General features: G+C 35.1%; 44 protein-coding genes and 3 tRNA genes (2 of these 47 cut by a window edge). 24 read left to right on the forward strand and 23 right to left on the reverse strand.

Translation table 11 applies throughout. The features are described from left to right. Positions 1-748, forward strand: the 3' portion of a protein-coding gene (locus ACEN92_RS07410) for an FAD-dependent oxidoreductase (protein WP_495641736.1). The gene continues 707 nt to the left of window position 1, outside the view; 748 of the gene's 1,455 nt are visible here — the last part of the coding sequence; its start codon lies off the left edge, out of view; it ends in the stop codon at positions 746-748. Positions 749-1,190: 442 nt separating this feature from the next. Here ACEN92_RS07410 and ACEN92_RS07415 read toward each other — a convergent pair whose 3' ends face one another. From ACEN92_RS07415 to ACEN92_RS07460, 10 genes are all read right to left on the reverse strand, one after another. Continuing rightward, positions 1,191-3,263, reverse strand: coding sequence for a protein-disulfide reductase DsbD family protein (locus ACEN92_RS07415; protein WP_495641737.1), 2,073 nt, complete (start codon positions 3,261-3,263; stop codon positions 1,191-1,193). A 103-nt stretch (positions 3,264-3,366) separates the two neighbouring features. Then, positions 3,367-4,782 (reverse strand): alpha/beta hydrolase family protein, encoded by a 1,416-nt coding sequence (locus ACEN92_RS07420; RefSeq protein ID WP_495641738.1) that lies wholly within the window; start codon positions 4,780-4,782, stop codon positions 3,367-3,369. Then, positions 4,782-6,788: a redoxin domain-containing protein gene (locus ACEN92_RS07425; protein ID WP_495641739.1), complete on the reverse strand. Its 2,007-nt coding sequence runs from the start codon at positions 6,786-6,788 to the stop codon at positions 4,782-4,784. Before ACEN92_RS07425 ends, ACEN92_RS07420 begins: the two co-directional genes overlap by 1 nt. A 61-nt stretch (positions 6,789-6,849) precedes the next feature. Continuing rightward, positions 6,850-8,247 (reverse strand): RagB/SusD family nutrient uptake outer membrane protein, encoded by a 1,398-nt coding sequence (locus ACEN92_RS07430; RefSeq protein ID WP_495641740.1) that lies wholly within the window; start codon positions 8,245-8,247, stop codon positions 6,850-6,852. 10 nt (positions 8,248-8,257) lie between these two features. Continuing rightward, the gene (locus tag ACEN92_RS07435) at positions 8,258-11,845 is read right to left on the reverse strand and encodes a SusC/RagA family TonB-linked outer membrane protein (protein WP_495641741.1); all 3,588 of its coding nucleotides are present in this window, start codon (positions 11,843-11,845) and stop codon (positions 8,258-8,260) included. 102 nt (positions 11,846-11,947) lie between these two features. Then, positions 11,948-13,147, reverse strand: coding sequence for a FecR family protein (locus ACEN92_RS07440; RefSeq protein WP_495641742.1), 1,200 nt, complete (start codon positions 13,145-13,147; stop codon positions 11,948-11,950). 93 nt (positions 13,148-13,240) lie between these two features. Then, entirely contained in the window at positions 13,241-13,789 is a 549-nt protein-coding gene (locus ACEN92_RS07445) for an RNA polymerase sigma factor (RefSeq protein ID WP_495642330.1), read from the reverse strand. A 715-nt stretch (positions 13,790-14,504) separates the two neighbouring features. After that, a tRNA-Arg gene (locus tag ACEN92_RS07450) sits at positions 14,505-14,578 on the reverse strand. A 29-nt stretch (positions 14,579-14,607) separates the two neighbouring features. Beyond that, a tRNA-Pro gene (locus ACEN92_RS07455) sits at positions 14,608-14,685 on the reverse strand. A gap of 15 nt (positions 14,686-14,700) precedes the next feature. Next, positions 14,701-14,787, reverse strand: a tRNA-Ser gene (locus ACEN92_RS07460). Between the two features lie 239 nt (positions 14,788-15,026). Between ACEN92_RS07460 and ACEN92_RS07465 the strand changes: the two genes are divergently transcribed. Then, positions 15,027-16,205 carry an acetyl-CoA C-acyltransferase gene (locus ACEN92_RS07465; RefSeq protein WP_495641743.1) on the forward strand — a complete coding sequence of 393 codons (1,179 nt, stop codon included), beginning with the start codon at positions 15,027-15,029 and terminating at the stop codon, positions 16,203-16,205. A gap of 70 nt (positions 16,206-16,275) precedes the next feature. Then, positions 16,276-17,037, forward strand: a complete 762-nt coding sequence (locus tag ACEN92_RS07470) for a C40 family peptidase (RefSeq protein ID WP_495641744.1) — start codon at positions 16,276-16,278, stop codon at positions 17,035-17,037. A gap of 105 nt (positions 17,038-17,142) precedes the next feature. Here the strand turns inward: ACEN92_RS07470 and ACEN92_RS07475 are convergent, their stop codons facing one another. Continuing rightward, positions 17,143-17,850: a class I SAM-dependent methyltransferase gene (locus ACEN92_RS07475; protein WP_495641745.1), complete on the reverse strand. Its 708-nt coding sequence runs from the start codon at positions 17,848-17,850 to the stop codon at positions 17,143-17,145. A 175-nt stretch (positions 17,851-18,025) separates the two neighbouring features. Here ACEN92_RS07475 and ACEN92_RS07480 point away from each other — a divergent pair, with 175 nt between their 5' ends. The 3 genes from ACEN92_RS07480 (at position 18,026) to ACEN92_RS07490 (ending at position 21,344) form a co-directional block, all read left to right on the forward strand. Beyond that, positions 18,026-18,910, forward strand: coding sequence for a LysR family transcriptional regulator (locus ACEN92_RS07480; RefSeq protein WP_495641746.1), 885 nt, complete (start codon positions 18,026-18,028; stop codon positions 18,908-18,910). Positions 18,911-19,119: 209 nt separating this feature from the next. Beyond that, on the forward strand, positions 19,120-20,397 hold the full coding sequence (locus ACEN92_RS07485; RefSeq protein WP_495641747.1) for a DUF2130 domain-containing protein: 1,278 nt from the start codon (positions 19,120-19,122) through the stop codon (positions 20,395-20,397). Positions 20,398-20,765: 368 nt separating this feature from the next. Beyond that, positions 20,766-21,344, forward strand: coding sequence for a hypothetical protein (locus ACEN92_RS07490; RefSeq protein WP_495641748.1), 579 nt, complete (start codon positions 20,766-20,768; stop codon positions 21,342-21,344). 202 nt (positions 21,345-21,546) lie between these two features. On the opposite strand, the gene moaA is transcribed toward ACEN92_RS07490, so the two are convergent. From moaA to ACEN92_RS07535, 9 genes are all read right to left on the reverse strand, one after another. Continuing rightward, entirely contained in the window at positions 21,547-22,554 is a 1,008-nt protein-coding gene (moaA, locus tag ACEN92_RS07495; protein ID WP_495641749.1) for a GTP 3',8-cyclase MoaA, read from the reverse strand. After that, positions 22,541-23,455 carry a bifunctional molybdenum cofactor biosynthesis protein MoaC/MoaB gene (gene moaCB / locus ACEN92_RS07500; RefSeq protein ID WP_495641750.1) on the reverse strand — a complete coding sequence of 305 codons (915 nt, stop codon included), beginning with the start codon at positions 23,453-23,455 and terminating at the stop codon, positions 22,541-22,543. Before moaCB ends, moaA begins: the two co-directional genes overlap by 14 nt. Position 23,456: 1 nt before the next feature. Continuing rightward, positions 23,457-23,888: a molybdenum cofactor biosynthesis protein MoaE gene (locus ACEN92_RS07505; protein ID WP_495641751.1), complete on the reverse strand. Its 432-nt coding sequence runs from the start codon at positions 23,886-23,888 to the stop codon at positions 23,457-23,459. A gap of 236 nt (positions 23,889-24,124) precedes the next feature. After that, complete coding sequence (gene moeB / locus ACEN92_RS07510) at positions 24,125-25,198, reverse strand: molybdopterin-synthase adenylyltransferase MoeB (protein ID WP_495641752.1); 1,074 nt, start codon at positions 25,196-25,198, stop codon at positions 24,125-24,127. Positions 25,199-25,208: 10 nt separating this feature from the next. After that, positions 25,209-25,445 (reverse strand): MoaD/ThiS family protein, encoded by a 237-nt coding sequence (locus ACEN92_RS07515; protein ID WP_495641753.1) that lies wholly within the window; start codon positions 25,443-25,445, stop codon positions 25,209-25,211. A gap of 270 nt (positions 25,446-25,715) precedes the next feature. Continuing rightward, positions 25,716-26,504 (reverse strand): uroporphyrinogen-III C-methyltransferase, encoded by a 789-nt coding sequence (gene cobA, locus ACEN92_RS07520; protein WP_495641754.1) that lies wholly within the window; start codon positions 26,502-26,504, stop codon positions 25,716-25,718. Between the two features lie 6 nt (positions 26,505-26,510). Further along, positions 26,511-27,083 carry a molybdenum cofactor guanylyltransferase gene (locus ACEN92_RS07525; RefSeq protein ID WP_495641755.1) on the reverse strand — a complete coding sequence of 191 codons (573 nt, stop codon included), beginning with the start codon at positions 27,081-27,083 and terminating at the stop codon, positions 26,511-26,513. A 31-nt stretch (positions 27,084-27,114) separates the two neighbouring features. Then, on the reverse strand, positions 27,115-27,861 hold the full coding sequence (locus tag ACEN92_RS07530) for a sulfite exporter TauE/SafE family protein (protein ID WP_495641756.1): 747 nt from the start codon (positions 27,859-27,861) through the stop codon (positions 27,115-27,117). 156 nt (positions 27,862-28,017) lie between these two features. Further along, complete coding sequence (locus tag ACEN92_RS07535) at positions 28,018-29,190, reverse strand: molybdopterin molybdotransferase MoeA (RefSeq protein WP_495641757.1); 1,173 nt, start codon at positions 29,188-29,190, stop codon at positions 28,018-28,020. A gap of 931 nt (positions 29,191-30,121) precedes the next feature. Here ACEN92_RS07535 and ACEN92_RS07540 point away from each other — a divergent pair. The 12 genes from ACEN92_RS07540 to ACEN92_RS07595 all read left to right on the forward strand — a co-directional run bounded on the left by ACEN92_RS07540 (position 30,122) and on the right by ACEN92_RS07595 (position 49,037). Next, on the forward strand, positions 30,122-33,247 hold the full coding sequence (locus tag ACEN92_RS07540) for a SusC/RagA family TonB-linked outer membrane protein (protein WP_495641758.1): 3,126 nt from the start codon (positions 30,122-30,124) through the stop codon (positions 33,245-33,247). Positions 33,248-33,266: 19 nt separating this feature from the next. Continuing rightward, a complete protein-coding gene (locus tag ACEN92_RS07545) occupies positions 33,267-34,745 on the forward strand; it encodes a RagB/SusD family nutrient uptake outer membrane protein (RefSeq protein WP_495641759.1) in 1,479 nt (492 codons plus the stop codon). A 19-nt stretch (positions 34,746-34,764) separates the two neighbouring features. Next, the gene (locus ACEN92_RS07550) at positions 34,765-36,339 is read left to right on the forward strand and encodes an arylsulfatase (protein ID WP_495641760.1); all 1,575 of its coding nucleotides are present in this window, start codon (positions 34,765-34,767) and stop codon (positions 36,337-36,339) included. Between the two features lie 124 nt (positions 36,340-36,463). Beyond that, positions 36,464-38,380 carry an arylsulfatase gene (locus ACEN92_RS07555; RefSeq protein WP_495641761.1) on the forward strand — a complete coding sequence of 639 codons (1,917 nt, stop codon included), beginning with the start codon at positions 36,464-36,466 and terminating at the stop codon, positions 38,378-38,380. A 190-nt stretch (positions 38,381-38,570) separates the two neighbouring features. After that, on the forward strand, positions 38,571-39,644 hold the full coding sequence (locus tag ACEN92_RS07560) for a sterol desaturase family protein (protein ID WP_495641762.1): 1,074 nt from the start codon (positions 38,571-38,573) through the stop codon (positions 39,642-39,644). 5 nt (positions 39,645-39,649) lie between these two features. After that, positions 39,650-40,369 carry a thioredoxin domain-containing protein gene (locus tag ACEN92_RS07565; protein WP_495641763.1) on the forward strand — a complete coding sequence of 240 codons (720 nt, stop codon included), beginning with the start codon at positions 39,650-39,652 and terminating at the stop codon, positions 40,367-40,369. 409 nt (positions 40,370-40,778) lie between these two features. After that, on the forward strand, positions 40,779-42,041 hold the full coding sequence (locus ACEN92_RS07570) for a YeiH family protein (RefSeq protein ID WP_495641764.1): 1,263 nt from the start codon (positions 40,779-40,781) through the stop codon (positions 42,039-42,041). Between the two features lie 558 nt (positions 42,042-42,599). Next, on the forward strand, positions 42,600-44,240 hold the full coding sequence (locus tag ACEN92_RS07575) for an arylsulfatase (RefSeq protein ID WP_495641765.1): 1,641 nt from the start codon (positions 42,600-42,602) through the stop codon (positions 44,238-44,240). Between the two features lie 28 nt (positions 44,241-44,268). Further along, positions 44,269-45,093: a serine O-acetyltransferase EpsC gene (gene epsC, locus ACEN92_RS07580; protein WP_495641766.1), complete on the forward strand. Its 825-nt coding sequence runs from the start codon at positions 44,269-44,271 to the stop codon at positions 45,091-45,093. Between the two features lie 81 nt (positions 45,094-45,174). Further along, entirely contained in the window at positions 45,175-46,083 is a 909-nt protein-coding gene (gene cysK, locus ACEN92_RS07585) for a cysteine synthase A (RefSeq protein WP_495641767.1), read from the forward strand. A 178-nt stretch (positions 46,084-46,261) separates the two neighbouring features. Beyond that, positions 46,262-47,182 (forward strand): family 2A encapsulin nanocompartment shell protein, encoded by a 921-nt coding sequence (locus ACEN92_RS07590; protein ID WP_495641768.1) that lies wholly within the window; start codon positions 46,262-46,264, stop codon positions 47,180-47,182. Beyond that, positions 47,166-49,037, forward strand: coding sequence for a family 2A encapsulin nanocompartment cargo protein cysteine desulfurase (locus ACEN92_RS07595; RefSeq protein ID WP_495641769.1), 1,872 nt, complete (start codon positions 47,166-47,168; stop codon positions 49,035-49,037). The genes ACEN92_RS07590 and ACEN92_RS07595 overlap by 17 nt, the downstream gene beginning before the upstream one ends. 380 nt (positions 49,038-49,417) lie before the next feature. Here ACEN92_RS07595 and ACEN92_RS07600 read toward each other — a convergent pair whose 3' ends face one another. Together ACEN92_RS07600 and rocD are read right to left on the reverse strand one after the other, a co-directional pair. Next, positions 49,418-49,870: a DUF1810 domain-containing protein gene (locus tag ACEN92_RS07600; RefSeq protein WP_495641770.1), complete on the reverse strand. Its 453-nt coding sequence runs from the start codon at positions 49,868-49,870 to the stop codon at positions 49,418-49,420. Positions 49,871-50,062: 192 nt separating this feature from the next. Continuing rightward, positions 50,063-51,316 (reverse strand): ornithine--oxo-acid transaminase, encoded by a 1,254-nt coding sequence (gene rocD / locus ACEN92_RS07605; RefSeq protein ID WP_495641771.1) that lies wholly within the window; start codon positions 51,314-51,316, stop codon positions 50,063-50,065. A gap of 151 nt (positions 51,317-51,467) precedes the next feature. On the opposite strand from rocD, the gene ACEN92_RS07610 reads away from it, so the two are divergent. The 3 genes from ACEN92_RS07610 to ACEN92_RS07620 all read left to right on the forward strand — a co-directional run bounded on the left by ACEN92_RS07610 (position 51,468) and on the right by ACEN92_RS07620 (position 53,862). Beyond that, complete coding sequence (locus ACEN92_RS07610; protein ID WP_495641772.1) at positions 51,468-51,920, forward strand: Lrp/AsnC family transcriptional regulator; 453 nt, start codon at positions 51,468-51,470, stop codon at positions 51,918-51,920. Positions 51,921-52,048: 128 nt separating this feature from the next. Beyond that, positions 52,049-52,822: a dienelactone hydrolase family protein gene (locus tag ACEN92_RS07615; protein WP_495641773.1), complete on the forward strand. Its 774-nt coding sequence runs from the start codon at positions 52,049-52,051 to the stop codon at positions 52,820-52,822. Positions 52,823-52,845: 23 nt separating this feature from the next. Next, entirely contained in the window at positions 52,846-53,862 is a 1,017-nt protein-coding gene (locus tag ACEN92_RS07620; protein WP_495641774.1) for a M28 family peptidase, read from the forward strand. Positions 53,863-54,020: 158 nt separating this feature from the next. On the opposite strand, the gene rho is transcribed toward ACEN92_RS07620, so the two are convergent. Continuing rightward, complete coding sequence (gene rho / locus ACEN92_RS07625) at positions 54,021-55,802, reverse strand: transcription termination factor Rho (protein WP_495641775.1); 1,782 nt, start codon at positions 55,800-55,802, stop codon at positions 54,021-54,023. Positions 55,803-55,986: 184 nt separating this feature from the next. Between rho and ACEN92_RS07630 the strand changes: the two genes are divergently transcribed. From ACEN92_RS07630 to ACEN92_RS07640, 3 genes are all read left to right on the forward strand, one after another. After that, positions 55,987-56,400 (forward strand): DUF4293 domain-containing protein, encoded by a 414-nt coding sequence (locus ACEN92_RS07630; RefSeq protein ID WP_495641776.1) that lies wholly within the window; start codon positions 55,987-55,989, stop codon positions 56,398-56,400. A 153-nt stretch (positions 56,401-56,553) separates the two neighbouring features. Continuing rightward, complete coding sequence (locus tag ACEN92_RS07635) at positions 56,554-57,216, forward strand: response regulator (RefSeq protein ID WP_495641777.1); 663 nt, start codon at positions 56,554-56,556, stop codon at positions 57,214-57,216. Between the two features lie 331 nt (positions 57,217-57,547). After that, positions 57,548-57,671: the start of a tetratricopeptide repeat-containing sensor histidine kinase gene (locus ACEN92_RS07640; protein ID WP_495641778.1), read on the forward strand. 1,508 nt of this gene lie beyond the right edge of the window; the window shows 124 of its 1,632 coding nt (coding positions 1-124); its start codon is at positions 57,548-57,550; the stop codon falls past the right edge of the window.

Raw genomic sequence — 57,671 nt, forward strand, 5'->3', positions numbered from 1 at the left:
CACCAAGGCAGATCTTTTGGTTGGAGCCGATGGTATTCGTAGTTCTGTACGAAGACTGCTGTTTGGTGAAGACAGTACCCCTTTACGTTATCTGGGCTGTATTGTGATATTGGGTATTTGCCCTTTGAATATGCTCCAAAATCTTAATAGTTCTTTACTGGACTCGGCCACAGTATTTCAAACCGCCAATGGCAACGAACGAATCTATATTATGCCTTATGCATCAGATTCCGTGATGTGGCAACTTAGCTTCCCAATGTCTGAAAAAGAAGCTAAGGAATTAAGTGCTAAAGGGCCTCAGGCACTCAGGGAAGAAGCATGTAGCAGAATCCAGTGGCACGACCCTATTCCTCAGATTTTATTGGCAACCCGGGAAGCTCAGATTTCCGGCTATCCTGTATATGACCGCGAATTGCTCAAGCCGGAATTGTTGGAAAAGTCAGGACAAGTGACCCTGATCGGAGATGCTGCACACCCAATGAGTCCATTTAAGGGACAAGGTGCAAATCAGGCGTTGCTGGATGCCCTTACACTTGCACGGGGCATTTTTAAAGGATGTAAACCTTTATCTAACTGGAGACAAGCAGGAATAAGAAAAAATGTACTAACCGAATTTGAATCAGAAATGTTAGAGCGTAGTGCTTCTAAAGTACAAGATTCAGCAGAAGCCGCACAATTTTTACATTCCGAAATTGTGCTTCATGAAAGTGATGCGCCGAGAAGATGGTTTAAGAAAAAAGATGCTTAATAATGTTGGTAAGGCACAAACAAAAAATATCTTTAAAACAGATTAAAATAGAAAACTAAATCCTTATTGAATTTAGACGAAAGACCAACTTCAAATTTTTTTAATACAAATTAAAAAGAGCTGCCGGTAAAAACAGCTCTTTCAGGTTTTTCAAATAGTGTACAAGCTTACTAATTCAAATACTTCTAAAATGATAATGAATGAAAAACCAATAAGTATAATATGACCGCTAAACGGTTTAAGATTTCGATTTCATAACCACTTCTACAGTTTTATGCTGTGCAAAAAACTGTTCTGCAAAAGCCTTTATATCTGATACGGTTATTTTGTTTAATGTTTTCAGAATGGCTCCAACATTTTGGGCAAAATAAAAACTGGCACGGTCTTTTGGAAAAGCATTATGGAGTACATGATATTTGATATTTTTTCTTTTGCGATCAGATTATTTTTTGAAATTCCTAATCCCTTCCTGCAGCCACTGATAATAGCTATTGATATCCGGATTATAAGCAGAAGGTTTATTTAGATCATTTTCTTTATGATCCATTAAAACATAATAAGGCTGCGCATTTGTTTTATATTTTAAAATCTGCAGTTCACTCCATTTCTGTCCTGTGTATTTCAAGACTTTACCGGTAATTTTGGAAACAACCTGTTCTTCAGTTGCAAGTGGTCTTTTGTCGTCTACATATAAGGAAATCATAACCACATCATTATTTAAAACATTCAAAACCTTAGGATCCGGCCATACGCGTTCTTCCATTTTACGGCAGTTTACACAGGCATATCCTGTAAAGTCAATCATTACGGGTTTGTTTACTTTTTTGGCGTAAGCTAAACCCTGCTCATAATCGTGAAAAGTTTGAATTCCGTTTGGACCACTTTCCGCACCTTCCGGTAATGCTTGTTTTTCTGTGCTCTGCACAACTGTATTTCCAAAACCATTTGGTGATTCGCTGTATTGTTTTGCCGGCGGAAAACCGCTGATGTATTGTAAAGGCGCTCCCCAGAGTCCAGGAACCATATACACCACAAATGACAAGACGATAATTCCTAAACTTAATCTCCCAACAGAAATATGTGTTACGGGCGTATCGTGCGATAATTGGATCTTCCCAAATAAATAAAGAGCCAGTACAGAAAAAATGGCAATCCATATCGCAAGAAATACTTCTCTTTCTAATAAATGCAGTTGTAAAACTAAATCGGCATTGCTTAAAAATTTAAAGGCTAAAGCTAATTCTAAAAAGCCTAAAACTACTTTTACCGAGTTCAGCCAGCCTCCCGATTTAGGAAGTGAGTTCATCCAGCCTGGAAATGCTGCAAATAAGGCAAATGGCAATGCAATTGCTAATGAAAACCCAAGCATTCCAACAATTGGCGCAATTCCCGCCTGACTTGCTGCCTGAACGAGTAAGGTTCCTACAATAGGTCCCGTACATGAAAATGAAACTACAGCTAAGGCTAATGCCATAAAGAAGATGCCAAGAGCGCCGCCAATTTCTGATTTCTGGTCGATTTTGGTCAGCCATGAACTTGGCAGTACAATTTCGAAAGCTCCTAAAAATGATAATGCAAAAACCAATAACAGCAGGAAGAAAATTATATTAAAAACGACATTTGTAGCTAAAGCATTCAGTGCATCTGCACCAAAAATGGCTGTAACCAGACTTCCTAAAATCACGTAAATCACGATAATAAAAATACCATACATCACTGCATTTTTAATTCCTGCAGCTTTGTTTTTACTTTGTTTGGTAAAGAAACTTACTGTCATTGGAATCATTGGAAATACGCAGGGCGTAAACAAAGCCGCAAGACCTCCTAAAAAGCTCAAGAAAAATAATGTCCATAAACTTTCTTCAGGTGCTGTTTTTCCTTTTGAAGCTTTTTCAGCCACACTATTTACATTTTTAGGAATCTCTGTGCTGGTAGTAGAAACAGAATCTGTTGTGTTGTTTGTGGTATCCTGTTTAACTGTAGATTCGTCTTTTACAGGTGAATCGGTATTTTTTTGAGTGGTGCTTACATCCTGATTTTCCTCTTTTTGAACCGGCAGATCTGATTTTTTGAATGTAAATTTTACTTCTTTATCTGTTGGAGGCAGACAGCTGTTATCATTGCAGACCATAAAAAATATGCTGGCATTAATGGTAAAAGCATCTGCTGATTTTCGTTCTATATTTTGTGTGAAAACTGCTTTGTCTGCAAAGTATTTAATCCTCATCTGAAAAACCGGATCATCTACTTCATGTCCCTCTGGTTCTGCAACAGCCCCTAGAGTTCTAAAATTTTTCGATTTAGGAAAAGTAAAACTCGTTGGTGCCGGTCCTCCTTTTGGTACATTCTGAGAGTAAATATGCCAGCCTTTATCGATCCTGGCCGTTATGATCAGGGTATATTTGTTCTCTCCTATTTCTTTTACGGAAGAAGTAAACGAAACTGGATCGTAAATTTGGGCAGTAAGGTTACTTACCGCAAAGAAAATTGCGATAAAAAGAAATATTTTTTTCATGTTATTGGAATGTTTAAAATTGCCTTGTGCAGCTTTCAATCCGCCGTATCCATTGTCAAATTTCAAACCCTGACAATGGATGTGGGATAGGTTTTTCAGATCATTATTTTTTATACCTCGACAGAATCCACTTAGAGATATCTTGCAAAACTTCGGGGGCAAAAACCTCATCGATTTCTTTACTTTCACTCTGCTTGCAGGTTATGCAATGCTGATACATATGATTGAGATCCGGATAGATTTTGGTTGTGACATCGGTGCTTTTGAGGTATTTTTTAAAACTTTCCAGATTTTCCTGTGCCGGAACCTGAATATCTTTGTCTCCATTTACAGCCAAAACCGGAATTTCAATTTTTGGCAGATAATCCTTTGGATTGTAATGAATCGTGTAACGGTACCATCTTCGTTCTGCATCTTTACCGTAACGGTATATAAAATCTTTCTCGCGTCCGCCCCACATATGAATCTCTTTCAGAGTAGTCGAATCCTGTGTTTTGATCCATTGATCCAGTTTTAATTGCAGTACCGGTGTTACAGAATCTGTTGGTTTTGTATCGTAAACGGCTTTAAACATGATGTTATACATTTCCATTTGTTTATTCACCACTTTGTCCGAAAAACCAAAATTCTTGAGAATAGACTTGTTTTGCAGGTTTAGCATTTCGAGCCCGCTTACTGCAACACCTGATAAACTTACCATAAATTTTACATTTTTATTTCTTGCACTCACAATTGAAGCGATCATCCCGCCTTCGCTGTGGCCGATTAATCCAATATGAGAAGCATCAATATTTTTATCACTTTTTAAGTATGCAATCTGCGCATCAACATCATCTGCAAAATCTCCTGTTGTTGCATTTTTAAAATCGCCCGACGTCTTACCTGTTCCTCTGTCATCAACACGCAGAGAAGCAATTCCTTTTCGAGCAAGTTCATCAGCCAGGACTGTAAAAAATTCCCTGCCCATATAGGTGTAGTTGCGGTCATGCTGTCCAGTTCCGGAAATTAAAATCGCCAGAGGATACTTCTTTTTATCCTGTGGAATTGTTAAGGTTGCTCCATAGGTTAGTTTGGTGCTTTTTCCCAGAAAAGTCATATCAATAACCTGATACGGATATGGCTTTTTAGGATGCTGAGCAAAAAACAAAGGCTGTATTTCTTTTTCCTTCTTTAAAACAACTGCTGTATTTGGAATGGAGTAATAATTAAAAATTCCTGAAATAGCCGTTTTCTCCGGGTTATATTTCCCTTTAAAAGAAAAGCCATACATCTCATTTTTAAAAGACAGGCTGTCTCCTTTTACTTCAGTAACTACTTTTTTATTGATTTCTAATTCGGGCATACTGACACTCAGCGAATCTGTCTGGCAGCTGTCCATATTTCCCGATAAAATAATACGGTACGAATGATGCTGGCCCTGCCAGATAGTTTGTGCAAAACTATACTGGCTGGTCATCATCAAGAAAATTAACGATCTTAAAAGAAGATTTGTTTTCTTTAAATTAAATAATCTTTTCATTATTTTTTTTCTGACTTTAAGTACTCAACAATAATTGAAATTTCATCTACCAATTCGCTTGGACTTCCAAAATAACCGTTTGACATCCAGCGTAATTTTCCATCAGCATCAATAATCATTTTCTCTGGAATCCCAGAAAATTTAAATGCTTTCGAATACTGCTCATATACTAGATCTAATTTCCCTGTTTTGGGATTTTTCCCATCATACAGTACATTAAAATCAAATCCTTTTTCTTTGACAAATGCCTGAGTCTGTTCTTTATAATCCTTGATGTATTCCTGAGTATCTACAAAATAGAATTTTACATTCGCATTTTTTTTGTATTTTTCAACTGCCATCTGCATTCCCGGCATGGCATTTTTACATGGTCCGCACCACATTGCCCAGAAATCAAGAACTACAATTTTTCCTTTTTGATCAGCCAGTTTTACTCTGCCGCCTTTGCTGCTTTCTAAATCAAAACCTGCAATTGGAAGGTTTATCAATTCTGAAATTACTTTCTTCTTATGTTCTTCAATATTGCTTAAAGATTTTAAAGATTCTAAGTAAGCCTCAAATCCTGCAGCCGCACCGCCTTCTTTTATGTAAATTTCTTTTAAAGAAGCCAACATCTGTGGTGTTACCTGATTTTGTTTTACCGCAAGTGCCATATAATTTTTAGCATCGGCTGTTTGTCCTTTTCGTAACAGCATTCTGGTATATACCTCATTATATACAGCATCATTATAGCCATATAAAGGTTTAATTTTTGCCAGATATTTTTCTTCTGTATCGTAGTTTTTTGTACTTTCAGCTAATTTAGCATAAGTAAAATATTCTCTGGCCATCATTTGTAAAGCCTGCTCCTGCCATTCTTTTAGTGATAATTTTCCAGCAAACATTTTTGGAACATAGCTTAGTCTGTTTTCCATTTCTCCCATAAAAATATCTGCGTGCTTTTTTAAAGTTTCTATAGAAGCTTTTTCGGTTCCTTCATGATCTCTGTCAAAAGGAATAGATACTAAATGCCAGTGGTAGTCCAATAAGTTTGTAAAAGAAACTGATTTTACACTGTTAAGAGCATAATTGTAATCTTTATAATTTACGATATAGCCATAAACGATTGATTTAATCATTTTATCATAATACAAACTTTCTACATCAGTGTAAACATCTTCAAATTTGCTTTGCGGAAAGTTCTTGCTGAATTCAGCATATAATTTTACTTTTTTAGAAAAATCAGGTTCCTTAAATATTTCCTGAATTTCTTTGTCTCTGGCTAAAACCCCAAAAGGATATTTCGTTTCCAAAACATTTTGAACAGAATCTGTAAATACTTTATTTGTTGAATTATCTAATAAATACAATGTTTTTTGAATATCATATTGTGCTGTATTATCCAGATTCTTTTCGGCTAATAAGCCATGTAATTCTTTCCTGATGGCGACAGACTGATCGCTTGCAGTTGAAAGCTGTTTTAACTTTAATCCGTAATAAAAAACTTTTTTGCGACTTTCGGGATGGTATTGCAATTCATAGTTGATCCACATCAATCCAACCTGATCTGCAATGTATGCACTGTCGTGTACTACATTTGGAACTTCATTTTGAAACGCTTTGCTTCTCAAAATTCCCCAGCCTGTATAGGCTCCGGGAACTTGTGCAAACATGTAAGCGTGAGGCATCCTTTCCCCTCTGTCAACTATTGTATCAGATTTGAAAACACAATTAATAAACGAAGCATGATCTGAAAGTTTCATTTTGGCTTCCCATTTTTTATCTCCTGCGGCTTTTAAAGTAATATCGTTTGTAATCCATTTAAAATTATCATAAGTATATACAACCCCATTTACATACATGGCATTTGCTAATGGGCCGTTGGCGGCATTATAGGTTATGGTAATCTCATCTCCCGGATTTGGATGTTCAGGAGACAGAACAATTTTCAGCATCGGTGCTGCATCCTGAGCTAATAAACATGTTGTGATACTTAGAAAAAATAGTACCAATTTTAATTTTTTCATTTTCTTTTTTTTGAATTTAGTGCACTCAAAAAAATTGAGTGCACATTCTTAATTAACTTAATTATGGATTCTGTTGTAAGTTTGGTGCATATTCAAAATAAATTGGGGCAAAAGGCATTTGATAACGATCACTATTTGGGGCAAGTGTAAAGGTCTGTCCGGCAAAATCATGAGTAATGGTTTTGGCAAATTCGGGTTCTTTGTTTAAACGTTTCAAATCAAACCATCTAAAACCTCCGGTTCCCATTAACTCTCTTCTTCTTTCTGCCAATACTTTGATTAAAGCATCTTTATTATCTGTTGCAGTCATGGCAACATATTGTGCAGCTCTGAATCTTTTTTGTCTTAATTTATTTATTTCAGCCATTGCTAAATCGCCAGAACCTGCTCTCGCCAGACATTCTGCTTTTATCAGCATCATTTCAGGTACAGTCGGCCCTGCATTTCTGCTTTCTCCCGTTAAGCCTTCTTTAGAATACGTTCTTCCTAAAGTATATTCCGAATTAAAACTGCTTGATGGCTGTGTAAACAATACGTAGCGTAAATCATTGGTATCAAATGAATTGATCAATTCATTACTTAACGATAATATTTGCGGTGCATAAGAGTAAGTACCATATCCATTCCATTTTGATAACATCAATTCTTTATCTAATTTTCTTGTTGGATAAGCAGCGAATTCATAATCTTCCAGATTTATAAGTGTACTTTGAATAGCTAATGCTTTTTCTGCATTTTCTAAAGCCAGAGGATAATTACGCATATACAAATATGTTCTCGCCAAAAGTGCATATGCCGATGCTCTGGATGGAAATGCCACATTGTTACCAGAATTTACAGGCTTTAATCCTGAATTTACTGCATCATTAAGATCGCTAAGAATTACATTATAAGCATCCTGTACAGAACTTCTTTTGATATCATCTGAAACGGTTGGTGTTGTAAAAAGAACAATTCCAAGATCTGTAGCCGAAGTATTGGTATCATATGCTTTTCCAAAAGTATTCACCAGAGTAAGAAAAATAAAGGCACGATGTACTTCTGCTTCACCTTTTATGGCTGCTTTCTCGGCTTCCGTTCCATTTGTACTTTTCATTACTTCATTGATCACTATATTAACATTGTATAATGCATTATACAGATTACTCATATCATAATCCGTCTCACCGTCAAAATAGACAACATCAGACCATTTATACAAATTAGTAAAAGGACGAAGGTAATCTGCAGCCCCTAATGCAGTGGTCTGTGCCTCATTCTGAAAACTGATATCATCTGATGGTATATCTACATTACCATAAGTTTTGTCTAATACAGACGTATTGTTTAGAAGATATCGGTAGTTTGATGTTTCCTCAGGTATTAGTTTCCCTTCTGTTTTGATATCCACATAATTATCACAACTTAAAACAAGGGCTCCTACCGCAGCAATTGCAATATATTTTAAATATTTTTTCATCTTTAAAAAATTAAAAATTAACATTAAAACCAATTGAATAGATTGCCATTGCAGGCAGTTTCATATTAGTTCCTGTATAAGGTAAAAAGTCAGGATCTAAGCCATCTTTATTTTTTCTCCAGAAGAAACCAAGATTTCTGGCAGTAAAAGTTACAGAAGCTCCTCTTACTATTCCTCTGTTAATAAGGCTTGTCATATCATATTTTAACGAAAGTTCTCTGAAACGAATATGATCTCCATCTATAATCTGATCTTCCCCATAAATATATCTTACATAACTTAATCCTGTTGAACCCTGAATTCCTGGTACAGAAGTTGTGGCTTCATCGCCTGTTTTTCTCCATCTTTGGTCAATATCAGTATTTAAATCGTATTGGTTAAATCTTCCTTGTCTGTTAACGTAACCTCCGTAAGTTGGTTTAAACAATACGTAATCAAATTTGTAAGTAGCCAGGATATACAATGACAATTTTTTGTAATTGAAGGTGTGGCTGAAACTTCCGTAATATGAAGGGATATTGGTTCCCATGTATTTCATATCGGCAATATCTTTTAGAGAAGTAAAAGAATTTACAATTTTGCCTGATTTGTCATACACCTGAGTTCTTCCCGTCGCGTCTAATCCTGCTGATCTAAAAGCAAAAATACTGTTCAGTGGGTAGCCTTCAACAGGCGGAGTTGTTCCAGAGCCATTTAAATACTGGCTGTAATTTTGGAAACGAGAATCCGTAACTTCTGTCTTATTGAATGAAACTACAAGAGCCGAATTCCATGAAAAATCTTTTGCTTTAAGGATGGTTCCGTTTAAACTTAAATCGATTCCATGTCCTGCTAAAGTTGCTGCATTTTGTACCAACATATTATTTGATGTACCATAAAAGGGTGATACAGGGAATTCTACAATTAAATCTTTGCTGTCTTTTTTATAATATTCAACTGTACCGTTTAATCTGCTGTTTAAGAGCGAGAAATCTACTCCAAAGTTTAAAATCCCTGTTTTCTCCCAACGTAAATTTGGATTTGCAGGCTGCGAGATAAAAGCATAAGGCTGCTGCGAAAAATTATCTAAATCACTTATACTAATATTTGTAAAAGGAAAAACCTCTAAGTTGATATTTCCGTTAAATCCGTAACTCGCTCTTAAAGCTAAATCATTAACTAAATTTACATCTTTAAGAAAAGATTCTTCTTTAATATTCCACTTTGCACCTGTAGACCATAATGGCGTTCTTCTTAATTTTTTATCTACCCCAAAATTGTTATAATCGTCTAATCTTGCACTTCCTGTAAGCGTATATTTATTTTTGAAAGTATAACCTGCATTAACATAATAAGATAAAAATCTTCTGTGGAAATCTTTATGCACATTACCATTACTTATAGTATAATTATATCCGTTAACATCTACATAATTTTTTGACGGGATATCTACAGAAGTCTGAGTTTTTGAATTGTAGCCATAAAGTGTTCTCGAATCCTGGGTTTCTCCAGTCTCTCTTGCTTCAATACCTCCCATAGCATTAATCAAATGATCCTGACCAATTATGCCATCATAATTTAATTGTCCTCGCATCGTAGAACTAGTTTTTCCAAATTTATTACTTTGAAAAATCCCTCCTAACGGAATTCCATATACTAAATCACCGTTACTGTTTATTGACGTAGCAGAATTGATCGCATCACGAGCGTAATATGTATTTTCGTTATACATATTATCATTTGATGAAGTTGAAGTTTCTACAGAATACGTACCCACAGCATCTAAACCTTTTAATAAAGGAAGTGTAGCAGAAACGGTAGCACCAAAATTTTGCTCATTTATCGCATTATCCTTATTATTTAATTCATCAATATAATTGTAAGTCCACGGCAAATATCCGGCTTGTTCTAACGGAATAGTTTGTCCGGCATAAAAATGACGATAATAATCAACTGAATTACCATTATCTCCAACAATCTGGTTATAAGGCAGTAAAGTATTCAATGACGTTCCTAACGGAGAAAGTCCTAAACTATTTTCATTGTATTTAAAAATCGAACCTCTTAGACTGGTTGTCATTTTTACATAATTAAAAAGCTTAAAATCCTGATTAGATAATAAAGTCAAACGTTGTCCGTCACTTCCTTTTGCCTGAGTTTCTTCTTTAGAATAGGATCCTGACATGAAATACGAATAATCATTCTCTGCTCCGCTAAAAGACAAATCATAATTTTGACTTGTTGAAGCTTGCAGCAAATACTGCTCTGCCTGACCATAAGTATTACGATTACGTAAAACATCCAGACCTGCATTTCTCTGAGCCTCGGTTATTTGACCACGTTTGTACTGAAACATCAAATCCATACCCTGGCTAACTGGCGTAGTAAGCATGTATGTTACACTTGCCGGATCTGTAACTAAATTTTTATCTACAAATTCCTGTTCTAAATTTAAGACCTGAGCCGAATTCATCAATGGTAATTTTGATAAAGAAGGTTTATTAGAGAAACCGTAATTTTGAGAAAAATTAATTCTGGTTTGTCCCTGTTTTCCTTTTTTGGTATTAATTACCATTACACCATTTGCTGCTCTTGCACCATAAATAGAAGCAGCTGCTGCATCTTTTAAGAAAGTAATTTTCTCTATATCATTTGGATTTATCGTTCTGATGTCCAATTCCGTAGGTGTTCCGTCAAGTACAATTAATGGCATTGCATTGGATGTGGGCGATATAGTAGATTTTCCTCTGATAGAAATATTATAAGCTGTTTTTTCAGATCCCGAACCAAATTTTCTTCCATATACAAATGTATTATCTGAATCTAATAAATCCAGCTGAAGACCGGCAACCTGACCTTCCAGTCTGTGTAATACGTTATTGACAGGTACTTTTTCCAGATCTTTTGCAGTTAGTACAGCATAAGATCCTGTAGAACGTTCTTTGCCAATCATTTGATATCCTGTAGAAACGATTTTTACCTCTTCTAACTTACTGATATCCTCCAGCATAATGGGGTTAATAATCATATTGTCATAAACGGTCACTTCTAGTTTTTTATATCCCATATACTCAAAAATCAGTATATCGCCTTTTTTGGCCATGATTTCGTAAGAACCGTCAAAGTTGGTAATGGCTCCGTCCTGGGTGCCTTTTACCCAAACAGTTGCGCCAATTAAAAACTCTTTTTTAGCGTTTGTCACCACACCTTTAATTTTAACCCTTCCTACCATTACAGAGGAGGGAGCTGTTCTTGGTTTATTTTTTAAAGCGATGACAATCAGTTTATCATTTACAAATTCGGCTTTGAAATCATCTCCGATCAGTTCTTTTAAGACATTGATGATATCAGCATTATTCACTGATATATTTATTCTTCTCTGTGCATCAAAAACATCATCGCTGTAGAAAAACTCGACATTAGTTTTTTTAGTAATTGATTTTAAAACACTTGCAACCGACTTATTTTCAGCCTTTAGACTTAATTTCTGGGAATAAGCAAATGCAGCTATGCTGCTGAATAAAATGGATAATATTAGGGATTTCCTCATAATTGAAAGAAATTTATCCCAAAGAGCGGATTTTACCCCACAATCTTTTGCGGATAGGTTTTTTTTCATACTTTTAAAATGTTTTGGTTGGTTAATGGATTTCGAACTCTTTTTTTCGACTGAACAAATACTCGCCGGGAAATACTCGCAATATTTTCCGGTTTTTTTTATTTACTTAGTTACGGTTACTTCATAGTTTTGGTTTATTTTGGTTATTTTATAATTCACATTCGATGTTTTACTGATAATATCCAGAAGACGATCTATAGGTTCTTGTTTTAAAACAATCCCTGTAAACCTAATCTGCTCCAAAGACTTATTCTCAAACTTGACATTAAAGTTGTACCATCTGGACATCTTGGTCAAAATACTTTTCAGGCTTTCGTTTTCAAAATAAAACCTGCCGTCTTTCCATGCCGTGTATGCAACAGGATCAACTTCTGCTACTTTGATCTCTTCATTTTTATGATATATTCTCGCCTGCTGTCCCCGCGTTAAAATAACGGACGTTTTTTCTGAATCAGTACCTGAAACCTTAACTTTTCCTTCCACCAGAGTTGCGGCAAATACTCGATCTTCCGTATAAGAACTCACGTTAAAGTGTGTTCCTAATACCGTTACATTACCTGACTTTGTTTTTACAGTAAAAGGGCTGTTGGGATTTTTGGCCACCTCAAAATAAGCTTCTCCCTCTAGAGTTACTGTTCTTTTGTCTGCGCTGAATTCAACTGGATATCTCAGCGATGATTTTGAATTTAACCAGACTTTTGTTCCGTCCGAAAGGTTTACGGCATAGATACCGCCCACAGGGACTATTAAAGTATTATCCCCCGTTGAAGTTGTTCCGTTTAAATATTTGGCATCATAAACCAAAACGCTGTTTACATTAGAGATCACACCATTTTTAGAAACAATTTTTTCTTTTTTTGGTTCTAAGGAAACAACCGTCCCATCTGCCAAAACCAAAGTTGGGTTATGGTATACTGGAGTAATGCTTTGAACTGCCACTTCCTTTTTTTGATTGATGTCACTATTTCTAAAAATAAATGCAGCGGCAAGTCCAAGCAGGACAACAAAAACTGCCGCATATTGTAGCAATTGCCTGTAGTTTAAAAAAGAAGTTACAGGTGTATGATCCTGGCTGATCTTTTCTCTGACTCTTGCAAAAGCGGCATCTGTATCAATACTGCTGTAAAAAGCTTCTTTTGATTTTAAGGTTTCAAAACCAATCAGTTTTTGATAATATTGCTGATTTTCAGGCAGCGAAAGCCATTGCTGCAGTACAGCGTTTTCTTCCGCAGATAAACCGCCCACAGACAGTTCTTTTCTTATAAGATCAGCGATTACAAATTCTTTTTTCCCTAAAGGCATATTTTTTAATATTAAGTATCTATTACTAACACTTTAACTAAATGTTATATAAGTAAGAGTACGAAACACCAAAAAAGGGTGGAAAGATTTAAGTTAAATTTTCAAAAAAAATAAAAAAAATAGTAATTCCGGGTAATTTGTAAGTTTTGTCTTTAACAATTCGATAGCTCGTGAACGCTGGGACTTTACGGTGTTTATAGAAATATTAAGCTGTAATGCAATATCTTTATATTTCATTCCTTCTAAACAGGAAAGTTCAAAAACTTCTTTACATTTTTCGGGTAAAGAATCTAACGCAGTGATCAGCACAGCGTATACTTCCTCTTCGAGAATATTAAAATCAAAATCAAGCGCATTATCAGAGGCTTCATCCTCAAGCTTAACTTTTTTCTGCTGTTCTTTTAAGACTGCTATAGAACCGCTTTTGACCATTTTATAAATATACGATTTCACATCATCCACTTTTTCAAACTTCAAACGGTCCTCCCATAATTGCAGCATGACATTTTCAACTACTTCCTCTGCTTCAAATTTATCCTTCAAATATTTGAAACTATAGCTTACAAGTCTTGGATATAAGGAATAAAAAAGCTCCTTATAATATGCCTCGTCAATTTTAATATGTTGCTGCTCTGGATTAATTTTTTTCTGCTTTTATTATAGCAAATATATATTTTTAATAACTAAAACAGCAGTCTAAGGAAGCAATTGATATCAAATACATAAAATCGTTGCAAAAAAGCAGGAAAATAAACACTTTTCACAAGATTAATCTAATCTAAGAATTATAATTTTAGGAGTTACAATTTAGCTCCAAATAGTTTGAGTGTTTGAATATCAGCATGAAAATAAAGAATAAAGAACATATGATTTTTAGTTTTGTTAAAATGTTTCATTATTGTCCACTTTTGTATCATAACTGCTTAGAGAAATGAACAGGGATTTGCCTTACTATTAAACAATAATAAAAGTACAATGAGAAACAATATTTATAACAGGAGCTTCGCGTGGATTAGGAAGAATTTGGACGGAGACTTTTTTAAAACGTTCAGGAAGAAGGTGATTCCAAAACTGCTTTCCAACATAATTCAACAATTTAATAAGTTAATAAAGGTCGAATTATAATATCACTAAATCAAGTCGTTAACGGGATTTACATGTTGACTAATAATAGTTTAGCTAACTTTTTGTGGCAATTTTTTCAGCGGAATAAATTGCCACGAATCTGCCACAAAATTATGTACAATATTGAGTATTTTTGAAATTAAAAATGAAGAATAAAAAAACCCGCACCTTTTTAAGATGCGGGTTTTCAGCGTTTTAACCAATTTTTAATTGATTTAAAAATCAGTCTAAGTGAACGCAGAAGGATTCGAACCTTCGACCGCCTGCTTAGAAGGCAGGTGCTCTATCCAGCTGAGCTATGCGTCCATTTGTTTTAAAACTTTATGGCAAAGTTTTGGTCGGGGTGGCAGGATTCGAACCTGCGGCCTCCTGCTCCCAAAGCAGGCGCGATAACCGGGCTACGCTACACCCCGTAAGCTAATTGGAAGCGGAGAGTAAGGGATTCGAACCCTTGGTACAGTTTCCCATACGCTTGTTTAGCAAACAAGTCCTTTCGGCCACTCAGGCAACTCTCCAAGCTCAAGGAACATGCCCTATTTTGCGGTTGCAAATGTAACACAACATTATATTTCTCACAACTATTTTTGAGGTTTTTTTAATCTTTTTGCAATCTTTTTTTTAAAACACTTCACAATCAAACGAATAGAATTAACAAAAAATTGATCTTAAATTTAAAATCCAATCGAATTGATCCAAAATTTGAATTTGTTCAAATAAAGATTAAATTTGCTTGAATAACTAATAATACAGAACAATGAACAAAAGAGTTGTTATCGTTTCTGCCGTTAGAACACCTATCGGAAGTTTCATGGGAGGTTTATCTACCGTACCCGCACCAAAATTAGGTGCTGCTGCTATAAAAGCAGCACTTCAAAAAATTAATCTCGATCCTAAATTAGTTGATGAAGTTTTCATGGGCAATGTAGTGCAGGCAGGAGTTGGACAAGCACCGGCGCGCCAGGCAGCACTTTTTGCCGGATTATCTGAAAACGTTGCATGTACAACTGTAAACAAAGTCTGTGCGTCCGGAATGAAAGCCGTTATGTTTGCTGCTCAGGCTATTACCTGCGGTGATGCCGAAATTGTAGTCGCCGGAGGAATGGAGAACATGAGTTTGATTCCGCATTATGTACAAATGCGTAACGGAAACAAATTTGGTCCGGCAACCATGCTTGACGGAATGCAAAAAGATGGTTTGACAGATGCTTACGATAACAACGCAATGGGAGTTTGCGCTGACTTATGTGCATCTGAATACAACATCAGCCGTGAAGAACAGGATAATTATGCTATTCAATCTTACGAAAGAAGCGCAAAAGCCTGGGATACCGGAAAATTCGACAATGAAATCATTCCTGTTGAAGTTCCGCAAAGACGTGGCGAGCCAGTTATATTTTCAAAAGATGAAGAATATACCAACGTAAAATTGGATAAAATTCCTTCATTAAGCACAGTTTTCACAAAAGACGGAACAGTAACTGCCGCAAATGCTTCAACAATAAATGATGGTGCTGCAGCTTTAGTTTTAATGTCTGAAGAAAAAGCAATTTCATTAGGATTAAAGCCTTTAGCCTACATAAAAGGTTATGCTGATGCAGCTCAGGAACCAAAATGGTTTACAACAAGCCCGGCAAAAGCATTACCAAAAGCTCTTGATAAAGCAGGAATTGCAATTGGAGATGTTGATTATTTCGAATTCAACGAAGCTTTCGCCGTTGTTGGTTTAGCCAACTCAAAAATTCTAAATCTTGATAATGATAAAGTAAACGTAAACGGCGGTGCTGTTTCATTAGGACATCCACTCGGGTGTTCGGGAGCCAGGATTATCGTAACTTTATTAAATGTCTTAGAACAAAACAATGCTAAAACCGGTGCTGCAGCAATTTGCAATGGCGGTGGTGGTGCTTCGGCAATTGTTATCGAAAGAGCTTAAAATATTACATGAAATCAGGAGTTATTGTTTGTAAATAACTCCTGATTTTTCAACTTATAAATTACCTTAAATGTTCGGAATTTGCAATCTTGCCATAGTACCCGTTCGGTCTGAACCAAGTGACAGAAGTGAAATCGTTACACAACTTTTGTTTGGCGAACACATCGAGATATTAGAACGTCAGAATCAATGGTCCCGAATAAAAATCCAATATGATGATTATGAAGGCTGGGTAGATTCCAAGCAATATCAGGTAATTTCTGAAGCAAATTTCAATCAGTTAAGCAATGAAGCGATTATTCTAAATGCCGATCTGATTGATTATATCACTTCACAGGATAATTTATTACTTCCAATTCCGCTTGGAGCTTCTTTATCATTTTTAAACAATAACGAAATCAACACTTCAAACTTTGATTTCGAAGGCACAAAAACCAGCGGTATAAAACCTAAAAGCGCTTTAATAAATACAGCATTTATGTATTTGAACGCTCCCTATCTTTGGGGCGGAAAAACACCTTTTGGAATCGATTGCTCTGGTTTTACCCAAATGGTTTACAAACTAAACGGCTACAAAATACACCGTGATGCCTCCCAGCAAGCCCTTGAAGGAGAACCTTTGAGTTTTATTGAAGAAAGCGAAGCAGGAGATTTGGCCTTTTTTGATAATGAAGAAGGGAATATCATCCATGTTGGTATCATTATGGACAACAATTACATCATTCACGCCAGTGGAAAAGTCCGCATTGACCGTCTGGATCATTTAGGAATTTATAATCCTGAATTGAATAAGCACACTCATAAATTACGTGTAATCAAGAAGATTATATAATTTTTTTCACCATTTCACACTTATCAAGGACTTTTAACAATCAATTTATCCTTTTAATCCGTGGCTAAAAAACTTTCAATCCGTTCAAATCTGCGTACAAACTATTCATTTAATTCCGCCAAAAGCACCAAAACACATGTTTTTATGCAAAATCTCCACTTTGGTAAAACCAACTTTTTTCATCAAATCCAATTGATAATTCATTGATCTTGGTGAATCTTCTTTTTCAATATAATCCAAAACCTTTTCTCGGTATTCTGAACCTCCTGTTCCTTCTAAATAATCGCCATAACGCTGCCATGTATACTCGTTCAATAATTCGGTATCCTGCGTAATCAAGTCTGAAATCATAAAACATCCTCCCGGTTTCAATAATTTAAATATTTTAGTAAAAGTTGTTTCCCAATCCTCGTCATCCCTTAAATGATGCAAAACAGCTCCGGCCAAAATAATATCAAAGTGATTTTCCGGCAATTCAACTTCACGAATATCACCTTGTTTTACTTCTACTTTTCCGTTTGTTTCTTTTGATACTCTTTCCAAAGCCTTATTCAACATAGGCAAACTCAAATCGACCAAAGTGCAATTCAAATTTGGCAACTTAGACAACATTTTCAAAGTGTAATTTCCGGCACCACACCCAATATCCAATACATTTTTTGCACTTGGAATAATTCGTTTAGAAACTTCCGTAATTAATTCCAAAGAAATTGTAGCGTCAATTGTCGCGACTTGTCCTGTTTCTAAATTCGAAAATCGTTCGACATCATTATCAAAACGCTCTCTGATTTCTTTAATAGTTGATTTTTTCATAGTTTCCTTTTTAGTTATAAGTTATAAGCTATTTGTTTGTACTTCGTTCCATTTTTGAAATTAACTTCCACGATAACACGTGACGTCTAACTTTTAACATTTAACCAAAATTACCATTTTGATATATACTTCAAAAATACTTATTTTGTCAATTATCAATACTTAATAGCTATTTATGGAATTACGTCATCTAAAATATTTTTTGGCTGTAGCCGAAGAATTAAACTTCACTAAGGCTTCTGAGAAACTTTGTATTTCGCAGCCACCGTTAAGCCGTCAGATTATCGAGCTGGAAAACGAGATTCAGGCACGCTTATTTATCAGAAATAATAAAAAAGTGGAACTTACAGAAGCGGGGAAATATTTCGAAAAAGAAATAAAAGAACTGTTTCAAAATCTGGAACATATTACTTTAAAAACAAAAAAAATTGCCGAAAACATTTCGGGTGAATTCAGAATCGCTTACATCAGTTCTATTTATTCTGCAGAAATTTCAGAACTTATAAAATACCTTAGAGCACAATTCCCTTACGTGAATTTCAAACTATTTGAAGTATCTACAACCAAACAAATTGCAGCATTGGAACATGGAAAGATTGATTTAGGAATTATTCGTTCACCCACAAAATCTCCAAAAATAAAATCGCAATTGTGGTTTCAGGATGGTTTTTCGGTGGTTTACAATAAAAGTTCAATTCAAATTAAATCCGAAGAAGAAATTCCAAACCTAAAAGACGAAACTTTTGTATTTTTCAATAAAGATTATGCACCACATTATCATGAAGTTCTGCTTGAGCTTTGTGCTTTTTATGGTTTCACACCAAAAGTCGTTCACGAATCGAACAATATAAACTCGATTGTTCAATTGGTAAAAAACGGATTAGGAATTTCTATTGTTCCGTCAAACATTGCAAAAAACAATCTGGATACTGAAATAGGTTTTATCGAATTGAAAAAAGTCAATTTATTTACTGATGTTTCGCTAATTACTTCAAAAGAAGACAATTCAGAAATTACAAAATCGGCAGTTGATTTTTTATTGAAATTTTCTAAAAAATAAAGTTTGCCACTGATTTTACGAATTAATCTAAAATGATGGTAATCCGTAAAAATTAATAACAAAAAGCATTTAAATTGCAAACTTTAAAACTGAATTTCAAAAAACTAAACGCAAAGCAATTAGTGAAAATTCGTGAAATTCGTGGCAAAAACCCTCAACTTTTAAATATCTTAGCATAAAATTACGTTACCTAAATAAAATCAATAAAAATGGCTGAGCAATCTTCAATTATTTGCCCGAATTGCGGAACAACTATCGATGTAAATGATATTCTGAAACATCAGTTAGAAGATAGTATCCGTAAAGAATTCCAACAAAAAGCTAATGCTCAAACCAGAGAATTAGAGCTTAAAAACGAGCAATTCGAAAAAGCCAAGTTAGAATTTGAAGCCAAAAAGAAACAGGAAAACGAACTTTTTGCTGAACGTCTGGAACGCGAAAAAAAGATAGCCGAAAAAGATATTACCGAAAAACTAAAAAACAAACTCGAAGAAGAAAACAGAGATCGTTTGCTTTCGATGGAAAAAGAGCTTTCTGAAAAATCAGAAAAACTTCGCGAACTCAATAAAATGGAAGGTGAAATTGCCAAACTCCAACGTGAAAAACTGGAGATGAAAGAAGCAATTGAAGCAGAAGCACAAAAGCAGCTGAACGCCACTTTGGTTTTGGAGCGTGATAAAATCCGTAAACAGGAAGAAGAAAAAAACGAACTAAAAATAAAAGAATATCAGAAACAATCTGACGACCAGAAAAAGCTAATTGAAGAAATGAAACGCAAGCAGGAACAGGGTTCTATGCAATTACAAGGCGAAGTAATGGAATTGGCAATTGAGGAATGGCTGGCAAATAATTTCCCGTTAGATAGCATCGATGAAGTTAAAAAGGGCGCCAACGGAGCAGATTGTCTGCAAATAGTAAACACGCGTGAACATCAAAACTGTGGTTGTATTTATTACGAAAGCAAACGTACAAAAGCGTTTCAACCTGCATGGATTGAAAAATTCAAAAATGATATCCGAACCAAAAGAGCCAATATTGGTGTTTTAGTTACCGAGGTTATGCCTGCCGGAATGGACCGAATGGGTATGCGAGACGGAATCTGGATTTGTACTTACGAGGAATTCAAAGGCCTAAGCGCCGTTTTGCGTCAGTCATTGATCCAGGTAAACCAAGCGGTTCAGGCTCAGGAAAACAAAGGCGATAAAATGTCGATGTTGTATGATTTTTTGACAAGCAATGAATTCCGCCTGCAAATTGAAGGAATTGTAGAAGGTTTTACGCAAATGCAAGGCGATCTTGATGCTGAAAAAAGAGCCATGCAAAGAATCTGGAAACAACGCGAAAAACAAATTGAGAAAGTAGTTCACAATACTTTAGGAATGTACGGCTCAATTCGCGGTATTGCCGGAAATGCTGTGCAGACCGTAAGAGCTTTAGAATTGGATTTTATTGAAGATGATAACGAAGATCCTAAAGAATTAGAATAGTTTTCGTTACATAAGGAGCTTATTCGAGCTGTACACTATATCTTTTATGGTCTCGTTTTTGGAACGAGACCATAAAAGGATGCCGTTTCCATCTGGGCTAGTAGGTCTGTTTCTAAGACCTTTTAAATAAATCTCAGAAGTATTATGTTAAAGTAAATTACCCTCATTTTCCATGTAGAATTGTTAAGAAATTTTGATTTTTATTTTCAGTAAAAAAATCAAACAACTCATTTTCAACAATTTATTCTTATTTTTTACCGAAAAGCTTAACATTGGGAAGCTTGTTTTATAATTATCTTTACTTAACTGTAAATTAACAATTTATTTACATTCGTAAAGATAATCATCATCTAAATGCACCTATAATTATGGAAAACAAGACTGAAGAAACAAATCCTGAGAAAATTGATTCTCCAAAAACTGAAGCTGTACAGCCTGTTACAAAACCAACAAAAGCTGAAAACACACCTGTTAAAAAAGCACCAGTCAAAACTGAAACTGTGAAGCCTGAAACCGCCACTGTAAAACCAGTGACAACGACAACACCAAAACCTGCTGCAGCAAGAACACCTGCAAAAAAAGTAGTAACACCAATTGCAAAACCAGAGAAAACTACAACAATTACTGAAACTGCTGCTACTGAATCAAATATTGAAGCCAACCAAGAAGCTATTGCAACCGTAAAAAAATCTAAAGATAAATCTAATAACAAAAAGAAGAAGAAAATGAAAGACAAAGACAAGGAAAAAGAAAAAAAGAAACTAGCTAAGAAAAAAGATAAAGACAAAAAGGACAAAAAGAAAGAAAAAGCTAAAAAAGCAAAATTAAAAGCTGCAGCTAAGAAAAAAGAAAAAGCAAAAAAAGCAAAGGAAAAGGCTAAAGCTAAAAAAATAGCAAAGAAGAAAGCAAAGTCTAAAAAGAAAGCAAAAGCGAAAAAGAAAAAATAATATATAAGAAAGGTTTGACTTCAATAAGTCAAACCTTTTTTTAATAATTTTGTATTCATAGTTTGTCATTCTGAGAAACGAAGAATCTCCGCAAGGAGCTCTACAAAGTATTTTTCTTAACGGTACGAAATTGTATCACAGGAATTCCTCCTCTGTCAGAATGACAAGATGATTGTGTAAAAATGTCTGGCTTTTCAGCATATCACCCTCCAATCGCAATCATACTTCGATTATCAAAGTGAAGCGAAGGATCATCCATTTCAGAAACTGTAACCATTCCCGCTCTTACTTTTTTCTTCTTTTTGATGGAAGTTGAAATTAATTCGGCAATAGATTCTCCGTTTCTAATGGCCGTAAGTAAATCTGTTTCTGAATTAGAGAAAAGGCAATTTTTTATTTTTCCGTTTGCTGTCAGGCGAATTCGGTTACAGCCATCACAAAATGGATTCGTAATAGAACTGATAATACCAAAATTACCCTGAAAACCTTCAATTTTATAAGTTCTGGCGGTGAAGTTTTTTTCATCTTCCAGTTTTTGAACATTATCTAAAGTAAAACATTCTTCAACTTGCGATAAAATCTCATTTTGCGATACCATTTTGCTTCTGTCCCACTCGTTTCCTGCAAAAGGCATAAATTCTATGAATCGGATAGAAACCGGCAAAAATTCAGTTAATTTAATAAAATCAATGATTTCGTTTTCATTAAAACCTTTCATCAAAACGACATTTACTTTTACCTGAAAATCGTTATTCAAAAGTAAATGAAGATTATCAATCACTTTCTCAAACTGATTTCTAAGCGTTATAGTATGAAATTTAGATGAAACCAGAGTATCTAAACTTAAATTGATTTTTTTGATGTTAGATTGCTTTAAAACATCAATATGGCGATCGATTAAAATACCATTTGTTGTTATCGAAAGCGAAGTTTCTAAAGTTGATAATTTTGAAATAATCTCAGGGAAATCTTTTCGCAAAAGCGGTTCTCCACCAGTTAATCTAATTTTATCAACACCATTTTCCACGAAAGTCTGAGCAATGGAAAAAATCTCATCAGCCGTCATTAAACTGGCTTTTGGAGACAATGTGATTCCGTCTGCAGGCATGCAATATGTACAACGCAAATTGCATTTCTCCAGCAGCGAAATACGCAAATAATTGTGTTTTCGCCCAAAATCATCCGTTAAAATGGTTTTAGAGAGTGTCATGATTTTTTCCTTTTAAAATATGAAAAATGTGCATTACATGCGGAAAAACGGCATCCATAGATTCTCTGGCTCCGTTGGTTGATCCCGGCAAAGCCAAAACTAAACTTTTTCCTAATGTTCCTGCAACCGTTCTGGATAACATGGCATACGGCATTCGCTGCTGTCCGTAATTGCGGATCGCTTCCTCGATTCCCGGAATTCGGCTTTCCAACAATGGTGACAAGGCTTCGGGAGTTACATCTCTCGGTGACAATCCTGTTCCTCCGGTAAAAATAACCAATTGGCATTCTTTTGCGAAGGCTTTAGTCCTATCCTGAATTACATCAATTTCATCAGGTATGATTTCATAATGTGTCGTTTCAACTCCATAAGATTCTAGTTTTTCAACTATTATTTTTCCGGAACGATCTTGTTTATCGCCGGCAAAAATCGAATCGGAACAAACAAAAACTGCTGCCTTGATTACGTTTGGAAACTTATTTTTAAAAGACGATTTTCCGCCTTCTTTATTGATTAATTTTATTGTCGAAATTTCGATTTCCTTATCGATTGGTTTTAGCATGTCATACATTGTCAATGCTACAATTGAAGCTCCGTGCATCGCTTCAACCTCAACTCCCGTTTTGTAAACTGTTTTTACATTGAAGATAATCTGAATCGTTAAATCTTCAATTTTATATTCAACCGAAGTAAATTCAATTGGAAGCGGATGACAATCAGGAATTGATAAATGTGTATTTTTTACTGCGAACAATCCGGCCGTTTTTGCCATTTCGAACACATTCCCTTTGGGAACCAGATTATTCACCACTGCATCAATTGTTTCCTGTTTGCTGACTTTGACAAGTGCTGTGGCGGTTGCAGTTCTTAAAGTGTTTATTTTATGCGTAATATCTACCATTTTAGGTGTTTTGTTTCCAGGTGAATGTATCGTTTTCAAACATTTCTTTACCAAAAATAGGCACATCTGTTTTAATCCAGTTGACGATTGCTTCTGTAGCTTCGTAAACCTGCTTGCGTCTTGTTGCCGAAACGAAAACAAACAAACAAATTTCACCTGCTTTTACCACGCCTAAACTGTGATAAATGTGCATGCAGGTTAAATCAAATTTAGCGAAAGCTTTTTCACGAATCACATGTAAAGCTTCGTTCGCCATATCAGCATAAGCCGAATAATCGATTGCTACAACCGTATTGTCATGAATCACATCTGCACGAACCTGCCCAAGAAAAATATTATGGGCACCAATCGTATGTTTTGATTGGTGTTTGGCAATCGATTCTGCGATAAATTCAGGAGAAATTGGCCCTTCTACAAATACATTTTTACTCATTATGTTTCTTTTTAAACACGAATTGCACGAATTCGCACGAATTAAATTTTATATTTTTTGACACACATTTCACTGATTAAAATGATTTTTTCTTTTGCCACGAATTTTTACGAGTTGTTTCTTTTAATATTTAATAATTATTGAAAATAAAAATCAGTAAAATTTGTCTAATTCATGGAAAATAAATCTGCTTTATCTGCAAAATCTGCGTGAAACAATTTAACATTAATCTGTCGCTATATTTTTATTTCTTCAAATAATTGTTTCATTGCTAAAGCTCCGCCGGAAATGCTTTTTACATTTTTGAATGCCTTTTTCTGAAGTAATTCAGCAGCTATTTTACTTCTAATTCCGGATTGGCAATAAACAAAAATAGTTTTATTTGGATTCAGTTTCCCTAATTCATTTTCTAAGTTCATTAACGGAATCTGAATTCCGTTTTTAAAATTAATTTTCGGGAGTTCATCAAAATTTCGAACATCTAAAAAAAGAATTTCATCTGAATCGATTTCGTTCAAAACAGTTGCTGCATCAATTTCAGCTGAAACATTTTTAATTGTTTTATATTTTCCTTCAAAAGCAGTTTTGTCTAAATAAAAAGAAGTATTCTTCTCAAAGTCATACTTTTGCTGATCATTATTTAAAATATTATAAACCAGTATTTTACCACTCAACACTTCGCCAATTTCTAGAATCATTTTTATTACTTCGTTGGCTTGCAGCATGCCAATAATTCCGACTGAAATTCCGATAACGCCCGCGTCTGTACAATTCGCAGACGAACTGTTCTCGTCCGGATATAAACATCTGTAAGTCGGACCATTTTGATAATTAAAAACTGAAACCTGTCCCTGAAACCTAAAGATAGATCCATAAACCATGGGCTTTTTTGTTATCAGGCAAGCATCATTTATCAAATATTTTATTTGAAGATTATCTGTTGCATCCACAATAATATCATAATTTTCAAATAACTCAATTGCGTTTTTGCTCGAAAGTCTTTCTGCGATAGCGTTTACTTTTACCTGAGGATTTAATTCTGCAGCCATTGCTTTGGCTTCCTCAACTTTGTATTTTTCAACAGCTGAACTTTTATAAATTACCTGACGCTGCAAATTTGAAAGTTCGATAACATCATCATCAATAATCCCTATTTCGCCAACACCTGCGGCTGCCAAATAAGGCAATATTGCAGCACCTAAACCACCGGCACCAATAATTAAAACTTTGGATTTTAATAATTTGTGCTGTCCTGATTCTCCAATTTCCGGAAGAATTATTTGTCGGTTATAACGTGAAGATTCATTCATAAATTGTAAATTATCCGCCGGCAAAAGGAGGTAATAAAGCGACAATATCGCTGGTCTTCAAAGAATAATCTGTTGTCTTTGATACTATTTTTTGATTAACCGCCACGCTGAAAGAAAGCGATTCGAACTGGTATTTTTCTTCTAAATCCTGCAATAAATTCTGCAAGGATATATTCGAAGAAATCACATTTTCGAATGAACATCGTGTTTTTTCGGCGACAGCTCCAAAATACTTAACTTCAATCATTATTATTATAGATTTAAAAACGAATTTATGTTAAAAACATGTTATACCAATATGACCCGAGCCTAAGGCTCTGTACCGGATTCACATTTTATCATTTGGACGAATTAAAATTCATCCCTACAATATTTCTTCGAGCCTACAGCTCTTTCACAACTTAGTCCCAGCGGGACGATTTATTTTGTAGCGACGGAATTTCATTCCGTTGTATTAATTTGAAAGTAATGCAAAGTTCCGTAGGAACGATTCATATTCAGATTACTTCAATCATTATTATAGATTTAAATTCTGAAATATAAACTCATCTTCAAAATGCTCCTGGAAATACGAAGTCAGTTTTGAAGTATTTTTCACCACTTCACCAATCACAATAATTGCCGGTGATGAAATGTTTTTTTCAGCGACTAATTTAGTAATTGAACTAATGTTTCCAACTACTTTTTGTTCTGAATTTTTAGTTCCGTTTTGAATAATTGCAATCGGCAGATCATCAGTTCTGTTTTCCTGATAAATCGAAATGATTTCATCCAATTTATGCATTCCCATCAAAATAACCACTGTTGCAGCCGATTTTGAAGCCAAATGTACGTCTTTAGACAATTCATGACTGGAAGTTGTACCAGTAATTACCCAAAAACTTTCTGCCACTTTACGCTGTGTCAGACTAATTCCCACTGAAGCAGGAACACCCAACGCTGATGAAATTCCGGGAACAACGGCTGTTTCCAATCCAAATTTTTCTGAATATTCGATTTCTTCACTTCCACGTCCAAAAATAAACGGATCTCCGCCTTTCAAACGTACGACATGTCCGTAACGGTTAGCCATAGAAACAATCAATTCGTTAATTTGATCCTGTGTGTAAGCATGGCATCCTAAGCGTTTGCCCACAAAAACAATCTCTGCTTTGGTGGCATACTGTAATAATTCTTCATTGACCAGGGCATCATACAAAACTACGTCGGCATTTTCTAACGCTTTTATTGCTTTTAGCGTAATCAATTCAACATCTCCAGGCCCTGCGCCTACTACTGTTAATTTTGGTGTTCTTAAGTTTTCCATGATCTATTAACTTAAATTATTATTCAGGTCGTTTAATTCGTCTACCGAATTAATATTGGTTAGAGGAAAGTTCTCGCTTTCTTCTATTTTTATAATTTGATGAGGCACTTTCGCTAAAAAATCCATCATTTTTAATTCATTTGCATCAATTGCCTCTTTTATAGCCGGCACTATTTTTTTTGAATAAATTCCGATTAAAGGATGGATTCTGCTTTCTGTGGCAAAAACAGTGATTTGAGCTTCCTGATTGTGTTTTGAAATTAATTCAGATAACAATTCTGAAGAAATCAACGGAATATCGCAACTCAGAATCAGGTTGAATTCGGTTTCAGAATTCGTCAACGCTGTATAAATTCCCCCCAAGGGTCCTTTGTCTTTAATAATATCAGTTATTTTTTGATAAGGCAAATAATCGTAATCTTTTGTATTCGTAATTAATTGAATATTCTCAGTTAGAGGCAAAATCGCCTGAATGATATGTTCGATAAATGGTTTTTCCTGAAACAAAACCAATCCTTTCTCTGACTGCATTCGGGAACTTTTTCCTCCACAAAGAATAAATGCTGTTAGTGTTTCCATGTCAAACTATTTATAAATTACATTTTCAATTTTAAGGAAAAATCAATTTGATACTCGCCATTAAAATCACTGTCCCTAAAACTATTTTTAAGGTTTTGTTGGAGAAATAACCACTTCCGTAAAAGCCTCCCAAAACTCCTCCTACTACTGCAATTGGAACCAGATAAAAACTCTCTGTCGGAATTATTTTTCCTCCCAAAAGAAATCCTAACATTCCTGCAAACGAATTTACAAATATAAACAGACTCGAAATTGCCGCTGATTCCTTAACTGAGGCCCATCCCAAAAACAATAAAATCGGACTTAAAATAATGCCTCCGCCAATGCCCAACATTCCGGATAACAAACCAATTACAAATCCGATTGCCAATGCAAAAGGCAATTTGATCTCAACTGCTTCTTTTTCTTTAAAATTGAATATTCCGAATAATCTAAGAGCTGCAAAAACCAATACTATTCCCAAAATAACTTTATAAATCATATTATCCAAAGTAACAAATCCACCAATAAACGCCGCCGGAATTGAAGCAATTGCAAATGGATAAAAGAGCTTTGGTTTGAAATAATTCATCCTGTAATAAAAGAAGAATGAAATACTGGAAACAAATAAATTCAATAATAATGCCGAAGGTTTCATAATAGCCACCGGAAAAGCAAAAATGGTCATTAATGCCAAATAGCCCGATGCTCCGCCATGTCCGACACTCGAGTACAGAAATGCAATGACGATTAATGCAAAGCTGAATAAGATTATATTTTCGGAAGTAAGTAAATTCATTTTCTTTGTTTCAGGTTTTCTTTGTTTCAGGTTAAGGCTATATGTTTAATTTTACACACTGCATATTAAACTGAAATTCTTTATTCTTTATTCTTTATTCTTTATTCTTTATTCTTTATTCTTTATTCTTTATTCTTTATTCTTTATTCTTTTATACTAATCAATCGGCAGCAAAGTTACAAATTGTTCTTTTTTAAGTGTTTGTACATCATCCGGAACAATCAATAAACTATTTGCTGTTGCAAAAGTGTTAAGCATTGCTGAACTCTGACCGTCTAAAACTGTTACATGAGTTTCATCATACGAAGCTTTCAAAAACAACGTTTTTCCGGAAGTATTCGAAATGCCTGCATTTAATTTTCGAACTAATTTTGGCAAATGGATATCAGAGAAACCCATTCGTTTTTTGATTGCCGGATACACATAAATATAAAAATTAGTCAGTGATGAAGCCGGATTTCCTGGTAAAGCAAAAACTAAAGTTTCCTCTTTTTTACCAAAAAACATTGGCTTCCCGGGTTTCTGATTGATTTTATAGAAGAGTTCTTCTACTCCATTTTCGAGTAATGCTTCTTTTACAAAATCATAATCCCCAACTGAAATTCCACCGGAAATTAAAACAACATCATATTTTGTCAATATTTCTTTTAAAGCTTTTTTTGTTGCTTTAAGATTGTCTTTTACCTTAAGAACTTTTGTTTTATTTATACCAATAGTTTGAAGCGCAGCCTGCAGCATTACCGAATTGCTTTCGTAAATTTTACCTTTTGGCAATTTTTTGCCCGGTTTTACCAATTCGTTTCCGGTTACCAAAATAGCCACTTTCGGTTTTCTGTAAACTGTAATTTCTGTAATTCCCAAGCAGGCCAAAAAGCCAATTGCAGCTGGTGTGATTAAAGTATTGGCTTCAAAAACCACTTCTTCTTTATTAATTTGTTCCCCTTTTGCACGAACATTTGCAAATTGCTCGGGCATATTAGTGATCAAAATCGAATTTTCATTAGCCATTACATGCTCCTGCATGACAACAGTATCCGCATCATCAGGGACAAAAGCGCCTGTAAAAATTCGGATTGCTTCATTATTTTTCAGTTTTATATTAGAATGATCTCCCGCCTGTGAACTATTTACAACATCATATTGCTGTTTTTCACTATGTATGAAAGCATAACCATCCATTGCTGATTGTCGGAAAGGCGGCATTGCAATTGGCGAATATACCGTTTCTGCCAAAACATATCCGAGAGATTTACTCACGGCTTTTTTTTGCAATGGCATTTTCGAACTATTTTCAGCTACGATTGTTAAAGCTTCATTAACTTGTATCATCTTTCAAAGTATAAAACTAAGTATAAATACTTATTGCAAATATAAGTATTTATTACTAGTACGGTTAAAAAAATTTAATTTATTTTTCTAACTATAAAATTACTCTAATTTATTCAGAATGCTCCTTTAAATTGATGCTACTTTACTTCAAAATGTGATACTTAAGGTTTAAATAATCCCTTTACAGACGTTTTAATCAACAAATCAAATTTTAACAACACGGATAAAGTCTTAAAAAAGAGACAAAAAATATTAATCTTAAATTTTAGTTTGAAAATATTTTTAACATTTTAAAATAAAAAATAATATTGTAATTAACTGATTTAAAACACTTTAAAACTAAAATTAATTTTTATAAAAAAATATTTTGCTTATTTCAGATAAAATAATTCAAGATTTTTTTGGTTTTTATTATATTAAAATTAACTTTGTCTATAGAATTAGTAGAGTTTAAATAATATTTAAAACCATAAAGAACTATATTTTGAAAACAACCGAAAGCATATCGTATTACATTCTTCCAAAAAAATATACATATAACACCTTTTGTTATATGTGCTTCTGTTGCTAATCCTCTCAACAATTCTTTCGTTTACATTCGATTCATCTATTTAAAAGATCGAATTACAACAAATCTTTTAAATTTCATCACAAGAATTACCTTAAGAATTACGAAAATCTGCTTGATATATTAATTTGTATCTAAAAGGGTTCTTGAAACTATACCTATTAAATAAAAAAATGACACATTAAACTAAAAAACAAAATGAAAAAGAGGCATCACCGTTGCTGTAAATAAAAAAAGCCATTTCTGCGGCAACAGAAATGGCAAGGCTTAAAGAACATTTATCGCTAAATAAAAGGAAATAACAGAGAGTTGAAAATTCAACTTTCAGGGTTCCTTGTTAATTACTTAAACCAATACAAAGAAATGAAAAAAAATATAAAACTCATTTTATGGGTTACAATTTTGTTAACATCCCTGCAATTTCAGGCACAGGATACAAAACCACTTATTCAATCTAAACTCGACGGAACGGTAGTCGATGACATTACAAATCAGCCAATTATTGGTGCTTCAATAAATATCAAAGGTACGACTCACGGTGTTGTAACAGATTCTGAAGGGAAATTTTATTTTCAGACTGGTCAGAGATTTCCATATATATTAGTAGTAACTTACATAGGATATAAAAAAGCAGAAGTAATCGTTGAAGGGAATCCTGTTACGATTAGTTTGAAAGAAGAACGTCAGGAACTTGATGAATTAGTAGTGGTTGGGTACGGAACTCAAAAAAGAAAAGACATCACTGGTTCTGTAGCCTCTGTTCCAAAAGCCAATTTATCTCAGGTTACCTCATCTGCAGATAATTTATTAAGAGGTGCTGTTGCGGGAGTTGTAGTTACGCAAAGTTCAGGACGTCCCGGCGCATCGTCAAGCGTACGTATCAGAGGAGGAAACTCAATTACAGCGGGCAACGAACCTTTGTATGTTGTAGACGGAATTTTGATTTACAATGATAACGCAAACAGTTCGGCCGGAGTTTCTTTTGCCGGTGCCAGTATTAATGTTTTATCAACCATAAACCCTTCCGATATTGAATCTATTGAAGTTTTAAAAGATGCTTCGGCTACTGCAATATATGGTTCCAGAGGTGCAAATGGTGTTGTAATCATTACAACTAAAAAGGGTACAAAAGGACAGGACAATATTTCATATCAGGGTTATTTTGGGTTTCAAAACATCTCCAAAAAACTTGATTTAATGAATGCCAGCCAGTGGGCAAGTTTGCGAAATGATGTTCAGGCAAGTATTGGGCAGGCACCGTCTTTCTCTGATGCACAAATCGAAGCTTTTAAAACATCAGGAGGATATGACTGGCAATCTGCAGCTTTTAGGACTGCAGCTCCGGTACAAAACCATCAATTGTCTTTTTCAGGCGGAGATGAAAGATCACGTTATGCTATTTCCGCGGGTTATTTTGATCAGGAAGGAATAGTTCTGGGGTCTGATTTTAAAAGAATTTCGCTTCGTGCTAATTACGAAAAAAATTATTCACAGAATTTTAAATTCGGTGTAAATGCAAACTACAGTAATTCGACAGCAAATGGTTTTGGAAATAATTCAAGTGGTGGCAGACAGCCAAATCCGATAGTTAGTGCCTTGCTTATCGCTCCGGTAGTTCCGATTAAAAATGCAGACGGAAGCTATAATGTAACTCAAAATCCTTACGCAACTTCTGTTAACGGATATATCCCGAATCCTATTAATGATTTGGCAAATACAATTAATGAAACCAAAATTAATAGAATTTTGACAAGCTTATTTGGCGAATATAAAATAACAAAAAAACTTACCGCTAAAGTTGCTGTTAGTGGAGATGTAATAAACACTAAACAAAATTATTATGCTCCCGCAAATACATCAAATGGCGCAGGAACTAAAGGTTTAGCTTCTGTAGGTGACAGATTAGTGAGCTCAGTACTGAACGAGAATACCTTGAATTACAACACTAATTTTGGCGAAAATCATAAATTCTCAGCTTTAGGAGGTTATACACTTCAATATACACAAGGCGAAATCGTTAATGCAGGAGCCAATACATTTGTAAATGATGCCAATACGTATAACGCTCTCCAGGATGGTGTTCCGGTAAAACCATATAGTGAAGCGTACGAAAGTGTACTAAAATCCTGGCTCACAAGAGTAAATTACTCCTATAAAGGAAAATACAACTTTACACTTTCTGCACGTGCGGATGGTTCTTCAAGATTTGGTTCCGAATCACTTTGGGGATATTTTCCATCAGCCGGATTCTCATGGAATATTACCGATGAAGAATTTGCTGATAATATAAAAGGAGTTACCGAAGCTAAACTTAGATTAACTGCCGGAACAACCGGAAACCAGGAAATTGGAAATTACCTTTCGTTAGCTTCAATGGGTTCTGTTAATTATTCTTTTGGAGGCACATTACAAACAGGTTTAGCCCCTACCCGATTGGCAAATCCGGATTTGAAATGGGAGAAAACCGATCAATATAACGTTGGATTGGATTTATCTTTATTGGACAGAAAAGTCAATTTTGTTTTTGATGTGTATTACAAAAAAACAAAAGACTTACTTATAAATGTTCCGGTTCCGCTTACATCAGGATATGCGACTGTTCTTCAAAATATTGGAGGTGTTGAAAATAAAGGTATCGAAATTGGTTTAACTACCGAAAACTTAAAAACAGAAAACTTTTCATGGAACTCTAACCTCGTTTTCTCGGCCAATAAAAATAAGGTAGTTGGAATTGGAAATGGAGTTAATCAGTTTTTCCCGATAGTTCCAAATGGTACTTTATTGCAGCAACAGCCTGTAATAGTAAAAGTAGGATTGCCACTGGGAATTTTCTGGGGATACAAAACAAACGGAATTTTCCAGACTCAGGAAGAAATTAATACGCAGCCAAAAATAAACAGTTTAGCCAATACAAAAGTTGGGGACCGAAAATATGTTGACACCAATGGCGATGGAGTAATTACAGCACTTGACAAAGGAAACCTGGGTAGTTCCCAGCCAAAATTTGTTGGAAGTTTCAGCAACACAGTTTCCTATAATGATTTCGATCTGAATTTCTCTTTTCAGGGATCTTACGGCGGAAAAATATTCAACGCTTTGAATCAGCAATTAGAGATTTCAACTCTTGGAACAAATGCAGCTTCAACTCTTGAAGACCGATGGACACCAACAAACCCGAGCAATGAAATTCCGAGAGCATCAAGTTCTCCGTTGGGAATAGTGTCTGAACGTTACATAGAAGATGCCTCTTTTTTAAGATTAAAATTAATCACTCTTGGCTATACATTACCAAAAAGCATTTCTAAAAAGTTGGGAACTAAGAGCGTCAAGTTTTATGTCTCTGCCGAAAATTTAATTACATGGACAAAATACACCGGATATGATCCGGAGGTAAGTTCATACGAACAAAACAACTTATATCCGGGAATTGACTTTGGTTCTTATCCAAACTCTAAAACATTCATCTCGGGCGTGAACGTAACTTTCTAAGTAAAAAAATATAAAAACGATGAAAAAGATTATTATAACATTCCTTTTAAGTGCCGGACTATTTATATCGTGCACAGAGTTAGAGGTAACACCAACCTCTTTTGTAACCGAAGATAATTACTTTAAAACCCAGGATGATGCCATTGCCAGCGTAACTGCAGTTTATGCTTCGCTAAGTCTTGATCCGGGTGAGCAGAGTTTGTTTGGGAGAAACCTTTATTTTTTAACCGATATGGCTTCTGATTATGCTTCTGCGGGAGTTTCAGCAACAAATCCGCAGGTTAGGGCTTTGAGCAGTTTGACTCATGACGCGACTTCGGACCGTGTCCAGGTTGCTTGGAGACAAATTTATGCCGGAATCAACCGAGCGAATGTTGCTATCGATAACATTCCGAAAGTATCCGGTTCAGATGTTGTTAAAGCCAGATTAATCAACGAAGCTAAATTTATCAGAGGATTACTTTACTTTCAGGCCGTTCGTCTTTGGGGTGGTGTTCCAATTGTTTTACACGAACCGACTTCTATTCAGTTGGAAAGTTTAAAGTCAAAAAGAGCAACTGTTGATGAAGTTTACGCCCAGATAATCTCAGATTTGACAGCTGCCGAAAGTTTACCTGCTGCTTATGCTGCTGCTGATACCGGACGCGCAACTTCCGGAGCTACAAAAGCAATTTTAACAAAAGTTTATTTGACCCGAAAAGACTGGCCAAACACCATTTTAAAAGCAAAAGAAGTAATAAATGGCGGTTATGGATATGCTTTGTTCGAAAACTTTCAGGACATATTTACTAAAACAAAAAAGAACGGAAAAGAACATATTTTTTCTGTTCAGTTTGAGCCAAATCAGGCAGGAAACGGATCCAGTGGAAGTACTTTTCAGGCCACATCTTTTACCGGATTTACAGCTACGGAACCTGCGGATATTATTTCAGATGTAGCTTTATTTTATGACATTTATGCTGCAGGAGATACCAGAAGGGATGTTAGTTATAAAAAACAATTATTAAATCCAGCCACTGGAACACTATATATTTTTCCAAAGCCAATTTTTAGCAAATACCTTGATTTAAGCAATTTAGCAACACCATCAAATGTGGCTATCAATTTTCCGGTAATTCGTTATGCTGACATTTTATTGTCTTTGGCAGAAGCGATAAATGAGCAGGGAGTGCCAACGGCAGAAGCTTATGAAGCTATCAATCAGGTAAGAAGAAGAGCTTTTGGCAAACCAATCAATACACCAGATGCAACAGTAGATTTATCAGGATTAACCCAGGAAACTTTTAGAGCAGCAATTCAGGAAGAGCGTAAAAAAGAATTCGTTCAGGAAGGGCAAAGATGGTTTGATTTAGTGCGTTGGGGAACTTTGGTTACCGAAATCAAAAAAGTGACGGCGAAGAACTCTGTTTCAGAAAGAAATACTTTATATCCAATTCCACAAAGTGAAAGAAATATTGATCCTGTTGGATTGCCACAAAATCCGGGATACGGAAATTAACTATAACTACAATAAAAAAATGATTAAAAAACTGTTCATACTTGCCCTATTGGTTGTTACACAATTTCAGCTATCTGCACAGAAAAAGCAACCTAACATCATCGTCATTTTGGCGGATGATCTTGGTTTCTCGGATATTGGTGCTTTTGGCTCAGAAATTAAAACCCCAAACCTGAATAAACTCGCTGAAAACGGGTTTATTGTAAAGCAGTTTTATAATGCAGGGCGTTGCTGTCCTTCCCGGGCCTCATTACTCACGGGGTTGTATCCGCATCAGGCAGGGGTTGGTGACATGGTGCAAGACAAGGGGTTTCCTGCCTATCAGGGCTATTTAAACGAGCATTGCATCACAATTGGGCAAGCACTCAAACAGGCAGGATACAATACGATTGTTTCCGGAAAATGGCACGTTGGTTTAGTGCCATCAGCCTGGGCGGTTAATCGGGGGTTTGATGATTCTTTTACTTTACAAAACAACGGGAGCAGTTATTTCAACTCGGAACCTTTATATAACGACGGAAGAAAAGTCACTTTTATGAAAGGTGATAAAGAAATTATCCGCACGGATACTTCTACCTATCTGACTCAGGAAATTACCAATTTTGCCATTAATTCTTTAGAAAAACAGCGCAATCAGCAAAAACCTTTTTTTCTGTATGTTGCTTATAATGCGCCGCATTGGCCCATTCAGGCATTGCCGGAAGATATTGCAAAATACAAAGGCAAATACCTGGAAGGCTGGGATAAACTGAGAGCAAGCCGTTTTAAAAAATTAAAAGAGCAAGGAATCATTGATAAAAATTGGGACTTATCCAATCGTTTTGAAAAAGTGCCGGATTGGGAAAAATTAAGTGCCGAAGAAAAAGACAAATGGGATACCCGGATGGCAATTTACGCCGCCATGATTGACCGAATGGATGCCGGAATTGGAGAAATCCTGCAGAAAGTCAAGTCTTTGGGAGAAGAAAATAATACGCTTATTCTTTTTCTTTCGGATAATGGCGGAAGTGCCGATGATGTAAAAAAATGGAATTATGTTACACAAAAAAATGGAACACCAGGTTCGGTTGCGTCGATTGATAGTTACGAAAGTCCGTGGGGAAATGTGAGCAACACGCCTTTTCAATTATTCAAAAAGAACACCCACGAAGGTGGTATTGCCTCACCCTTTATTGCTTATTATCCAAAACACATTAAGGCTGGTACAGTAAGTAACAGAGTAAGTCATTTGATTGATATTTTTCCAACTTGTCTGGAGTATGCCGGTTTTCAGTATCCTGATTCTTTTCAGGAAAAAAAACTCACACCTTTAGAAGGTATTAGTTTAAAAAAGGAATTTGAAGGACAACAATCTGATGCACATGAAGCTTTGTTTTGGGAACACGAAGGCAGTAAAGCAGTAAGAAAAGAGCAATGGAAAGCGGTAGCCGAAAACAATCAGCCCTGGGAATTGTACAATCTTGCTACAGACCGGACAGAAACAAAAAACCTGGCAAAATCAGAATCAAAGCTGCTTCAAACCCTGATTGAATTACATCAGCAATGGTCAGTAAAAGTAGGTGTTGAAGATTGGAATAAAATAAAACAGCAGTAAAAATACTGATTACGTCTTAAATAAACACAAATAAAAACTCTACTAAATCCATGTAATTACATAATAAAACAAATAAAATACTAACCTGAAAAGGGGTGTTAATTAACTATAAAAATAACTGGAAATGAAAAAATTTAAATTTAATTCAAAACTTATGAGTCCGCAAAAAGGACTTTTGATTACCGCATTGCTAATTGCTCAATTGGGTTTTGCGCAAAATGAACAAGGTGCCAATTTCAAAGGTGTAATTGGAAAAACCTTAGCCGATTCTAAAGAATATTGGCCGGAACCTGTAAAAGCGCCTGCCGGCGCACCAAATATTGTCTGGATTTTACTGGATGATGTAGGATTTGGAGCCTCCAGTGCTTTTGGGGGTTTAATTCAAACACCAACTTTTGATAATTTGGCCAATAATGGTTTACGTTATACCAATTTTCATACAATGGCAATTTGTGCTCCTACCCGCGCAGCATTATTAACAGGAAGAAATTCAGGAAGAGTTCACGAAAGCGGTTTTTCACACACAATTTTATCTGCAGGATTTCCTGGCTGGGACGGAAGAATTCCATCAGACAAAGGAACAATTGCTGAGATTTTAAGAGATAAGGGTTACAACACTTTTGCTGTGGGTAAATATGGATTGACTCCTGATGAAGAGGCAACTGATGCCGGACCTTTTGACAGATGGCCAACCGGTAAAGGATTTGAACATTTTTTTGGTTTCTTAGGGTCGCAAACCGATCAGTACAAACCTGATTTAGTAGAAGACAATGCACATGTAACTCCAGACGGCAGACATCTAACCGATCAGATTACGGATAAAGCCATTAGTTATATCACTAAGCAGCATAAAGCGGCTCCGGACAAACCCTTCTTTTTGTACTATGCCCCGGGAGCTGTTCACGCACCTCATCAGGTAGAAGCTTCCTGGAGCGATGCGTATAAAGGAAAATTTGACGACGGCTGGGATGTTTATCGTGAAAAAGTATTGGCAAATCAAAAAAAACTGGGTGTAATCCCTGCTAACGCTGTATTACCGGAACGCAATCCGCTTATTACAGACTGGAAAAAACTAAGTCCGGATCAAAAGAAAGTATATGCCAGATTTATGGAAGTGTATGCAGGATACCTTACTTATACGGATCACGAAATTGGAAGGGTAATCAATTATCTAAAGGAAAGCAATCAATTAGATAATACTCTGATTTTTGTTGCTATTGGTGATAATGGTGCCAGCAAAGAAGGTACTTTGCAAGGGACGATAAACCAAAAGCTTTTTTCTCAAATCGTTGATGAAAAAAACCTTCAGGATAATTTAAATAATATCGGAGAAATTGGAACGGCAAAAGGTCTGAATACAAATTTCCCTTTAGGATGGGCGCAGGCAACAAATGCTCCTTTTAAAAACTGGAAACAGGATGCACATTCAGAAGGCGGAACACGTAATCCGCTGATTGTTTATTATCCGAAGGCAATTAAGGAAAAAGGAGGAATCAGAAATCAATACAGCCACGTAACAGACTTACTCCCAACAACATTGGATATTGCAGGAATTAAAACTCCGGAATATATCAGAGAAATTAAACAGGATAAAATCCAAGGTTCCTCCTTTCAGGCTTCTTTAGATAATCCAAAAGCAGAATCGCTGCACAAGGTACAATATTATTACATTTTTGGAAACAGAGCTATTTACAAAGATGGATGGAAAGCCGCTGCAGCTCATTTACCTGATTCGTTTGCTGTGAAAAACAGTCTGGGTAAAAATGAAAAACCTGCGCCAAGTAATTTTGATACAGATGTTTGGGAATTATACAACCTAAACGAAGATTTTAACGAACGAAATGACCTGGCAAAAAAACATCCTGAAAAATTAGCCGAACTTAAAAAACTGTTTGACGAGCAAGCCAAAGAGAATAATCTTTATCCGCTAATTGACTGGCAAGATGTGTATAGCAGAAAAATACATAATACCGGAGCTGATAAGGATAAAACTGTTCAGGATTTGATTCAGCAGGCAACCAAACCAGGTGGTACCAATTAATAAATTCGGAATTCAGGTCTTTCGAATACACCTCTAAGACCTGATTCTTTTAAATCAAATGATCATGAAACGAACAGATTATGAAATTATAGGAAAAAAGATTGTCGTTGGAACAATCTTGTTTTTAGTACCGCTGGTTATTTTGGCCGGAGGTTTAGCATTAATTAATCAATTTTTAAAATAAGAAATCATGGCAACAGATCATAATTCAAAAAGCAAACTGACAAGAGATTTGAGCATCAGTCTTTTGTTATACACATTGCCGGTATTGGCAATTTACCTTTATTTCAAATTAAGTAATGGCGTTGTAAGCGAATCACATATTTCATTACCCTCATTTTTAGAATTTACAAAACCGGCTTTCGAGAACATCCGCACCTGGGGATTAACAGTTTTTATGCTTGTTTTAGGAATCATCGAATTTGGAGCAGGCCTATATGATGATCAATGGACAGGCGAAGAACGCAAAATAGATATTGTTAGTTTTTTAGCTCCAAAATTGATTTTACCTCCGGTAATTGCTTTTTTCAGCTTAACGGTCTTACCAAATTTAATTCCAAATCTGGCCAATACACTTTCATGGGTTCCGTTTTGGGGAGGTTTTTTCCTGATTGCAGTAGCCGATGATCTTACTCAGTATTGGTACCACCGTTTACATCATCAGGTTCCGTTTTTATGGCGTTTTCACAGAACGCATCATTCGGCTCCATACATGGGAATGGCGATGCTTTCGAGACAAAACTTTATTTACACGGTGTTTTTCTCTCAGATTTACTTAACAGCAACTTTAACCTTTCTAGGTTTGGGGTTACCTGCTTTGTTTGTATTGGTTATAAAAAGCATCATTACATTAACAGCACATTCCAGTATTGCCTGGGATAAACCTTTTTACAAATACAAAGTACTTCATCCTGCCGCATGGGTTTTAGAACGATTGATTTCAACTCCGGCAACACATCACGCACATCATGCAGATACAAGCGGAGATGGCGTAGGGCATTTCAAAGGAAATTTCGGGAATATGTTTTTTATCTGGGATGTGATTTTTGGAACCGGTTTAATTACCCGTCAATTTCCAAAATCATACGGAATGAAATCATACAAACAAGAAGAATGGTACGCACAATTTCTTTGGCCGATATTCAAATCTAAAAAGGAAGGAAGTGCTCTGGCCGAAGGAGTCCTTTCTGTACCATTAACACAAAAAGCAAATATTGGTTCTCAGAATCCGAGTTATTTGGAACAGGTTCAATCTCAATCCTAAAAATTATGAAAAATAAAATCACTAAACACAGCATAGCAGCAATTGTATTTCTAATTACAATTGCTGGTTTTTCCCAAAATGGGAACAGTAATACCTTGCCTTTAGATTCGTTTTACACGAAAATAAAAAGCCAGGAAAAGCCACAAATCATTGATGCAAGAGCTCCTGAAGAATTTGCCTTAAATCATATCGAAGGCGCTGTAAATTTTAATCTGCAATCGAAAGATTATGATAAATATGTTGCAAAATTAGACCAATCAAAACCTGTTTTTATCTATTCAATTGCTGCAGGAAGAAGCGTACAGCTGGAAAAAGAATTATTGAAAACCGGCTTTAAGGAAGCTTATAGTTTAGAAGGCGGTATTGCAAATTGGATTGGTGGTGGAAAACCCTTCTATTCTAACAGCAAAAGCAAATTATCATTAAAAGAATACAACAAAATCATTGCCAATAACAATACTGTTTTGGTTGACATCGGATCCGCATATTGTGGTGCCTGCAAAAAAGTAAAACCTGTCCTGGAGACTATTAGAGCTCAATACGGAGATAATTTAAAAATTGTAGAAATAGATTTAGAAGATAATCCGCAAGTCATAGCTGATCTAAAAACAGTAAAAGTTTTTCCGACCTTGATTTTATATCAAAAGGGAAAAATTACTTTCAAAAAAGATAGATTAGGGGATTTAAAAAAAGATGTTGATTTCGCTTTGGCTCAAAATAATTAATAAAGCCATATCTGATCAATTTAAGAGAACTGATCAGGAATACTATAAAACATATTAAGTGGTTAAGTTTTGTTTTTTGTTTTTTTGCTATCCTGCAAGGTTTCTAAAAACCTTGTAGGTTATCAATTTAAAATCATAAATGCCAAGCTAAAAGTTTTATTCGGCAATTTCAAGGTGCAAACTAGTTTCTCTAGCTAAAGCACAATCTCATTAAGTTAAACTTTGTTTTTCTCGCAAAGGCGCGAAGGCACAAAGTTTAGAACCGATTTCTTTGTGCCTTCGCGCCTTTGCGAGAGTTATATTAAAAAAAAACTGGCAAGAAATCCTTAACTTAATAACATTGAACTAAAGAAGGAGACTATTAAATACTAAATTTTAGAGAAAATACTTCAAATCAATTCAACTAAAAATGTCAAACAATACAAAACAATATACCCTTCACGAAGACTGGACAGTCGTACTATTAGGATTTGTAATCATCGGAATTTCATTATTTATATTTCTTCCTGAAGTACCTGTATTCAAATGGTCCAACGGAGCCGATTTACTGAAGGATGTATTTGCCATCGGAAATTTGCAAATTCTGTTAGTTCAATTTATTTACCTGATTGTTATAGGAAGCACAGCCGCTTTTTTAACGGGTAAATCAGTAAAAAACTTTTTATTGGGATTCCCAACCGTATACCTGTTGACTGTTTTAGCTTTGGTTATTGCAGGAAATACAACCATTAAAGGACTTAATTTAGAAGCCGTAATCTTTAGTTTGATTATTGGTCTGGCAATAGGCAATTTTTTCAATCTTCCTGAATGGTTTCGTTCAGCACTTTCAACAGAAGTTTTTGTAAAAATCGGTTTGGTTTTATTGGGAACCAGTGTGATTTTTTCAGACATTCTGAAAGCAGGTTCTTTAGGGTTAATTCAGGCTTTGATTGTGGTTTTATCGGTTTGGTATTTTGCATTTTGGCTTTGTAAAAAACTAAAAGTCGATGATGAATTAACGATGATGATTTCGAGTGCCGTATCTATCTGTGGGGTTTCTGCAGCAATTGCAACTTCTGGAGCAATCAAAGGAGATTCAAAAAAACTGTCGTATGTAATTTCTATGGTATTGGTAACCGCCATCCCAATGATGATTTTCATGCCAATCATTGCCAAATATTTTAATTTTCCCGAAGAAGTGACCGGAGCCTGGCTAGGCGGCAGTATTGATACATCGGGAGCTGTTGTGGCCTCAGGCACATTGGTTGGAGAAACTGCGTTGAAGATTAGCACCATTGTCAAATTTTCACAAAATGTTTTATTGGGAATAGCCGCTTTTGCAATTTCTGTTTATTGGACATACACTCACAATAAATCTTCTGAAGCCGTTGCATCAAAACCTACGTTAGGTGTTATTTGGGAACGTTTTCCAAAGTTTGTCCTTGGTTTTATCGCTGCTTCCTTAGTGTTTTCTTTCTTATTAACTTCAGAAACAAGGGATACAGTAAAAGACAGTTTAAAAAATCTGCAGGGAATTTGGTTTGCTTTGGCTTTTACCAGTATTGGATTAGAAACCAACTTTAAGGATTTATTCAGTAACACTAGTAAAAAACCTTTATATGCTTTTTTGATTGCTCAGTTTTTTAATGTGATTATTACGTTAATTATTGCCTTTTTACTATTTGGTCAATAATTTAAACTCTAAAGAATTATGATTCTTTTCGCTTAAAACATCATTTTTGTTTTCCAAAAGTTTTAAAAATATAAAAAGAAGTCTAAAATGCTAAGCATCTAGTGTTTTGGACTTCTTTTTCTGTTTAATGCCACAAAAAACAAACACCATATAACATTAAAAATCAGTATTTTATACTATATTTATCCCTTATAAAAAGTTTCTGCCCTACTATTTAAAAAAATAATTGAATATTTTTTTGGATTTCATTATAATAAATTTAACTTTGTCTATAGAATTAGTAGAATTTAAATCTTATTTAAATCTAAAAAATTACATTTTGAAAACAACAGAAAGCAAATCTTATTACATTCTTCCTAAAAAGTACACTTATAACACTTTTTGTTGTATGTGCTTCTGTTGTTAAAATACTCGTGCTAATCCGTTATAATCGATTTTATTTATCGGTCTAAATATAAAACGAATCTTTTAAAATCCATAAAAGCTTCTTATTTGCATAATCTAATTTTCTGTTTGTTACAATAATTTGTATCAAATGGCATATCAAAATATACAGAAATGAAAAAAACATTTATTACCATTAACCTGATATTTGCATTCAGCTTTTTTGGTCAGGCACAGACTGCGACTTCAAAACCCAATATTATCCTGATCATGGCTGATGATATGGGCTATTCTGATTTAGGTAATTATGGCTCTGAAATTAAAACTCCAAATCTGGACAGACTAGCAACTGAAGGAACACGCCTACGCGAATTTTACAATAACTCAATTTGTGCGCCAACTAGAGCTTCTCTTTTAACCGGACAATATCAGCATAAAGCAGGAGTTGGCTATTTTGATGTGAACCTGGGATTACCGGCTTACCAAGGCTATTTAAACAAAGAATCTCTGACTTTGGGAGAAGTTTTCCGTTCCGAAGGTTACAGCACTATTCTGTCCGGAAAATGGCACGTAGGTTCTGAAGACAAATCGCAATGGCCGAATCAGAGAGGTTTTGACAAATTTTACGGCATCTTAAAAGGAGCCTCCAATTATTTTGATACGAAACCTTTGCCTTTCGGAAAAACACCTTATCCGGTTGCCCTAATCAGGAATAATGAAATTCTGCATCCTAAAGATGATTCCTATTATTTTACAGATGAGATAGGAAATAATGCTGTTACATTTTTAGACGAACAAAACAAAGAAAGCAAGCCCTTCTTTTTGTACTTAGCTTTTACAGCGCCCCATTGGCCTTTACAGGCGAAACCGGTTGACATTGCCAAATACAGAGGCAAATTTGATGAAGGCTGGGACATTTTAAGAGAGAAAAGAATTCAAAAATTGAAGGAAAATGGTATTTTACCACCTGATCAAACTATCTCGCCAAGAGATCCTGAAGTACCTGAATGGAATAAACTGACGTATGACGAAAAGCAGTTTTGGAAAGCCAAAATGGAAGTCTACGCCGCAATGGTCGACAACATGGACCAGAATGTTGGAAAAGTTTTAGACAAATTAAAAGCGCTTAAAAAAGATAAAAATACCTTAATTATCTTCATTTCTGATAATGGTGCGCAGGGCGGCTTCAACACTTATAATCCACTTGGAAGAGGTCTTGTTAGGAATGAAGGGCCAATAGGAACTTCGGGTTCTTTTGATTATCAGGAACAAAACTGGGCCTATTTATCAAACACCCCGCTTCAGGATTATAAAAATAATATGCATGAAGGTGGTTTTAGTTCTCCCTTTATTGCCTGGTTTCCATCAAAAATAAAAGCAGGAAGAATTGATAAAGGAACCGGACATATTATAGACCTTGCTCCTACTTTTTATGATTTGGCAGGAATAGAATATCCTAAAGAACTTAATGGAGTTACATCAAATTCTCTACCGGGGAAAAGTTTATTGCCTGTTTTATTTGAAGGTGCTTCAGAAGTAAACCGAGGTGCTCCGATATTCTGGGAAAGGTCCGGAAACAGGGCGGTAAGAGAAGGCAAATGGAAATTGGTTTCTATATATCCGTCTTACCAATGGGAACTTTATAATTTAGAAAAAGACAGAGGCGAAACGAATAATGTGGCACAGCAAAACCCCGCTATTGTAAACGACCTCTCGGCTAAATATTTTGATTGGGCAGAGAAAACCGGAGTAGTTGAATATAGTAAATTCAAACAAAAGAACAAACTGATTCCGGGCGCAGCTGCTAAAAAATAAAAGCTTTTTCAACACAAAAATAATTAACATGATCTCATTTTATCAGGAAATAGCAAGACAGCATCAAAACTTATTAACTCTCCCTCCAAAGAAATTAATCCATCATTTTATTGATGACTTGTTTTGTGTTTTGTTTTCCACTACTTCAAAATCGCTTGGAAATGTGACTATTATTGAAGGGAAATTCACTGAACTGGAAATTCAATTCAACGAATTAGTATTGGACTTTGCACCTGAAAGTGATCAAAGCAATCAACAAACCAAAACGTTTTTTGAAGCGTTGCCTGAATTGCACAAAAAAGCATTAAATGATGCCCGGACTATTTTTTCAAAAGACCCGGCTGCCAAAACGTTAGAAGAAGTTCTATATTCCTATCCCGGCTTTTTTGCCATTGCGATTTATCGATTTTCGCATCAGCTTTGGGAACAGGATTTGAAGCTTTTGGCAAGAACCATTTCGGAATATGCACATATCAGGACTAGTATCGAAATTCATCCCGGAGCACAAATAGGGAATGATTTTGCAATAGATCACGGAACCGGAATTGTTATTGGCGAAACTGCTGTCATCGGGAATAATGTGCAAATCTATCAGGGAGTTACGCTTGGTGCTTTGAGCGTAAAAAAAGAGGAAGCGTTCATAAAAAGGCATCCCACAATAGAAGATAATGTTATTATTTATGCCAATAGCACCATTCTTGGCGGACAAACAATTGTAGGCAGGGATTCAATTATTGGAGGAAATGTGTGGCTTACCTACACGGTTCCGTCAAATTCAGTTGTGTATCATAAAAACGAAATGAAAATAAAGGACAATAACCCGTTTCCTGAACCTATTTTTTACTCGATTTAAAAATTTAAAACCATATAAGTTATACAGACTAAAAACTAAAATGAATTACATCACTTACATGGTGAAAAAAAGACCAAAATCATGAAATATCAAAACATACTGGAAACAATAGGCAATACACCTCACGTGAGGCTTAACAAACTTTTTAAAAAACATCAGGTTTGGATTAAACTGGAAAAAACAAATCCGGGTTCGAGCATCAAGGACCGAATCGCTTTGGCAATGATCGAGGATGCCGAGAAGAAAGGACTTCTAAATCCTGACTCGATTATTATTGAACCTACTTCCGGAAATACCGGAATTGGACTTGCACTGGTCGGCGCAGTAAAAGGATACAAAGTGATTTTGGTAATGCCGGAATCGATGAGTATCGAAAGAAGAAAAATCATGAATGCCTATGGTGCCGAATTCGTTTTGACGCCAAGGGAAAAAGGAACTTCGGGCGCTGTAGAAAAAGCACATGAATTGGCTGCCTCCACTCCTAACTCATTTATACCATTACAATTTGATAATCCGTCAAATGTTGAAGTTCACGAAAAAACAACAGCTCAGGAAATTATAAAAGATTTTCCTGATGGAATTGATTATCTGATTACAGGCGTTGGAACGGGTGGGCATATTACCGGAGTTTCCAAAATATTAAAACAGCATTTTCCAAATTTAAAAACCTATGCAGTAGAACCTTCCCTTTCACCGGTTTTGAGTGGAGGTCAGCCTTCCCCGCATCCTTTGCAAGGAATTGGTGCAGGATTTATTCCAGGAGTTTTCAATGGTAAATATATCGACGCGATTGTTACTGTAGAAAAAGAAGCTGCTTTTGCTTACGCGAAAAAAATAACCCGTGAAGAAGGAATTTTTGCAGGTATTTCAACAGGAGCTGTGCTATCAGCCGTTTCACAGAAACTAAAAGACATTCCGGAAAATGCCGTAGTCCTTACTTTTAATTATGATACAGGTGAAAGATACCTTTCGGTTGAAGAATTGTTTTAACCGATTTATAATCCTCTAATTTAATATTTTACAATCCAAATAAAGAAAAAATTTAGATAATTATTTATTTTGAGTATATTATTTTTAACATAACTTTACTTATATTTTTAAGGAAATAAATTTATGAAATGCACATTTAAAGAATCAATTAACTATAAATAAATTTAAAATTAGCAAAATGGCAGAATTAAAAAAACAACAGACCGCATTAGGCGATGTAGCTGCAAGGCAATTAGCGATCGCAACCCGTTCAGCACCACAAATTGGGAACATTTCACCACGCTGGTTAACACATCTTTTACACTGGACTCCGGTAGAATCGGGAGTTTATCGTCTGAATAAAGTAAAAGACGGAAGCCACATTGAAGTAGATTGCTCGGCAAGAGACGAAAGGATTCTTCCTAACACATTTGTGGATTATATCGATAATCCAAGAGAATATAATCTGGCTGCAGTTCAGACTATTGTAGATGTACATACACGTGTTTCAGACTTATACAGCAAGCCTTACAACCAAATTACAGAGCAATTACGTTTGGCTATCGAAACGATAAAAGAACGTCAGGAAAGCGAATTAATCAATAACAAAGATTATGGTTTATTGAGTAATGTTGCGCCTTCGCAAATTATAAAAACAAGAACCGGAGCTCCAACACCTGATGATTTAGACGAATTGTTGACAAAAGTATGGAAAGAGCCGGGATTTTTCTTATTACATCCGTTAGCGATTGCTGCTTTTGGACGTGAATGTACACGTCGTGGTGTTCCGCCTCCGACAACTTCTTTATTTGGTTCTCAATTTTTAACATGGAGAGGAATTCCACTAATTCCATCTGATAAACTGCCTATTCAAAACGGTAAATCAAAAATCATTTTATTACGTACTGGCGAAAGCCGTCAGGGTGTTATCGGATTGATTCAGCCAGGATTACAAGGTGAGCAATCACCCGGATTATCTGTTCGTTTCATGGGAATAAACGAAAAAGCAATTGCTTCTTATTTAGTATCGCTTTATTGCTCATTGGCCATATTGGTAGATGACGCTATCGCTGTTCTGGAAGATGTAGAAATAGGAAAGTATCATGAGTACAAATACTAATAACAACGGTTTGTATAACGTAGACGATCTGCAGCACATAGCCAACGAGTTGTTTAAGACCTTGCCTAATGAGTTTCCAAAAGAAATTTCCCTGAGTCCTGATCTTAACGATCATCCAAAAGCTACGAAAGTTGTAGAAACACTATTGAGTGCAGGAAATCTGGCAGATTTTACACCGAATACCAGTTTGCAAAACCCGGCAACAGCCTACTCATCCCATTCTCCTGTGAGTGGTTTCGGGAGATCATCTTCTGTTGGAAACTATGCAAATACAGATTCGGGTACCGCTTTTCCAAATGACAAGGATTTCAATATCAATAATCCTGTTACGGGTTTTAATGATGTTAATTTAAGGGGGAAAAGTCAGGATAATAATGCATTTTCTTCTTTGGATTTAAATAATAATTATCTCCCTTTTCAAACGCAGGGTTCATCCTTTGAAAGTGAATTAGCAGCAGCATTGGCAAGTGTCAATACCGCATTTGGGATTCAATCCGGTTTAAAATCAAATCCGGCAGAAATTCAAAATTCGTATTATTTCTTAGAGAATAATCCTTTTGCTTTTGATAAAAAAAACTCGTTTCCATCAGCAGGTAAGCGAAGTTCATTTAATGAATTTAATCAATTAGAAATTGCTCCTTTTGATGCTAATCTGATTAAAAAAGATTTTCCGATTCTAAGCGAAAAAGTAAACGGAAAGCCTTTGATCTGGTTTGATAATGCGGCAACTACGCAAAAACCAAAATCGGTAATCGATCGTATTGCTTTTTTTTATGAGCATGAAAATTCAAATATCCACAGGGCAGCACACGAATTGGCCGCAAGGGCATCTGATGCTTATGAAGCTGCTCGAGAAAAGGTAAAAGTGTTTCTTAACGCAGGTTCTTTAAACGAAATTATATTTGTTCGCGGAGCTACCGAAGGTATCAATCTGGTGGCACAAAGCTGGGGAGATAACAATCTGTCTGCCGGAGACGAAATTGTTGTGAGTAACTTGGAACATCACGCCAATATTGTTCCTTGGAAACGCCTGGCCGATAAAAAAGGTTTGAAACTACGAGTAATTCCGGTGGATGATGATGGACAAATTCTATTGGATGAATATGCCAAATTACTGAATTCGAAAACTAAAATTGTAGCTTTTACACAAGTCTCCAATGCGCTCGGAACCGTAACGCCAGCTAAAAAAATGGTCGAAATGGCACATGCTGTCGGAGCCAAAGTTTTATTGGACGGAGCACAATCTGTTTCACACATGAAAGTAGATGTTCAGGATTTAAATGCCGATTGGCTGGTTTTTTCAGGACATAAACTTTTTGGACCAACCGGAATTGGTGTTTTATACGGAAAAGAAGAATTGTTAAACGATATGCAGCCGTATCAGTCAGGCGGAAATATGATTCAGGATGTTACTTTTGAGGAGATAAAATACCACAAAGCACCGAATCGTTTCGAAGCCGGAACCGGAAATATTGCAGATGCTATCGGACTTGGAGCAGCTATTGATTATGTTTCAAAAATTGGTATCAATGCGATTGGGCAATACGAACATTATTTGTTAGAGTATGCTACGAAACTGATCAAAGAAATTCCGGGAGTTCGATTAATAGGGACTGCTGCCAATAAAGCCAGCGTGCTTTCCTTTAATTTGCAAGGCTACACAAACGACGAAGTGGGTCAGGCTTTAAACAAGGAAGGAATCGCGGTTAGAACCGGTCATCATTGTGCCCAGCCTATTTTACGCAGATTGGGAGTTGAAACCACTGTTCGACCTTCACTGGCTTTTTACAACACTACGCAGGATGTCGATAAATTTATCGAGACTTTGTGGGAACTTAAAAAAATTAAATTTTAATAATACAGAGTTGATGAAAAGCAACTCAACCCAATAATTGCTTTTTTTGATATTTTAAGCAATTATAAACAGAAGGCGATTGTTTTATGCAATCGCTTTTTGATTTATATAACCTGAAGGTTGAAACCGTTTGCTATAATGAACGTTAAATTATTACTTTTGAATGTTGGCAAAAGAAAAATATTTCATTTTAGCCCCGATTGTAAAGGAAATCCTTTTGTGCCGGGGTTCGGCGCAAAAGATTACTTCACTTAACTTTTATTTAATCGGAGTTCAGTGAACTTCGTTTGTAATGAAAAGCGGGACGATGCCTGCTAAAAACACCTAATCTTTCTGCTTCAAAAATTAATAATCGGTTTCAGGAATTTAAAAAGTAAAATTTAGGATGCCATAGCAATTTCTAATGAAACTTCTGTCTTTGACAAAGTAAGCGGATCTGAATATCCTGAGAAAAATACATCCAAGATTTCCTGAAATACAGGATCTGCATTTTCTACCTGAGAAAAAAGAGTCATGGAAGAACGAAGTTTTCTTGCATTTAATTCTCCAAGAATAGCCTCGATTGATTTTGTTTTATATTCTAATAAAACTTTAGAAATTTCAATCAAATGTTTTGCCAAAACAGGATGATTTAGAAAATCTTCTGCTTCTTTAAGATCAGCAATAGCATAATATTTAGCGATTGCACTTTTTCCCAAATCTTTTATCTGCGGAAAAATAAACCACATCCAATGCGTTTCTTTCTTCCCTTTTTTCAGTTCGGAGTAAGCAGTAAGATAAAGTTTGTTCTGTGCATCTAAAAAGCGTGTTAAGTCATTATTTGCGTAAGCCATCTGATGTAATTTTTAAGGTTAAACAAATTTTAAGTCTTTAGTTTTAAGGTCATTCAAAACTACTCACGTTCATACTTTAAAATTTATATAATTAACGCGGCTTTATTATATAATTTCAATTTATAAAAAAAACAGCTGCGAACTAAGTGATCGCAGCTGCATTTTTTTGTTCTTTATAATGAAATAAAATCTTTAATTTTTGAAATCATTCAAAGATTTCTCAATAATTTCAAGGCATTCCTGAATTTGTACTTCGGTAATAACCAATGGCGGAGCCAGACGGATTTTATTTCCGTGGGTTGGTTTTGCCAATAAACCGTTATCTCTGAATTTCAGGCAGATTTCCCATGCCAAATCTGACTCTTCATCACAATTAATTACGATGGCGTTCAGTAAACCTTTTCCACGAACTAAAGTAATTAAGTCATTACGTTCAGCGATTTCGTTTAATCCTTTTCTTAAAATAATTCCTAAACGTTCTGCATTTTCAGCCAGATTTTCGTCTTTCACCACTTCAAGAGCTGCAATGGCAACAGCCGCCGCAACAGGGTTTCCGCCAAAGGTTGAACCGTGTTGTCCCGGCTTGATAACATTCATAATTTCATTATTCGCCAAAACCGCCGAAACAGGATAAACACCTCCTGAAATTGCTTTCCCTAAAATCAAAATATCAGGCTGTACATTTTCGTGGTGAACTGCTAATAATCTTCCTGTACGGGCAATGCCGGTCTGAACTTCATCGGCAATAAACAATACATTATGTTTTTCGCAAAGTGCTTTTGCTTTTACCAGATATCCTTCACTCGGAACATACACTCCGGCTTCTCCCTGAATCGGTTCAACCAGAAAACCGGCAATATTTTTGGATGATTCCAGTACTTTTTCCAAAGCATCCAGATTATCGTATTCAATTTTTATAAATCCTTCTGTAAATGGTCCGAAACTTTTACGGGCACTTTCATCATTCGAAAATGAAATAATTGTAGTCGTTCTTCCATGAAAATTATTCTCACAAACAATAATTTGTGCCAGGTTTTCATGAATCCCTTTTACTTCGTAAGCCCATTTTCTGCATAATTTCAATGCCGTTTCAACCGCTTCAGCACCTGTATTCATTGGCAGAACTTTATCAAATCCAAAATAATTGGTTACATATTCTTCGTAATTTCCTAATTTATCATTGTAAAAAGCACGGGAGGTCAATGTCAGTTTTTGCGCTTGTTCTACCATTGCACCCACAATTTTAGGATGACAATGCCCTTGATTTACAGCAGAATAAGCCGATAAAAAATCATAATATTTCTTTCCGTCAACATCCCATACATATACCCCTTCTCCCCTGTCTAAAACTACCGGAAGCGGATGGTAATTATGAGCTCCGTATTTATTTTCTTTCTCTATTAAAATTTCTGATTTTGATGAAAGAATTTCTTTTGTATGTGCCATGATTCTGTATTTAAATCTTTTTACAAAAATAACGATATTATTTTATTTTACAATAAAAATACATACTTTTGACTTTATTTACCCATATAAAAGTTATTTTTAAATTAAATACCTAAAATAAAAGTCAATTTTATTTTTAACATAGGAAGAAATGGATATATTAGACGAATTTGACATCAAAATTATCAAAGAACTGGAAAAAGATGGCAGAATGGCTTTTTCATCTATCGCTGCTGCTTTAAAAATTTCAAATACTATGGTACATCAGCGCGTCAGCCGTTTGATCGAACAAGGTGTCATTTCAGGAATTAAGCCTTTGGTCAACGAAAAAAAAATTGGTTATGACTGGGCTTCCTTTACCGGGATTACACTCAATAAAGATTCAGATTCGGACAGAATTATTGAAGAATTAAAAGCCATTCCGGAGATTACAGAATGTTATTACGTAACAGGTTCTTTCACACTTTACATAAAAATCATAGCCAAAAATCATGAACACATGCGAAAAGTCCTTTATGAAAAAATTGATCGGATTTCAGGTATTGCCAAAACCGATTCGATAGTTGAATTAGGATGTGCTTTTAAAAGAAATATTACGTTGTAAAATGAATTCAAATTATTCACTATATAAATAATATTCAATAAATTAAATTCCTTACACAACCTCAAGAAAACACTTTGAGGTTTTTTTGTACCATTATATTTCAGATATTTGTTTAAAATTGTGAAATTATGAAAAAAACAGCACTCTTATTTTTAGCTATCTTATTACCTTTTGGGACTATGAATGCACAATTAAAAACAGTAAAATACACAGATGGAAATCAGGTTTTAAATGGACTATCAATAAAAGCTGTTAAAAAAAGCAGTCAGAATCCTGGCATTTTATTATTACCAGCATGGCTTGGAATTGATACTGCTTCAAAAGAAATTGCCCAAAACTTATCAAAATTGGGGTATACTGTTTTCATCGCCGACATCTATGGCGAAGGAAATTATCCAACAAATACTTCAGAAGCAGGCAAACAAGCAGGCTTTTACAAAAAGAATTATGAAGCCTATCAAAAACGAATTCAATTAGCTTTAGACCAATTAATAAAATCCGGTGCAAATGCTGATAATATTGTAGCTATCGGTTATTGTTTTGGAGGAACGGGAGTTTTAGAAGCCGCTCGCGGACATTTGAATTTAAAAGGCGTGGCCTCATTCCATGGTGGTTTAGGCAAGGATGCATCCAGACCAGCTGAACCAATTACAGCCAAAGTTTTAATTTGCCATGGCGCCGATGATCCATTTGTTCCAAAAGAAGAAATAACTGCTTTTCAACAGGAAATGCGTGATACAAAAGCAGATTGGCAGATGATTTATTATGCAAATGCCGTACACTCATTTACTAACCCTGAAGCAGGAAATGACAACTCAAAAGGTGCTGCTTATAATCCGGTAGCCGCAAAAAGATCATTCGAACACTTACAGCTTTTCCTGAATGAAGTTTTAAAAAAATAATTCTAAAAATTTATAATAACTAAATGAAAAAAATTGCAATTCTATTATTAATTGTTTCTGCATTCTCATGTAAAAATACGCAGTCAGTTGCTTCAAAAGATAATTCTGATCCAACAAAATATATGAAACTCATTTCTGAGAAAGATTTAAAAACAATGCTTTATGTTGTTGCTTCAGATGAAATGGAAGGTCGTGAAACTGGCTCAAAAGGACAAAAAAAAGCCGGACTTTATATGATTGAACAATACAAGAAAAATGATGTTCCGTTTCCTAAAGGAGCAGCAGATTATTACCAACATATTCCTGCTGCATTTTTAAATGCCAGACGTAATGAGAACTTACCTGATTCAGAAAATATCTGGGCTTACATAGAAGGTTCTGAAAAACCGGATGAAATTTTGGTAATCTCTGCACATTATGATCACGTAGGAATACAAAATGGAGAAGTTTATAACGGAGCTGACGATGACGGTTCAGGAACAGTAGCTTTATTAGAAATGGCCAAAGCATTTGCTAAAGCTAAAAAAGACGGGCATGGACCTAAACGTTCTATTTTATTCCTGCACGTTACCGGTGAAGAGCATGGCTTACACGGATCACGTTATTATTCTGAAAACCCGTTATTTCCTATTGCAAATACAATCACTGATATCAATATCGATATGATTGGCCGTCGCGATGTAGAACATGCTAAAACAAACAATTATGTGTATGTAATTGGAGCCAATAGATTATCGACTGATTTACATAATGCAGTTGTCGCTCAAAACGAAAAATACACCAAATTAGATTTAGATTTTAAATTTAATGACCCTAAAGATCCGAATCATTTTTATGAACGTTCTGATCATTATAACTTCGCAAAACATGGAATTCCGGCAGTTTTCTTTTTTAATGGGGTTCACGAAGATTACCACGGAAAAGGTGATGAACCTCAAAAAATTGAATATGATGCTTTAACTAAAAGAGCTCAACTTGCTTTTGTTGTTGCCTGGGAACTGGCTAACAGAGAAAACAGACCGGTAGTTGATAAAAAATAGGGTTTTATTAGGCACAAAGTTTTAAAGTTACAAAGGTTCAGAGATCTTGAAATAAAAAGGATGAGTTTTTAGCTCATCCTTTTTTGCATATATATAAAATTCAGAAGTTCACTTAGATCTTTTAAAAACCTTCGCAACTTTGAATCTTCGTACCTTTTTTAGTCATTCATAGAAATCAAAAACTCCTCGTTATTTCTGGTTTTCTTAAAACGTTCGTTTACAAAATCCATAGATTCTACAGGGTTCATATCAGAAAGATATTTACGCATAATCCACATTCTTTGTAATGTTTTTTCGTCTAATAATAAATCGTCACGACGTGTGCTTGATGAAGTAAGATCTATTGCAGGGAAAATACGTTTGTTTGCAATTTTACGATCCAATTGAAGTTCCATGTTACCGGTTCCTTTAAATTCTTCAAAAATAACCTCGTCCATTTTAGAACCTGTTTCTGTCAATGCAGTTGCAATAATACTTAATGAACCTCCGTTTTCTACATTTCTTGCAGCTCCAAAAAAGCGTTTTGGTTTTTGTAATGCGTTTGCATCAACACCTCCACTTAAAACTTTTCCTGAAGCAGGCTGAACTGTATTATAAGCTCTTGCCAAACGTGTAATGGAATCTAAAAGAATCACTACATCGTGACCACATTCTACTAAACGTTTTGCTTTTTCAAGAACGATATTTGCAATTTTTACGTGTTCTTGTGGTTCTCTGTCAAATGTCGAAGCAATAACTTCTCCTCTTACACTACGCTGCATATCTGTAACCTCCTCGGGACGTTCATCAATCAAAAGAACGATCAAATAAACTTCAGGGTGATTTGCTGCAATTGCATTTGCAATATCTTTTAATAACATTGTTTTACCCGTTTTAGGCTGAGCTACAATCATTCCACGCTGACCTTTCCCTATTGGAGAAAATAAATCGATAATACGTGTTGAAACTGAACTGCCTTTTTCGGCTAATTTAAATTTTTCAGAAGGAAAAACAGGAGTTAAATGTTCGAAAGAAACTCTGTCTCGAACTACTTGCGGATCATGACCATTAATTTTCAGTACACGAACCAAAGGGAAAAATTTCTCACCTTCTTTTGGTGGGCGAACCACTCCTTTTACAGTGTCACCGGTTTTAAGACCGAACAATCTGATTTGTGAAGTCGATAAGTAAATATCGTCAGGAGAGGCTAAATAATTATAATCTGATGAACGTAAAAATCCGTATCCGTCAGGCATCATTTCAAGAACACCTTCACTTTCTATGATTCCATCAAATTCAAAATCTGAATCTCTGAAATTATTCTTTTTATTTTTATGATTTGGATTTTGGTTTCCGTTATTTCCGTTTCCATTCCCGTTCTGATTTGGATTTACATTTGGGGTTGGATTTTGATTTTTATTTTGATTCGGATTTATCTTTTTTACCGGAGCAGTCTGTTCTGTTTTTTCAGCTATTGGTGCAGAAGTTACTGCTTCATTTTCTTCAACTTGTTCAGAAGTCACTTCTTTTTCAGCTTCTTTTTCTTTTTGCAAAGCGACTTTTTTCTCGTAAGCTGACTTATTAAATTTTACGATTTTTGGCCCTTTTTTCTCCGGGGACTTATTTTCAGTGATTTCAACTGCATCCTGCACTTCATTTGAAACAGCAGGAGTTTCATATTTTTCAGGAGCCTCCTCTACTTTATCAAATTCTAAAACAGGTGCGCTTTTGCTAATGGCAGCTTTTTTTACAGGAACAATCCTTGCTCTTTTAGGCTTGTCATCAACTATTTCTGCATCAACTACAGCACTAACTGGTGTTGCAGTCGATTCCTGATGTGCTAAAATCTGACTAATTAAAGTCTCTTTTTTAACGCCATTAAACTTTATAGTTTTAGCTAACTTAGCTATTTCTTGAAGCTCGGAAAGCTTCATTTCTTTTAATGCAGAAATATCAAACATGAATGTTCTATGAATTTAATTATTTTAACGGAAATATTGTAAAAAGAATAGGTAGATAATTATTTTTGAATTGCCCGCAGTATGAAGTGCTTACGGTATTATGATGCAATAATACGAATAAAATTTTATCATACAATAGTATTTATAAAAAAGAAAATATATTTTTGTAAAACAATTTTAGATAATGATACAGCGAATTCAAACTATATATTTAATTCTTGCATTTATAGCAACAAGCGTTTTGATGCTTTTCATTCCATTATGGACATTAAAAACCGGAGAGTTATTTTATTTTAACCAAGATCCAATTTATACAGTAATTGTTGGGTTAAGCACTATGCTTACTATCATTAGTATCATTTCATACAAAAAAAGACAAAATCAGTTTGTCATGGGCAGGCTGAATATCATATTAAATTTAATTTTATTAGGATTATTTGTATATCGGTCACTAAATTTATCTGGAGAAGCAATTCCTGTTTCTGAGAAAGGTATTGGGATGTTTCTTCCTATTGTTGCTATCGTATTATTAGTTTTAGCTAATAAGGCCATCAAAAAGGACGAAGATCTTGTAAAATCTGTAGATCGTTTGAGATAAACCTATAAACTTAATTTTATTGCGCGAAGAAAACCCGGATATTATATTCGGGTTTTTTTGTGAAAATTTCACTATATTTACCATCTAAACATATAGAAATCAATATTTAGTAAGTAGATTTATATAAATTGTTTAAAGTTATTTAATTTATTTATGACACATAAAATACGAATACATCTCGCTGATGATCACTTGGTACTTATTGATGGATTAACAAATTTATTAAGTACTGTTTCTGAATTCGAAATTGTAGGGTCATCTAATAATGGTCTGAATATTTTTGATGAAGTAACTGCTAATAATGCCCATATATTAGTACTGGATCTGAGTATGCCCGAAAAAGACGGAATTGAAGTCTTAAAAGAATTCAATCAAAAAGGGTATCCTTGCAAGGTTATAATTTTATCCAGTTATGATGATTTAAAAATTATCAGAGAAGTAATGAACTTAGGTGCCAGTGGCTATTTGACGAAAAAATGTGCCGGAGAAAACATCATTGAAGCTATTGAAGTTGTTAACCAGGGAGAAGAATATTTTTGTAATTCAGTCAGAGAGAAAATTTTTAACACATTTTCAGAAAATAATCCCAAATTAAATAAAACCATTTTTCCTGAAAATTCTATCTTAACTTGCCGTGAACTTGAAATTGTTACCCTAATTTCACTTGAATACAGCGGGAAGGAAATCAGTGAGCAATTATTTATCAGTACCAATACGGTTGAAACTCACCGTAAAAATATTATGAAAAAATTGCAAACAAAAAACACCATCGGTTTGGTTAAATATGCGATAAAAAATAATTTGATAAAATCTTAAAAAGTTATTTTTTTTCATTACTTATTGTAATTTATCACACTTTTTTATCTTTTTTTTAAATATTGCGATTTAGGTTAAAATCCTTTTTTATAATATTTAACAAAATTAACCGTTAAATTCCTATTATTATATCTCAAAAAAAGCATAACTAATAATTTATTATTTAAAAATAAAACAATTTTATAAAAAAATCAACATAACATGAAAAAGAGTCATCTATTTGATTTTAAAAATATTAAACTGTAATTTTACCCGCTAATTTTTATATATGTACGTTTTTCGCCACCTAATGACTTTTATAATTTTAATGCTATTATATTGCATTCCTGTCATGGGCCAAAAAAAGAATCTTAATGAAAAAGAATTACTAAAACTTTACAAAGAATCTACTGCAAACTTTAAAAATGGTAAATATGAGGAATCTTTAATACAAGCAAGATTACTTTTAAATTATT

The sequence above is a fragment of the Flavobacterium sp. Flavsp81 genome (genome assembly GCF_059491325.1).

What these genes read in the sequence shown, in the direction of transcription:
- ACEN92_RS07465 (WP_495641743.1), top strand. Translation starts at nt 15,027, where the DNA reads ATGAACAAAAGAGTTGTTATCGTTTCTGCCGTTAGAACACCTATCGGA.
- ACEN92_RS07615 (WP_495641773.1), top strand. Translation starts at nt 52,049, where the DNA reads ATGAAAAAAACAGCACTCTTATTTTTAGCTATCTTATTACCTTTTGGG.
- ACEN92_RS07435 (WP_495641741.1), bottom strand. Translation starts at nt 11,845, where the DNA reads ATGAAAAAAAACCTATCCGCAAAAGATTGTGGGGTAAAATCCGCTCTT.
- moaCB (WP_495641750.1), bottom strand. Translation starts at nt 23,455, where the DNA reads ATGGTAGATATTACGCATAAAATAAACACTTTAAGAACTGCAACCGCC.
- ACEN92_RS07440 (WP_495641742.1), bottom strand. Translation starts at nt 13,147, where the DNA reads ATGCCTTTAGGGAAAAAAGAATTTGTAATCGCTGATCTTATAAGAAAA.
- cysK (WP_495641767.1), top strand. Translation starts at nt 45,175, where the DNA reads ATGAAATATCAAAACATACTGGAAACAATAGGCAATACACCTCACGTG.
- moeB (WP_495641752.1), bottom strand. Translation starts at nt 25,198, where the DNA reads ATGAATGAATCTTCACGTTATAACCGACAAATAATTCTTCCGGAAATT.
- ACEN92_RS07425 (WP_495641739.1), bottom strand. Translation starts at nt 6,788, where the DNA reads ATGAAAAAATTAAAATTGGTACTATTTTTTCTAAGTATCACAACATGT.
- ACEN92_RS07630 (WP_495641776.1), top strand. Translation starts at nt 55,987, where the DNA reads ATGATACAGCGAATTCAAACTATATATTTAATTCTTGCATTTATAGCA.
- ACEN92_RS07525 (WP_495641755.1), bottom strand. Translation starts at nt 27,083, where the DNA reads ATGGAAACACTAACAGCATTTATTCTTTGTGGAGGAAAAAGTTCCCGA.
- cobA (WP_495641754.1), bottom strand. Translation starts at nt 26,504, where the DNA reads ATGGAAAACTTAAGAACACCAAAATTAACAGTAGTAGGCGCAGGGCCT.
- ACEN92_RS07430 (WP_495641740.1), bottom strand. Translation starts at nt 8,247, where the DNA reads ATGAAAAAATATTTAAAATATATTGCAATTGCTGCGGTAGGAGCCCTT.
- ACEN92_RS07540 (WP_495641758.1), top strand. Translation starts at nt 30,122, where the DNA reads ATGAAAAAAAATATAAAACTCATTTTATGGGTTACAATTTTGTTAACA.
- ACEN92_RS07480 (WP_495641746.1), top strand. Translation starts at nt 18,026, where the DNA reads ATGGAATTACGTCATCTAAAATATTTTTTGGCTGTAGCCGAAGAATTA.
- ACEN92_RS07490 (WP_495641748.1), top strand. Translation starts at nt 20,766, where the DNA reads ATGGAAAACAAGACTGAAGAAACAAATCCTGAGAAAATTGATTCTCCA.
- rocD (WP_495641771.1), bottom strand. Translation starts at nt 51,316, where the DNA reads ATGGCACATACAAAAGAAATTCTTTCATCAAAATCAGAAATTTTAATA.
- ACEN92_RS07610 (WP_495641772.1), top strand. Translation starts at nt 51,468, where the DNA reads ATGGATATATTAGACGAATTTGACATCAAAATTATCAAAGAACTGGAA.
- ACEN92_RS07555 (WP_495641761.1), top strand. Translation starts at nt 36,464, where the DNA reads ATGAAAAAATTTAAATTTAATTCAAAACTTATGAGTCCGCAAAAAGGA.
- ACEN92_RS07600 (WP_495641770.1), bottom strand. Translation starts at nt 49,870, where the DNA reads ATGGCTTACGCAAATAATGACTTAACACGCTTTTTAGATGCACAGAAC.
- ACEN92_RS07550 (WP_495641760.1), top strand. Translation starts at nt 34,765, where the DNA reads ATGATTAAAAAACTGTTCATACTTGCCCTATTGGTTGTTACACAATTT.
- moaA (WP_495641749.1), bottom strand. Translation starts at nt 22,554, where the DNA reads ATGACACTCTCTAAAACCATTTTAACGGATGATTTTGGGCGAAAACAC.
- ACEN92_RS07415 (WP_495641737.1), bottom strand. Translation starts at nt 3,263, where the DNA reads ATGAAAAAAATATTTCTTTTTATCGCAATTTTCTTTGCGGTAAGTAAC.
- ACEN92_RS07635 (WP_495641777.1), top strand. Translation starts at nt 56,554, where the DNA reads ATGACACATAAAATACGAATACATCTCGCTGATGATCACTTGGTACTT.
- ACEN92_RS07530 (WP_495641756.1), bottom strand. Translation starts at nt 27,861, where the DNA reads ATGAATTTACTTACTTCCGAAAATATAATCTTATTCAGCTTTGCATTA.
- ACEN92_RS07620 (WP_495641774.1), top strand. Translation starts at nt 52,846, where the DNA reads ATGAAAAAAATTGCAATTCTATTATTAATTGTTTCTGCATTCTCATGT.
- ACEN92_RS07560 (WP_495641762.1), top strand. Translation starts at nt 38,571, where the DNA reads ATGGCAACAGATCATAATTCAAAAAGCAAACTGACAAGAGATTTGAGC.
- ACEN92_RS07420 (WP_495641738.1), bottom strand. Translation starts at nt 4,782, where the DNA reads ATGAAAAGATTATTTAATTTAAAGAAAACAAATCTTCTTTTAAGATCG.
- ACEN92_RS07470 (WP_495641744.1), top strand. Translation starts at nt 16,276, where the DNA reads ATGTTCGGAATTTGCAATCTTGCCATAGTACCCGTTCGGTCTGAACCA.
- epsC (WP_495641766.1), top strand. Translation starts at nt 44,269, where the DNA reads ATGATCTCATTTTATCAGGAAATAGCAAGACAGCATCAAAACTTATTA.
- ACEN92_RS07505 (WP_495641751.1), bottom strand. Translation starts at nt 23,888, where the DNA reads ATGAGTAAAAATGTATTTGTAGAAGGGCCAATTTCTCCTGAATTTATC.
- ACEN92_RS07485 (WP_495641747.1), top strand. Translation starts at nt 19,120, where the DNA reads ATGGCTGAGCAATCTTCAATTATTTGCCCGAATTGCGGAACAACTATC.
- ACEN92_RS07515 (WP_495641753.1), bottom strand. Translation starts at nt 25,445, where the DNA reads ATGATTGAAGTTAAGTATTTTGGAGCTGTCGCCGAAAAAACACGATGT.
- ACEN92_RS07575 (WP_495641765.1), top strand. Translation starts at nt 42,600, where the DNA reads ATGAAAAAAACATTTATTACCATTAACCTGATATTTGCATTCAGCTTT.
- ACEN92_RS07595 (WP_495641769.1), top strand. Translation starts at nt 47,166, where the DNA reads ATGAGTACAAATACTAATAACAACGGTTTGTATAACGTAGACGATCTG.
- ACEN92_RS07475 (WP_495641745.1), bottom strand. Translation starts at nt 17,850, where the DNA reads ATGAAAAAATCAACTATTAAAGAAATCAGAGAGCGTTTTGATAATGAT.
- ACEN92_RS07565 (WP_495641763.1), top strand. Translation starts at nt 39,650, where the DNA reads ATGAAAAATAAAATCACTAAACACAGCATAGCAGCAATTGTATTTCTA.
- ACEN92_RS07570 (WP_495641764.1), top strand. Translation starts at nt 40,779, where the DNA reads ATGTCAAACAATACAAAACAATATACCCTTCACGAAGACTGGACAGTC.
- ACEN92_RS07535 (WP_495641757.1), bottom strand. Translation starts at nt 29,190, where the DNA reads ATGATACAAGTTAATGAAGCTTTAACAATCGTAGCTGAAAATAGTTCG.
- rho (WP_495641775.1), bottom strand. Translation starts at nt 55,802, where the DNA reads ATGTTTGATATTTCTGCATTAAAAGAAATGAAGCTTTCCGAGCTTCAA.
- ACEN92_RS07590 (WP_495641768.1), top strand. Translation starts at nt 46,262, where the DNA reads ATGGCAGAATTAAAAAAACAACAGACCGCATTAGGCGATGTAGCTGCA.
- ACEN92_RS07545 (WP_495641759.1), top strand. Translation starts at nt 33,267, where the DNA reads ATGAAAAAGATTATTATAACATTCCTTTTAAGTGCCGGACTATTTATA.